Origin of the sequence: Nonomuraea sp. NPDC001831, from assembly GCF_042892035.1 — a bacterium.
In the GTDB taxonomy this organism is placed as follows: Bacteria; Actinomycetota; Actinomycetes; order Streptosporangiales; family Streptosporangiaceae; genus Nonomuraea.
Map to the genome: position 1 here is coordinate 1 of NZ_JBIATU010000027.1, position 52,320 is coordinate 52,320.

The 52,320-nt window shown below is 70.5% G+C and carries 64 protein-coding genes and 1 tRNA gene; 32 read left to right on the forward strand and 33 right to left on the reverse strand.

All coding sequences use genetic code 11. From position 1 onward, the window contains the following. Window positions 1–90: 90 nt before the first annotated feature. The gene (locus ACFYYW_RS46255; protein ID WP_352319743.1) at window positions 91–453 is read right to left on the reverse strand and encodes a DsrE family protein; all 363 of its coding nucleotides are present in this window, start codon (window positions 451–453) and stop codon (window positions 91–93) included. 9 nt (window positions 454–462) lie between these two features. Then, window positions 463–1,956 (reverse strand): sugar-binding protein, encoded by a 1,494-nt coding sequence (locus tag ACFYYW_RS46260; protein WP_387660275.1) that lies wholly within the window; start codon window positions 1,954–1,956, stop codon window positions 463–465. A gap of 68 nt (window positions 1,957–2,024) precedes the next feature. Between ACFYYW_RS46260 and ACFYYW_RS46265 the strand changes: the two genes are divergently transcribed. From ACFYYW_RS46265 to ACFYYW_RS46280, 4 genes are all read left to right on the forward strand, one after another. Further along, window positions 2,025–2,513 (forward strand): FABP family protein, encoded by a 489-nt coding sequence (locus tag ACFYYW_RS46265; RefSeq protein ID WP_352319740.1) that lies wholly within the window; start codon window positions 2,025–2,027, stop codon window positions 2,511–2,513. A gap of 2 nt (window positions 2,514–2,515) precedes the next feature. Next, entirely contained in the window at window positions 2,516–2,812 is a 297-nt protein-coding gene (locus ACFYYW_RS46270) for a DUF2470 domain-containing protein (RefSeq protein ID WP_387660278.1), read from the forward strand. Window positions 2,813–3,137: 325 nt separating this feature from the next. After that, the gene (locus ACFYYW_RS46275; RefSeq protein ID WP_352319736.1) at window positions 3,138–3,551 is read left to right on the forward strand and encodes a Fur family transcriptional regulator; all 414 of its coding nucleotides are present in this window, start codon (window positions 3,138–3,140) and stop codon (window positions 3,549–3,551) included. A 51-nt stretch (window positions 3,552–3,602) separates the two neighbouring features. Next, window positions 3,603–4,541 carry a glycine cleavage T C-terminal barrel domain-containing protein gene (locus ACFYYW_RS46280; RefSeq protein WP_352319734.1) on the forward strand — a complete coding sequence of 313 codons (939 nt, stop codon included), beginning with the start codon at window positions 3,603–3,605 and terminating at the stop codon, window positions 4,539–4,541. 5 nt (window positions 4,542–4,546) lie between these two features. Here ACFYYW_RS46280 and dtd read toward each other — a convergent pair whose 3' ends face one another. Beyond that, on the reverse strand, window positions 4,547–4,978 hold the full coding sequence (gene dtd / locus ACFYYW_RS46285) for a D-aminoacyl-tRNA deacylase (protein ID WP_387660282.1): 432 nt from the start codon (window positions 4,976–4,978) through the stop codon (window positions 4,547–4,549). Window positions 4,979–5,038: 60 nt separating this feature from the next. Between dtd and ACFYYW_RS46290 the strand changes: the two genes are divergently transcribed. Next, window positions 5,039–5,947, forward strand: coding sequence for an asparaginase (locus ACFYYW_RS46290; RefSeq protein WP_387660285.1), 909 nt, complete (start codon window positions 5,039–5,041; stop codon window positions 5,945–5,947). A 35-nt stretch (window positions 5,948–5,982) separates the two neighbouring features. On the opposite strand, the gene ACFYYW_RS46295 is transcribed toward ACFYYW_RS46290, so the two are convergent. Both ACFYYW_RS46295 and ACFYYW_RS46300 read right to left on the reverse strand, forming a co-directional pair. Beyond that, on the reverse strand, window positions 5,983–7,587 hold the full coding sequence (locus tag ACFYYW_RS46295) for a DUF2207 domain-containing protein (RefSeq protein WP_387660288.1): 1,605 nt from the start codon (window positions 7,585–7,587) through the stop codon (window positions 5,983–5,985). Window positions 7,588–7,614: 27 nt separating this feature from the next. Continuing rightward, window positions 7,615–8,703, reverse strand: coding sequence for an FAD-dependent monooxygenase (locus tag ACFYYW_RS46300; protein WP_387660290.1), 1,089 nt, complete (start codon window positions 8,701–8,703; stop codon window positions 7,615–7,617). Window positions 8,704–8,814: 111 nt separating this feature from the next. Here ACFYYW_RS46300 and ACFYYW_RS46305 point away from each other — a divergent pair, with 111 nt between their 5' ends. Further along, entirely contained in the window at window positions 8,815–9,732 is a 918-nt protein-coding gene (locus ACFYYW_RS46305) for a TetR/AcrR family transcriptional regulator C-terminal domain-containing protein (RefSeq protein WP_387660293.1), read from the forward strand. Here ACFYYW_RS46305 and ACFYYW_RS46310 read toward each other — a convergent pair. Beyond that, the gene (locus ACFYYW_RS46310) at window positions 9,729–10,463 is read right to left on the reverse strand and encodes an alanyl-tRNA editing protein (RefSeq protein ID WP_387660296.1); all 735 of its coding nucleotides are present in this window, start codon (window positions 10,461–10,463) and stop codon (window positions 9,729–9,731) included. The genes ACFYYW_RS46305 and ACFYYW_RS46310 overlap by 4 nt on opposite strands. 115 nt (window positions 10,464–10,578) lie before the next feature. Here ACFYYW_RS46310 and ACFYYW_RS46315 point away from each other — a divergent pair, with 115 nt between their 5' ends. Next, window positions 10,579–11,187 (forward strand): SGNH/GDSL hydrolase family protein, encoded by a 609-nt coding sequence (locus tag ACFYYW_RS46315; protein WP_387660299.1) that lies wholly within the window; start codon window positions 10,579–10,581, stop codon window positions 11,185–11,187. Between the two features lie 16 nt (window positions 11,188–11,203). Here the strand turns inward: ACFYYW_RS46315 and ACFYYW_RS46320 are convergent, their stop codons facing one another. The 5 genes from ACFYYW_RS46320 to ACFYYW_RS46340 form a co-directional block, all read right to left on the reverse strand. Continuing rightward, a complete protein-coding gene (locus tag ACFYYW_RS46320; RefSeq protein ID WP_352319719.1) occupies window positions 11,204–11,563 on the reverse strand; it encodes a DUF2516 family protein in 360 nt (119 codons plus the stop codon). 124 nt (window positions 11,564–11,687) lie between these two features. Next, window positions 11,688–12,098, reverse strand: a complete 411-nt coding sequence (locus ACFYYW_RS46325; protein ID WP_352319717.1) for a hypothetical protein — start codon at window positions 12,096–12,098, stop codon at window positions 11,688–11,690. Window positions 12,099–12,101: 3 nt separating this feature from the next. Then, a complete protein-coding gene (locus ACFYYW_RS46330) occupies window positions 12,102–12,596 on the reverse strand; it encodes a helix-turn-helix domain-containing protein (RefSeq protein ID WP_352319715.1) in 495 nt (164 codons plus the stop codon). 61 nt (window positions 12,597–12,657) lie between these two features. After that, window positions 12,658–13,563 (reverse strand): M56 family metallopeptidase, encoded by a 906-nt coding sequence (locus tag ACFYYW_RS46335; protein ID WP_352319713.1) that lies wholly within the window; start codon window positions 13,561–13,563, stop codon window positions 12,658–12,660. Then, the gene (locus ACFYYW_RS46340; RefSeq protein ID WP_352319711.1) at window positions 13,560–13,916 is read right to left on the reverse strand and encodes a BlaI/MecI/CopY family transcriptional regulator; all 357 of its coding nucleotides are present in this window, start codon (window positions 13,914–13,916) and stop codon (window positions 13,560–13,562) included. The genes ACFYYW_RS46335 and ACFYYW_RS46340 overlap by 4 nt, the downstream gene beginning before the upstream one ends. Before the next feature lie 88 nt (window positions 13,917–14,004). Between ACFYYW_RS46340 and ACFYYW_RS46345 the strand changes: the two genes are divergently transcribed. Beyond that, window positions 14,005–14,514: an O-acetyl-ADP-ribose deacetylase gene (locus ACFYYW_RS46345; protein ID WP_387660305.1), complete on the forward strand. Its 510-nt coding sequence runs from the start codon at window positions 14,005–14,007 to the stop codon at window positions 14,512–14,514. Window positions 14,515–14,600: 86 nt separating this feature from the next. Here ACFYYW_RS46345 and ACFYYW_RS46350 read toward each other — a convergent pair whose 3' ends face one another. Both ACFYYW_RS46350 and ACFYYW_RS46355 read right to left on the reverse strand, forming a co-directional pair. Beyond that, window positions 14,601–15,392: a class I SAM-dependent methyltransferase gene (locus ACFYYW_RS46350; RefSeq protein WP_352355466.1), complete on the reverse strand. Its 792-nt coding sequence runs from the start codon at window positions 15,390–15,392 to the stop codon at window positions 14,601–14,603. Between the two features lie 5 nt (window positions 15,393–15,397). After that, window positions 15,398–16,144: an SDR family NAD(P)-dependent oxidoreductase gene (locus ACFYYW_RS46355; RefSeq protein WP_364413903.1), complete on the reverse strand. Its 747-nt coding sequence runs from the start codon at window positions 16,142–16,144 to the stop codon at window positions 15,398–15,400. A gap of 94 nt (window positions 16,145–16,238) precedes the next feature. Between ACFYYW_RS46355 and mshA the strand changes: the two genes are divergently transcribed. From mshA to ACFYYW_RS46375, 4 genes are all read left to right on the forward strand, one after another. Next, complete coding sequence (gene mshA, locus ACFYYW_RS46360) at window positions 16,239–17,516, forward strand: D-inositol-3-phosphate glycosyltransferase (RefSeq protein ID WP_387660309.1); 1,278 nt, start codon at window positions 16,239–16,241, stop codon at window positions 17,514–17,516. A 42-nt stretch (window positions 17,517–17,558) separates the two neighbouring features. Further along, on the forward strand, window positions 17,559–18,038 hold the full coding sequence (locus ACFYYW_RS46365; protein WP_387660312.1) for a YbjN domain-containing protein: 480 nt from the start codon (window positions 17,559–17,561) through the stop codon (window positions 18,036–18,038). 39 nt (window positions 18,039–18,077) lie between these two features. After that, entirely contained in the window at window positions 18,078–18,821 is a 744-nt protein-coding gene (locus tag ACFYYW_RS46370) for a phosphoglyceromutase (protein WP_352319700.1), read from the forward strand. A gap of 253 nt (window positions 18,822–19,074) precedes the next feature. Further along, window positions 19,075–19,281 (forward strand): hypothetical protein, encoded by a 207-nt coding sequence (locus tag ACFYYW_RS46375; protein WP_352319699.1) that lies wholly within the window; start codon window positions 19,075–19,077, stop codon window positions 19,279–19,281. A 25-nt stretch (window positions 19,282–19,306) separates the two neighbouring features. On the opposite strand, the gene ACFYYW_RS46380 is transcribed toward ACFYYW_RS46375, so the two are convergent. Further along, on the reverse strand, window positions 19,307–20,044 hold the full coding sequence (locus ACFYYW_RS46380) for an SAM-dependent methyltransferase (RefSeq protein WP_387660317.1): 738 nt from the start codon (window positions 20,042–20,044) through the stop codon (window positions 19,307–19,309). Window positions 20,045–20,270: 226 nt separating this feature from the next. After that, on the reverse strand, window positions 20,271–20,915 hold the full coding sequence (phoU, locus tag ACFYYW_RS46385; protein WP_352319696.1) for a phosphate signaling complex protein PhoU: 645 nt from the start codon (window positions 20,913–20,915) through the stop codon (window positions 20,271–20,273). Between the two features lie 132 nt (window positions 20,916–21,047). Between phoU and ACFYYW_RS46390 the strand changes: the two genes are divergently transcribed. Beyond that, a complete protein-coding gene (locus tag ACFYYW_RS46390) occupies window positions 21,048–22,220 on the forward strand; it encodes a sensor histidine kinase (protein ID WP_387660481.1) in 1,173 nt (390 codons plus the stop codon). Further along, window positions 22,217–22,909: a response regulator transcription factor gene (locus tag ACFYYW_RS46395; protein ID WP_352319693.1), complete on the forward strand. Its 693-nt coding sequence runs from the start codon at window positions 22,217–22,219 to the stop codon at window positions 22,907–22,909. Before ACFYYW_RS46390 ends, ACFYYW_RS46395 begins: the two co-directional genes overlap by 4 nt. A gap of 55 nt (window positions 22,910–22,964) precedes the next feature. Here the strand turns inward: ACFYYW_RS46395 and ACFYYW_RS46400 are convergent, their stop codons facing one another. Further along, window positions 22,965–23,507 carry a copper chaperone PCu(A)C gene (locus ACFYYW_RS46400; protein ID WP_387660321.1) on the reverse strand — a complete coding sequence of 181 codons (543 nt, stop codon included), beginning with the start codon at window positions 23,505–23,507 and terminating at the stop codon, window positions 22,965–22,967. Window positions 23,508–23,797: 290 nt separating this feature from the next. Between ACFYYW_RS46400 and ACFYYW_RS46405 the strand changes: the two genes are divergently transcribed. The 4 genes from ACFYYW_RS46405 (at window position 23,798) to ACFYYW_RS46420 (ending at window position 25,614) form a co-directional block, all read left to right on the forward strand. Further along, on the forward strand, window positions 23,798–24,280 hold the full coding sequence (locus tag ACFYYW_RS46405; RefSeq protein ID WP_043624891.1) for a CarD family transcriptional regulator: 483 nt from the start codon (window positions 23,798–23,800) through the stop codon (window positions 24,278–24,280). A 17-nt stretch (window positions 24,281–24,297) separates the two neighbouring features. Beyond that, the gene (gene ispF / locus ACFYYW_RS46410; RefSeq protein ID WP_387660324.1) at window positions 24,298–24,768 is read left to right on the forward strand and encodes a 2-C-methyl-D-erythritol 2,4-cyclodiphosphate synthase; all 471 of its coding nucleotides are present in this window, start codon (window positions 24,298–24,300) and stop codon (window positions 24,766–24,768) included. A 187-nt stretch (window positions 24,769–24,955) separates the two neighbouring features. Next, window positions 24,956–25,246 carry a GlsB/YeaQ/YmgE family stress response membrane protein gene (locus ACFYYW_RS46415; RefSeq protein ID WP_352322343.1) on the forward strand — a complete coding sequence of 97 codons (291 nt, stop codon included), beginning with the start codon at window positions 24,956–24,958 and terminating at the stop codon, window positions 25,244–25,246. 98 nt (window positions 25,247–25,344) lie between these two features. After that, entirely contained in the window at window positions 25,345–25,614 is a 270-nt protein-coding gene (locus ACFYYW_RS46420) for a GlsB/YeaQ/YmgE family stress response membrane protein (RefSeq protein WP_352322341.1), read from the forward strand. Window positions 25,615–25,715: 101 nt separating this feature from the next. On the opposite strand, the gene ACFYYW_RS46425 is transcribed toward ACFYYW_RS46420, so the two are convergent. Next, window positions 25,716–26,789, reverse strand: coding sequence for a DUF2637 domain-containing protein (locus tag ACFYYW_RS46425; protein WP_387660327.1), 1,074 nt, complete (start codon window positions 26,787–26,789; stop codon window positions 25,716–25,718). A gap of 59 nt (window positions 26,790–26,848) precedes the next feature. Between ACFYYW_RS46425 and ACFYYW_RS46430 the strand changes: the two genes are divergently transcribed. Both ACFYYW_RS46430 and cysS read left to right on the forward strand, forming a co-directional pair. Next, on the forward strand, window positions 26,849–27,235 hold the full coding sequence (locus ACFYYW_RS46430; protein ID WP_387660330.1) for a PPOX class F420-dependent oxidoreductase: 387 nt from the start codon (window positions 26,849–26,851) through the stop codon (window positions 27,233–27,235). A 43-nt stretch (window positions 27,236–27,278) separates the two neighbouring features. Beyond that, window positions 27,279–28,670 (forward strand): cysteine--tRNA ligase, encoded by a 1,392-nt coding sequence (cysS, locus tag ACFYYW_RS46435; protein WP_364413915.1) that lies wholly within the window; start codon window positions 27,279–27,281, stop codon window positions 28,668–28,670. Window positions 28,671–28,783: 113 nt separating this feature from the next. On the opposite strand, the gene ACFYYW_RS46440 is transcribed toward cysS, so the two are convergent. Together ACFYYW_RS46440 and ACFYYW_RS46445 are read right to left on the reverse strand one after the other, a co-directional pair. Continuing rightward, window positions 28,784–29,116 carry an NIPSNAP family protein gene (locus ACFYYW_RS46440; RefSeq protein ID WP_352322334.1) on the reverse strand — a complete coding sequence of 111 codons (333 nt, stop codon included), beginning with the start codon at window positions 29,114–29,116 and terminating at the stop codon, window positions 28,784–28,786. 113 nt (window positions 29,117–29,229) lie between these two features. Further along, window positions 29,230–29,928 carry a class I SAM-dependent DNA methyltransferase gene (locus ACFYYW_RS46445; RefSeq protein ID WP_387660334.1) on the reverse strand — a complete coding sequence of 233 codons (699 nt, stop codon included), beginning with the start codon at window positions 29,926–29,928 and terminating at the stop codon, window positions 29,230–29,232. 323 nt (window positions 29,929–30,251) lie between these two features. Between ACFYYW_RS46445 and rlmB the strand changes: the two genes are divergently transcribed. Both rlmB and ACFYYW_RS46455 read left to right on the forward strand, forming a co-directional pair. Beyond that, complete coding sequence (gene rlmB / locus ACFYYW_RS46450) at window positions 30,252–31,223, forward strand: 23S rRNA (guanosine(2251)-2'-O)-methyltransferase RlmB (RefSeq protein WP_352322330.1); 972 nt, start codon at window positions 30,252–30,254, stop codon at window positions 31,221–31,223. 20 nt (window positions 31,224–31,243) lie between these two features. Then, window positions 31,244–31,316 (forward strand) — tRNA-Thr (locus ACFYYW_RS46455). A gap of 100 nt (window positions 31,317–31,416) precedes the next feature. Here ACFYYW_RS46455 and ACFYYW_RS46460 read toward each other — a convergent pair. The 9 genes from ACFYYW_RS46460 to ACFYYW_RS46500 form a co-directional block, all read right to left on the reverse strand. Continuing rightward, window positions 31,417–31,686, reverse strand: a complete 270-nt coding sequence (locus ACFYYW_RS46460) for a hypothetical protein (protein WP_387660338.1) — start codon at window positions 31,684–31,686, stop codon at window positions 31,417–31,419. Window positions 31,687–32,232: 546 nt separating this feature from the next. Then, complete coding sequence (locus tag ACFYYW_RS46465; protein WP_387660341.1) at window positions 32,233–32,946, reverse strand: DUF3027 domain-containing protein; 714 nt, start codon at window positions 32,944–32,946, stop codon at window positions 32,233–32,235. 158 nt (window positions 32,947–33,104) lie between these two features. Continuing rightward, on the reverse strand, window positions 33,105–34,127 hold the full coding sequence (locus tag ACFYYW_RS46470) for a hypothetical protein (protein ID WP_387660344.1): 1,023 nt from the start codon (window positions 34,125–34,127) through the stop codon (window positions 33,105–33,107). A gap of 80 nt (window positions 34,128–34,207) precedes the next feature. Then, a complete protein-coding gene (locus tag ACFYYW_RS46475) occupies window positions 34,208–34,801 on the reverse strand; it encodes a hypothetical protein (protein WP_387660347.1) in 594 nt (197 codons plus the stop codon). A 126-nt stretch (window positions 34,802–34,927) separates the two neighbouring features. Next, window positions 34,928–35,500, reverse strand: coding sequence for a DUF6461 domain-containing protein (locus ACFYYW_RS46480; RefSeq protein ID WP_387660349.1), 573 nt, complete (start codon window positions 35,498–35,500; stop codon window positions 34,928–34,930). Window positions 35,501–35,731: 231 nt separating this feature from the next. Then, window positions 35,732–36,550 (reverse strand): hypothetical protein, encoded by an 819-nt coding sequence (locus ACFYYW_RS46485; protein WP_387660352.1) that lies wholly within the window; start codon window positions 36,548–36,550, stop codon window positions 35,732–35,734. A 130-nt stretch (window positions 36,551–36,680) separates the two neighbouring features. Next, on the reverse strand, window positions 36,681–37,385 hold the full coding sequence (locus ACFYYW_RS46490; protein WP_387660355.1) for a class I SAM-dependent methyltransferase: 705 nt from the start codon (window positions 37,383–37,385) through the stop codon (window positions 36,681–36,683). A 41-nt stretch (window positions 37,386–37,426) separates the two neighbouring features. Continuing rightward, on the reverse strand, window positions 37,427–38,197 hold the full coding sequence (locus ACFYYW_RS46495) for an arylamine N-acetyltransferase (protein WP_387660358.1): 771 nt from the start codon (window positions 38,195–38,197) through the stop codon (window positions 37,427–37,429). A gap of 54 nt (window positions 38,198–38,251) precedes the next feature. After that, complete coding sequence (locus tag ACFYYW_RS46500; RefSeq protein ID WP_352322312.1) at window positions 38,252–39,001, reverse strand: class I SAM-dependent methyltransferase; 750 nt, start codon at window positions 38,999–39,001, stop codon at window positions 38,252–38,254. A 71-nt stretch (window positions 39,002–39,072) separates the two neighbouring features. Between ACFYYW_RS46500 and ACFYYW_RS46505 the strand changes: the two genes are divergently transcribed. Then, window positions 39,073–39,642 carry a CGNR zinc finger domain-containing protein gene (locus tag ACFYYW_RS46505; RefSeq protein ID WP_387660362.1) on the forward strand — a complete coding sequence of 190 codons (570 nt, stop codon included), beginning with the start codon at window positions 39,073–39,075 and terminating at the stop codon, window positions 39,640–39,642. A 26-nt stretch (window positions 39,643–39,668) separates the two neighbouring features. Here ACFYYW_RS46505 and ACFYYW_RS46510 read toward each other — a convergent pair whose 3' ends face one another. After that, complete coding sequence (locus tag ACFYYW_RS46510) at window positions 39,669–40,610, reverse strand: D-2-hydroxyacid dehydrogenase family protein (protein ID WP_387660365.1); 942 nt, start codon at window positions 40,608–40,610, stop codon at window positions 39,669–39,671. Window positions 40,611–40,923: 313 nt separating this feature from the next. Continuing rightward, window positions 40,924–41,316 carry a hypothetical protein gene (locus tag ACFYYW_RS46515; RefSeq protein WP_352322306.1) on the reverse strand — a complete coding sequence of 131 codons (393 nt, stop codon included), beginning with the start codon at window positions 41,314–41,316 and terminating at the stop codon, window positions 40,924–40,926. A gap of 271 nt (window positions 41,317–41,587) precedes the next feature. Between ACFYYW_RS46515 and ACFYYW_RS46520 the strand changes: the two genes are divergently transcribed. The 8 genes from ACFYYW_RS46520 to ACFYYW_RS46555 all read left to right on the forward strand — a co-directional run bounded on the left by ACFYYW_RS46520 (window position 41,588) and on the right by ACFYYW_RS46555 (window position 48,870). After that, on the forward strand, window positions 41,588–43,441 hold the full coding sequence (locus ACFYYW_RS46520; RefSeq protein WP_387660368.1) for a glycosyltransferase family 2 protein: 1,854 nt from the start codon (window positions 41,588–41,590) through the stop codon (window positions 43,439–43,441). Window positions 43,442–43,515: 74 nt separating this feature from the next. Continuing rightward, window positions 43,516–44,523 carry an energy-coupling factor ABC transporter permease gene (locus ACFYYW_RS46525; RefSeq protein WP_387660371.1) on the forward strand — a complete coding sequence of 336 codons (1,008 nt, stop codon included), beginning with the start codon at window positions 43,516–43,518 and terminating at the stop codon, window positions 44,521–44,523. Between the two features lie 23 nt (window positions 44,524–44,546). Further along, entirely contained in the window at window positions 44,547–45,302 is a 756-nt protein-coding gene (gene cbiQ, locus ACFYYW_RS46530; protein ID WP_387660374.1) for a cobalt ECF transporter T component CbiQ, read from the forward strand. After that, window positions 45,296–46,033 (forward strand): energy-coupling factor ABC transporter ATP-binding protein, encoded by a 738-nt coding sequence (locus tag ACFYYW_RS46535; RefSeq protein ID WP_387660377.1) that lies wholly within the window; start codon window positions 45,296–45,298, stop codon window positions 46,031–46,033. The genes cbiQ and ACFYYW_RS46535 overlap by 7 nt, the downstream gene beginning before the upstream one ends. Before the next feature lie 173 nt (window positions 46,034–46,206). Further along, on the forward strand, window positions 46,207–46,545 hold the full coding sequence (locus ACFYYW_RS46540) for an STAS domain-containing protein (RefSeq protein WP_101785558.1): 339 nt from the start codon (window positions 46,207–46,209) through the stop codon (window positions 46,543–46,545). A gap of 48 nt (window positions 46,546–46,593) precedes the next feature. Continuing rightward, complete coding sequence (locus ACFYYW_RS46545; RefSeq protein ID WP_352322296.1) at window positions 46,594–47,367, forward strand: SDR family NAD(P)-dependent oxidoreductase; 774 nt, start codon at window positions 46,594–46,596, stop codon at window positions 47,365–47,367. Window positions 47,368–47,373: 6 nt separating this feature from the next. After that, window positions 47,374–48,138, forward strand: a complete 765-nt coding sequence (locus ACFYYW_RS46550) for a crotonase/enoyl-CoA hydratase family protein (RefSeq protein ID WP_364413951.1) — start codon at window positions 47,374–47,376, stop codon at window positions 48,136–48,138. A 111-nt stretch (window positions 48,139–48,249) separates the two neighbouring features. Further along, complete coding sequence (locus ACFYYW_RS46555) at window positions 48,250–48,870, forward strand: rhomboid family intramembrane serine protease (protein ID WP_352322292.1); 621 nt, start codon at window positions 48,250–48,252, stop codon at window positions 48,868–48,870. 3 nt (window positions 48,871–48,873) lie between these two features. Here ACFYYW_RS46555 and ACFYYW_RS46560 read toward each other — a convergent pair whose 3' ends face one another. Then, window positions 48,874–49,452, reverse strand: a complete 579-nt coding sequence (locus ACFYYW_RS46560; protein ID WP_352322290.1) for a TIGR00645 family protein — start codon at window positions 49,450–49,452, stop codon at window positions 48,874–48,876. Window positions 49,453–49,489: 37 nt separating this feature from the next. Between ACFYYW_RS46560 and ACFYYW_RS46565 the strand changes: the two genes are divergently transcribed. Beyond that, the gene (locus ACFYYW_RS46565) at window positions 49,490–49,861 is read left to right on the forward strand and encodes a BlaI/MecI/CopY family transcriptional regulator (RefSeq protein WP_387660382.1); all 372 of its coding nucleotides are present in this window, start codon (window positions 49,490–49,492) and stop codon (window positions 49,859–49,861) included. 7 nt (window positions 49,862–49,868) lie between these two features. Here ACFYYW_RS46565 and serC read toward each other — a convergent pair whose 3' ends face one another. After that, a complete protein-coding gene (gene serC / locus ACFYYW_RS46570; RefSeq protein ID WP_387660385.1) occupies window positions 49,869–50,978 on the reverse strand; it encodes a phosphoserine transaminase in 1,110 nt (369 codons plus the stop codon). A gap of 113 nt (window positions 50,979–51,091) precedes the next feature. Then, window positions 51,092–52,198 (reverse strand): citrate synthase 2, encoded by a 1,107-nt coding sequence (locus ACFYYW_RS46575; protein WP_352322285.1) that lies wholly within the window; start codon window positions 52,196–52,198, stop codon window positions 51,092–51,094. Window positions 52,199–52,320 lie beyond the last annotated feature (122 nt).

Below are 52,320 nucleotides of genomic sequence, written 5' to 3' on the forward strand. Positions count from 1 at the left end.
ACCTCACCGGCCGGTCAGCGTCACCACAGCTCCCCGAATCAGGGACGAAATACACCTCAAGTGGTGACCCTCATCCTCATAATCAACTCACTAGTACACCAGGGCCTGGGCGCCTTCGCTGACCGCCTCCTCCACGAAGGCCGGCGCGCCGGCGATGCGCACGCCCTCGATCACGTCGTCGACCGTGATGTCGCGGCGGGCGGCGCACTGCGTGCACAGGGTCACCCGGCCGGCCGCCAGGACGGCTTCCAGCAGGTCAGCCAGCGGCGCCGCGTGCGGCAGGGAGAACTCCTTGGCCCGCCCCGGCAGGGCGAACCAGGACGACTCGCCGGTCAGCCAGAGGGAGACCGGCACGCCGCTCGCGAGCGCGGCCGCCGCCACCGTGAATGCCTGGTTGCACCGCTCAGGGGCGTCCGCCCCCGCGGTCACCTTGATCACCAAAGATCGTGCCATGGCGTCACCCTAACCCCGACCGACGCGGCCCCACACGTACGGATCGGCCTGGGCGCTGCCGAACGGCGACCAGGCCAGGCGCGTCTGCCCGGTCCTGTCCCCGGTGTCGGAGTCGTAGACGAGCACGTTCGCTCTCAGCGCGGTGGGCGGGGCGGGCAGCAGCGCGAACGGGATGCGCACCTCGACGCCGTACCCGCCGTCGTGGACCGCGGACGCCACGCCCACCCGTGGGGCGGGGCCCTGGCGGGCGTCGGCGTCCCGGGCCGCGCACGGGCCGCCCTCGGCGGTGTAGGGCAGGACGCCCAGCTTGAACGTGGTCGAGGTGTCGTCGGAGTCGCCGCGCGGGTCGAGGGCGATCTCGACCGCGTCGGTGCGCCAGTGGCGCTCGCACTCGTCGAGGGCGGCGCCGCGCGCCTCGTCGGTGACCTCGACCTGGACGTAGAGGTCGGCGCCGTGGCGGGTCAGCCGGGCGGTCGCGGCGCAGTCGGCCGCCGGGCAGCGCTCGCCCTCCCAGTGGGCGAGGGGCAGGGCGGGGCCCGCGTACTCGCCGGGTGAGGCCAGGCCGTCGAGCTTGGGGGCGCGTCCGGCGACCGGGAGCGTGGTGGCGGGCGGCTCGGGATAGTCGGGCTGTGCCCGGTTGGCCAGCCAGGGCAGGCCGGTCGCGCGTGCCCAGTCGCGGAACTCGGCGTACAGGGGGCGCAGGCCCGCCTGCTCGATGACGGGAGCGGGCACCGGCCGCCCGCCGTCGAAGACGACCGAGAACCAGTCGCAGCCGAACGGCCCGGCCACCTTCGCCGGTCGCGCGGCGAACCCCTGCGTGCGGTACACGCGCTCGGCGTCGCGCTCCCGCTGGGCCCACGTGACGCGGTGGCGCGGCGACCAGGCGCCCGCCCAGACGCCGAGCTGCGGCAGCCCGGTGGCCGGGTCGCGCATGCCGGCCGTCGCGCAGCCGGGGCCCACGGGGCCGCGCAGCCCCCAGTTCTGGGTCAGCAGCCGGGTGGCCCGCCAGGGCGCGCCCGTCCCGGGGAACGCGGCGGGGTCGGCGGCCAGCCGGAACGCCTCGACGGCCAGCCGGGCGGCGAGCTGGTGCCCGCCGTGCTGGTTGAAGGGCCGCGGGTCCATCGTCGCCACGGTCGAGGGCCTGGTCGCCCTGATCGTCTCGACCAGCCGCCGGAGGGTGCCCGGACCCCACGCGCGGGCGGTCAGGGGCGCCGACAGCGTGTACCAGAAGTCCGGTCTGTCCAGGTAGAAGACGTCGCGGATGCCCGCGTGCGCGACCGCCTCGCGCTCCTCGGCCTCCCTGATCCGGCCGAGCGCGGCGCCCTTCTCCGGCCCGGCGGCGTTGCCGCCGCCCTCGCCGCGGGTGATCGTCACGACGCCGGTGGTCAGCCCCAGGCGTTCCCGCCACTGACCGAACGTGGACAACGACTGGTACTCGTCGTCCGGATGGGCGCCCACGAACAGCACGTCGACGTGCGGCGGCACGGCCCAGGCATCCAGCATCGCGACTCCCCCCGGCTAGACCTCTCCCCGATCCAGAAGGTTAGTCACCGGCGCTAGGCTTGGTGAGCATGGAAGAACCTGAGGTGCACCCCGCTCTGGAGCAGATCGCGTTCCTGCTCGGCCGCTGGGAGGGCGCCGGCGTGGGCGGCTATCCGACGATCGAGAGCTTCAACTTCGGCCAGGAGATCGAGTTCGGCCACAACGGCAAGCCGTTCCTGACCTACGTCAGCCGCACCTGGCTGCTCGACAACGACGGCAACCGGGTCAGGCCGCTGGCCACCGAGTCCGGCTACTGGCGTCCGCAGCCCGACCGGCAGATCGAGGTGGTGCTCGCGCACCCCACCGGCATCGTCGAGATCTACATCGGCGAGGTCGTCTTCCACAAGATCGAGCTGCGCACCGACGTCGTGGCCCGCACCTCCACGGCCAAGGAGTACACCGCGGGCCACCGCCTCTACGGCCTGGTCAACGGCAACCTGATGTGGGCCTACGAGATGGCCGCCGTGGGCCACCCGCTCACCGACCACATGTCGGCCGAGCTGAAGAAGGTGTCCTGAGCATGACCTCGCCCTTCACCCCCGACGCCGTCGAGGCGATCAAGCGCCACATGAACGACGACCACACCGGCGACGCCCTGGTCATCGTGCGCGGGCTCGGCGGCCGGCCGCAGGCCACCTCGGCGGTGACCAGCGACGTCGACGCCGAGGCCATGGAGTTCACGGTCGACGGCGGCGAGCGGGTGCGCGTGCCCTGGGGCGAGACGCTGACCGAGCGCGCCCAGGTGCGCAAGGCGGTCGTGCGCCTCTACCGGGCGGCCTGCGCCGAGCTGGGCGTCGAACCCCACGGGGAACACTGAGGGGGACACTGAGGGGAGAAAACAAAGAAGGGCCCCGGGCAACACTCCGCCTGCCGAGCAGACGGGCCGGATGGACCATGGTCGGGATGCGTCATCCCGCCCTCCGGCTGCCAGGGGCCCCGGTGGTTGCCTCGGATTCGCTTGCGACACGAGACAACAGTCCGCAGCGCTAGCGGACAACCACCTCGCTAGCCCGACTATGACTATCCATTATTCGGACCACCTCCTTTCCGCGTACTCATGAAGCTATGCGGTCGCGAGCGCCGGGGGCAAGTAATTATCGGACGGCCGCGAACAGGCGATCGTGCGCTTTACACTCGGGGGCATGACCGAGACGCAGTGGCACGAGGAACTCCGCGCCAAGGGCTACCGGGTCACCCCGCAGCGGCAGCTCGTGCTCGAAGCGGTCAAGGATCTGGAGCACGCCACGCCCGAGGAGATCTGCACCAAGGTGCGCGAGACGGCGCGCGGGGTCAACATCTCCACCGTCTACCGCACGCTCGAACTGCTCGAAGAGCTCGGCATGGTCACCCACACCCACCTCGGTCACGGCGCGCCGACCTACCACCTGGCGGCCGAGGCCGACCACGTCCACCTGGTGTGCCGGGGCTGCGACGAGGTCTTCGAGGTGCGTCCCGAGCTGGCCGAGGGGCTGGTGAAGGGGCTCGACGAGGAGCTGGGGTTCGCGGCCGACGTCCATCACCTCACGGTGTTCGGCCGCTGCAGCAACTGCCGCTGACCCGCGGCACCGGCGTCGGGCGCCGTCGCGGGGGCGGATAGCCTTGGATGCATGCGTAGCCCTCTGCTCGATCTCCCCGGCGCCGTCGCGGCCGACGGGCCGGACGCCGACGTAGCCGCGCACTATGGCGACCTGTTCGCCGAGCAGCGCGCGCTGGCCAAGGGTGAGGCGGTCGTCGACCGCAGCAACCGCGAGGTGGTCCGCATCTCCGGCGCCGACCGGCTGAAATGGCTCAACGACCTGACCTCGCAGAAGCTCGACACGCTGACGCCCGGCCAGTGGACCCAGACGCTCGACCTCGACCTCCAGGGCCGCGTCCTGCACCACCTCACGCTGGTCGACGACGGCGAGAGCGTGCTGGCGCACGTCGAGCCCGGCACGGCGCAGAGCCTGGTCGACTATCTCGACCGCATGCGGTTCATGCTGCGCGTGGAGGTGTCGCGGGCCGACGACCTGGCGGTGCTCTCCACGGCCACCGAAGACTTCCTGGTGCCGCGGGCCGAGCTGGCCGATCATCTGGGCCGGCCCCTGGCGGGGTTGTGGGCGTACGAGGCGCTGCGCATCGAGGCCCACCGGCCGCGGCTCGGCTTCGAGACCGACCACAAGACGATCCCGCACGAGGTGGGCTGGATCGGCTCGGCCGTCCACCTGAGCAAGGGCTGCTACCGCGGCCAGGAGACGGTCGCGCGCGTGCACAACCTGGGCCACCCGCCGCGCCGCCTGGTGTTCCTGCACCTCGACGGCAGCGTCGACACCCTGCCCGCGCACGGCGACCCGGTGATCTTCGAGAGCCAGGAGATCGGCGTCGTGGGCTCGGCCGCCCGCCACCACGAGCTGGGCCCGATCGCGCTGGCCGTGGTCAAGCGCACGGTCCCGGTCGACGCGCCGCTGCTGGCCGGTGGCGTCGCCGCCGCGCAGGAGGTCGTCGTGCCGCCGGACGCCGGCCGCAACGTCAGCATCGACCCCTCGCTGCGCCGCCGGATCCGCTGACCCCGTTAGGCGTCGAGGTCGAGGACGAGCGTGATCGGCCCGTCGTTGACCAGCGAGACCTTCATGTCGGCGCCGAAACGGCCGGTCTCCACGTGCGCGCCGAGCGCCCTCAGCTCCTCGACCACGGCCTGCACCAGCGGCTCGGCGACCGGCCCCGGGGCCGCGGCCTGCCAGGTGGGGCGCCGGCCCTTGCGCGCGTCGCCGTAGAGGGTGAACTGGCTGATCACCAGGAGCGGGGCGGACACGTCGGAGCACGACTTCTCGCCGTGCAGCACGCGCAGGCCCCACAACTTGGCGGCGAGCTTGGCGGCCTCGGCCCGGGTGTCGGTGTGCGTCACGCCGACCAGGACGAGCAGCCCCGGCTCGTCGATCGCGCCGACCGTCTGCCCCTCGACCTCGACGGAGGCCGAGCTCACTCGTTGTACGACTGCCCGCATGGCATCCCATTCTGGCGCAGAAAGAACTGTTCGTAGACTCATGCCGAAAGGGGGCGCGTAATGTCGCTTGTTGTCGAGGTTGTCCGGTCTGGGTTCGTGGAGTCCACCCATCTGGCCCGCATGCTGACCGTGGACGCGCAGGGCGTCCCGGTGGAGACGCGGGGAGCGGTGCACGTGCCGGCCTCGCCGCGATCGTCGATGAAGCCGCTGCAGGCGCTCGGCATGCTGCGCAACGGCCTCCGGCTGGAGGGTGAGCTGCTGGCCCTGGCCTGCGCCTCGCACTCCGGCGAGGCGTTCCACGTGGACGGCGTACGGAAGATCCTGACCGGGGCGGGCCTGGACGAGTCCGCCCTGCAATGTCCGGAGGACCACCCGGCCGAGCGCACCTCGACCGAGTTCGGCCGGGTCTACATGAACTGCTCCGGCAAGCACGCCGCCATGCTGGCCACCTGCGTGCTCAACGACTGGCCGGTCACGACGTACCTGGAGCCCGCGCACCCGCTCCAGCGCGCGATCCGCGCGACGGTCGAGGATCTGACCGGCGAGCGGGTGGCCGCCTCCGGCGTGGACGGCTGCGGCGCGCCGCTGTTCTTCGTCTCGATGCTCGGGGTGACCAAGGCGTTCAGGGCCTTCCCGCTGGCCGCGGAGGGCTCGTTCGAGCGGCGCGTCTTCGACGCCATGCGCGCCCACCCCGAGTGGACGTCCGGCACCGACCGGCCCGAGGCCAAGCTCATGCGGGCGATCCCCGGGCTGATGCTGAAGGCGGGCGCGGAGGCGTTCGACGCGTTCGCGTTCGAGGACGGCCGAGCCGGCACGATCAAGATCGAGGACGGCTCGCAGCGGGCCCGCGTGCCCGTCACCGTGGCGGCCCTGCGCTCGCTCGGCCTGGACGCGCCCGAGCTGGCCGAGCTGGCCCGGCCGGCGCTGCTGGGCGGCGGCCGGCCGGTCGGCGAGCTGCGGATCCGCTAGCGGGGTGAGCCCCGAGCCGCCGCCACGCGGAGTGTCTAGAGGGTGCGGAACTGGCGGCTGGCGGAGATGGCCCCCGAGGTCGTCGTGGTGAACGTGCGCATCGACCCGGCGAACTTGGACAGGTCCCACTCCGCCGGACCGTGGTACCAGTAGAGGTTGTCGGCCTGGTGGCCGTTGCCGGTCACCGAGGCCACCACCCGCGACCAGTGCTCGACCCCGTCGAAGATCACCGCGTACGGCAGGTAGCGCGAGAACAGCTCCACCCGGTGCTGCTCGGGCACCTCGCCGAGGTCGCCGGAGAACAGGTACTCGCGGAAGCCCATCGTGTGCGCGAGCGCGGCCGAGCCCTTGGCGGTCTTGGCCGGCATGTACTGGCCGCCGACGGCCAGCGCGCCGCCCGCGATGACCAGGGCCAGCCCCAGCAGCCCGTACGTGGTGAACCAGGCCAGCCCGACCGTGGCCAGCAGGCCCAGGACGATCAGCACGACGCCGATCGTCGTCCACCGGGTGCGCTCGGTGTCGGGACGGCGGGCGAACCAGCCCTGCTCGACCACGTCGGAGTAGAGCGCGTCGCGCACCTTGCCCAGATGGCCGGCGAACGAGCCGGACAGCTGGGAGAGCAGCACCGCGTCGCGGCCGTCGAAGATCGCGTCGTACAGGGCGCGCTCGTACGTCAGCAGCGAGTTGACCGGCGCGTTCGGCAGCCTGACCAGCAGCCAGTCGGGGGCGTCGTAGGTCTGGCGGGGCTGCTCGTCGATCCGCAGGTAGCCGCGGACGGCCAGGTCGACGATGGTGGCGGTCACGTCGACCACGTCGGCCTGCTCGTCCACCAGCGTGCCGATCTGGCCGGGACGCACGCCGTCCGGCGGGGTGAAGTGCCCGTTCTGGATGGGATCGACCCCGCCCTTCTCGTGGCCCGCGACCCGGGCGTCCCGGCCGCGCGTCCAGTAGAGCAGGCCGACGCCGCCGAGCAGCAGCACGAGCAGGCCGGCCAGCGCGCCGCCGGTGACCAGGTCGAGGGTGAACGCCGAGGCCAGCGAGAAACGCCGCTCCAGGATGGGCGTCCCGGAGCTGGCCCCCTTGGGGAAGCCGACGACCACCGTCAGGGCCTGGCCGGCGGCGAGGTTGTCCTGCTCGAACTCGGCCCGGGTGGCGGTGTGGTCCATCGAGGCCGAGGTGCAGCCGATCGCCGAGGTCAGGTCACCGGCGAAGCACGACAGGTTCTGCACCTGACCGGGCCCGCTGACCTGGACGGTCGCCTTGGTGACGGGGACGTTCCAGCCGCTGACGGCGAACCAGCGCAGCTCCTCGGCCCCGCCTGAGGTGGTCACCGCGCCCTTGACGTCGTACTCGACGGTCTGGCCCGTCACGGTCAGGACGTCGCCGTCGAGCTTGCCGCCCTTGACATTGGTGACCCGGTAGACGCGGTCGTTGTCGTCGTCGTAGCGGGTCTTGGTGAGCAGGGTGCGCTTGAGGCCGCCGGACGCCCCGGTGATCTTCTCGACCACGTGGAGAGTGCCGTCCTTGGCGAGCGTCATCGTCACCTGGTCCGTGATCCCGGCCTCCGCCAGGGCGGGGGTGGCCAGCAACGTCAGCGCGGTGGCTCCCAGGGCGGCCAATGTGAGTCTGAAACCCGTCATGGCGGGACATCGTAGCGGTTGCGGGTGTCAATCCAGGGTGATGGCGTCGGCCGCCCGGCGTACGCTCTCGGGCGAGGCGGCCATGCCCGGGTTCTCCAGGGCCAGGGCCTGGTTCAGGGCGACGTAGGGCCGCATGCGCCGCTCGTACCGGTCGAACGCCCCCTCGGGGGCCCGGCCCAGTTCCTCGGCCAGCACGTACGCCCCCACCAGGGCCAGGCTGGTGCCCTGCCCCGACAGCGGCGAGGGGCAGTGGGCGGCGTCGCCGACCAGCGCGACCCGGCCCTGCGACCAGCGGTCCATCTCGACCTGCGCCATGGCGTCGAAGTAGAAGTCGTCGGCCTGCCACATGGCCGCCAGCAGCTTGGGCGCCTCCCAGCGCAGCCCCGAGCAGTGCTCCTGGACCAGGCGCTTCTGCTGCTCGACGTCGCGGTGGTCGTAGTCGATCGGGCCCGCGGCGAAGCCCATGTTCACCTTCATCACCGCCGGCTCGCGGTCGCTGAACAGGCCGAAACCGGCCTCGCCCTCGCGGTGCCAGAGCTGCCAGTGGTCCAGGCCGAGGAAGTTGTCGGAGGTGTAGAGGGAGACGTACATGCCGAGGTGCTTGAGGAAGCGCTCCTCCGGGCCGAACGCCAGCCGCCTGACGTTGGAGTGCAGGCCGTCGGCGCCGATCACGTAGTCGTAGCGGTCCCGGACGCCGCTGTCGAAGGTCACGTCCACGCCGTCAGCGTCCTGGGCGAGGGTGGCGATGGAGTCGCCGTAGCGGCAGGGGGCGTCGGTGACGGCGCCGACGATCGCGGTGAGGTCGTCGCGGGCGATCTCGACGTCCGGGCTGTCGAGCCGGCCGCCGCTGATCGTCTCCTCGGTGCTGCGCATGATCTCGTTGCCGTCGCCGTCGACCATGGACATGCCGCGCATGGTCGTCCGCGCGGCCCTGACCTGCTCCAGGACGCCCATCCGGTCGGCCACGACCAGGGCGGCGCCGCGCAGGTCGACGGCCTGGCCGCCCTTGCGCGGGCGCGGCGCGCGCTCGACCAGCGTGACCTCGAAGCCGCGCCGCCGCAGCCAGTGAGCCAGGACGGGACCGCCGACGCTCGCTCCTGAGACCAGAACCCTCATGACCCCGCTCCTTGTGTTGACGTTGTACGCGAAGCTGAATGTACGGCGTACATACAGCAGCTTACAAGGGTTCACTGGTACGATCTGTACTAGTACAGAGAAGGGGTAGTGATGACCGCTCCGCCCTACGCGCGCATCGTCGAGGACATCAGGCGCCGCATCGCCGACGGCCGGCTCCGCCCCGGCGACCGGGTGCCCTCCACCAGGCAGCTCGCCCGCGACTGGGAGGTCGCGCTGGCCACGGCCGCCAAGGCGCTCACGGTCCTGGCCCAGGACGGCGTGGTGGTCGCCGAGCCGCGCGTCGGCACGATCGTGGCCGAGACCCGCGGCGGCAGGGCGCGGCGGGCCCCCGTCCCGTCCGGCGACGACCTGACGCGCGACCGCATCGTGGCCGCGGCCGTCGAGATCGCCGACGCCGACGGGCTCGCCGAGCTGACCATGCGCGGCGTCGCGGGCCGGCTGGGCGTGGCCACCATGTCCCTCTACCGGCACGTCGGCGGCAAGGACGACCTGGTCATGCTCATGATCGACCACGTGATCAGGGAGTTCCCGCTGCCCGACCCGCCGCCCGACGGATGGCGCGCCAGGCTGGAGACCGCCGCCCGGGTGCAGTGGGCGGGCTACCGCACCCACCCGTGGATGGCCAGGGTCACGTCACTGACCAGGCCGCTGCCCTCGGCCAGCCTGATCGCCCACACCGAGTGGGTCATGCGCACGCTGGAGGGCTCGCCCCTCGATCCCATGAGCAAGATGCACGTGCACACCCTGCTGTTCAGCTTCGTCCAGGGCCTGGCCGCCAACATCGAGATGGAGCAGCGGGCCCAGGCCGCGACCGGGCTGACCGCCGACGAGTGGATGAGCAGCCGGGAGGGGGAGCTCCAGGCGCTGGCGCAGTCGGGGCGGCTGACCGCCTTCACCGGCGTCATCGAGGAGCTGGGCGGCGAGTTCGACCTCGACCTCGACCGGCTGTTCGCCTTCGGTCTCGACGCGCTGCTCGACGGGCTCGCCGGGCTGGTCGAGGGGCGCTAGTCGGAGATCGCGATGCGCAGCCGGCGGAAGCCGCGGCCCTTGCTCTCGATCTTTGCCACCTTGATGCGGCCGATCTGCTTGGTCGAGGCCACGTGGGTGCCGCCGTCGGCCTGCGTGTCGAGGCCCACGATGTCGACGACGCGCACGTCCTGGACGGCCTCGGGCACCAGGTTGCTTGCCGTGCGGATGATGTCGGGGATCTCGAAGGCCTCCCGCCGCGGCAGCACGCGCACGTCGATGCGGCGGTCGGCGGCGATCTCGGCGTTGCACGCGTCCTCGACGGCCTGCTTGAAGCCGGGCGGCACCTCGGGCAGGTCGAAGTCCATGCGGGCGCTCAGCTCGTCCATGTTGCCGCCGGTGACCAGGCAGCCGTAGTCCCTGAACACCACGCCGCACAACACGTGCAGCCCCGAGTGGGTACGCATGAGCGCCGAACGCCGGGCGTCGGCCACGGCGGCCTCGACCACCGTGCCGGCGGGCGGGATCGGGTCGCCCTCGGCGGGGATCAGGTAGAGATCGTCGCCTTTGCGCACCCCGACGATGCGCGTCTCCACGCCCTGCCAGACCAGAACTCCGTGATCGGCGGGCTGGCCGCCCCCGCCTGGATAGAATGCCGACCTGCTCAGCACGATCCCCTCAGGCGTCGCGTCCAGCACGACGGCTTCGAAATCTCGCAGGCTCTGGTCGGACAGTTCGAGCCGCTGCGTGCGCCCGTGGAGGTCGGCGGTCATATCGGCAGCCTAGTGCCCCGGGGTGATTATGCGTGGCCTGACGCTTCGAGGAAGAATCGCCCCGGTCATCGCAATAATGGGGATATTTGCTGGAATTTCAGCATGTACGAGTGCGGTGGCCCGGACGCCGCCGCAGCGGGTGCCGGAGGCCGTTCCGCCGGTCCGTCCGGCGGTTCCGGTGATGATGTTCGTGGGCGACAGCTTCACCGTCGGATCCGGCCCGGTGCCGCCCTGGCGGACCTACGCCTCGGAGTCGGCGCGGCTGCTCGGCTGGCAGCCGGTCATCGCCGGCGCGGGTGGCACCGGCTACCTCAACGAGGGCAAGGTGGGCCGCACGTTCCGGCGGTCGTTCGAGGAGGAGCTGGCCTGGCGGCCGGCCCCCGACGTGCTGGTGATCTCCGGCGGCCACAACGACCAGCGCTGGAGCACCGGGCAGGTGCGCGAGGCCGCCGCCGCCCTGCTCACCGAGGTGCGCCGCCGCTGGCCGGTCACCAAGGTCGTGATGATCGGCCCGATCTGGTTGGAGGACACCCCGGCCAAGGCCTACCGGGTGCGCGACGCCCTGGCGGAGGTGGCGGACGCCGCGGGCGTGCCGTTCCTGGACCCGATGCGCCGGAAATGGGTGACCGGCAGGCCGTCGGAGACGGTGCTGCCCGACGGCGTGCATCCCACGTTCGCCGGGCACGAGCGCATCGCCGCCTGGCTGGCGGCGGAGCTGGCCTGATCGGGGCCGGTCCGGCCTACCAGGGGCCGTAGGGGCCGCTGTTGCCGCGGCCCATGCCCTTGACGGCGGGCTTGACGTCGACGATGTAGATCGTGGCGGCGATGACGGCCAGGATGGAGAACAGGCCGAGCCCGTTGAGGCCGATGAACCGGAAGCCGCCGATCAGCATGAAGTCGTTGAAGTAGCCCAGCGCGCCGCCGCCGGACAGCAGGGTCGCCAGCGCGAGGATGAGCACCCAGATCTTCTTCTGCAGCTTGCCCGCCGAGACGAACGCGTTGGTCGGCACGCGCGCCGCGTGCACCAGCGCGTAGACCGACATGCCGAAGATGACGGCGGCGAGCACCAGGAAGAGGAAGTTGAAAACGCCGTTGATCATATTCATGTTGCTGGCTCCACCCAACGCCGCGATGAAATCGGCCCCAGCCTAATAGGCGTCCCCGACAAGCGGGCACCGGAACAGGAACGGGCCCGCCTCCGGGGAGGCGGGCCCGCTCGCTCACTCAGGCCTTGGCCCGAGGCGTACGCGTGGTCTTCTTGACGGGCTCGGCGACGGGCGGCTCGGCGGCCTCCGACACCTCCTCCAGCTCAAGGGCGGCCTCGCCGGTCGTCTTGCTGACGACCTTGCGGCCACGGGTGGCGAACTCCTCGTAGACCTCGGTGGCCTTGTTGCTCAGCTGGTCGGCGTACTCGCGGGCCTTGTCCGGGAACTCGCGGACGAAGCCCTCGGCCTTGTCGGCGTACGCGCGGGTCTTCTCCGGCAGGTCCCGGGCCAGCTCCGAGCGGCGGGACTGGAGCTGACGCAGCTGCTCGGGCAGCTCGCGCAGCTTCTCGACGGCGAAGTCGCCGGCGCCGGCGAAGGCGTAGAAGGGCTTGGAGTCGGTGAGCTTCTTGACCTCGGTGGCAAGCGTCATGGGTTAACCTTCCTTGGTTTCCTGGGTGACGGTCCCGTTGCCGGGGGAGGCCGCGTAGGGCTCAAGCGCGGCGAGATACTCCTCGGGCAGCGATGGCTCGTCGTCCGCGGTGGAGTCGTGCTGAGGGCGGGCGTTCTGGGAGGTCTGCTCGCCCTCGGTGCGGTTCTCCTTGCGGAACGATTCGTAGATGTCGATCAGCACCTGGCGCTGCCGCTCGGTGAGCAGCGTGTCGGCGTTGACCGCGGTGATCACGTCGCTCGGCGGCTCCCGGTCCTCGATGAGGCCGGCCTGCACGTAGAGCGCCTGCGAGGAGATGCGCAGACCCTTGGCGATCTGGTTGAGAATCTCCGCGCTCGGCTTGCGCAGCCCGCGCTCGATCTGGCTCAGGTAGGGGTTGGAGACCCCTGCCGCCTGCGCGAGCTGGCGCAGCGAGATCTTCGCCTGTTGCCGTTGCTCGCGGATGTATTCGCCGATCGAGCCGACCTTCGGTAGTGCCATACCCACAGTCTGCCGTCCTGTGCTTGCAATTGCAAACGGAACGGCTAACACCTGCAAGCGGTTAGAGCTGGTAGACCCACAGGAAGGGGGTGGTGGTGAGCAAGCTCACAGAGAGGGCGAGGTAGCCGTACCGGACAAATGCTGACAATTCCGGCCCTGGCTTGATCAGGCGGTCCACCCTGGCCATGACGTTGTGCGCGTGCACGCCGAGCATGCCCTGCGGGGTCGGCATGGCGCCGGCCGTACCGAACCGCAGCAGCGCCGTCGCCAGCCTGCGGGGCGAGCAGTAGCGGCGGGCGCGGTCGTCGGCGGCCATCTCGATCAGCAGCTCCACCTGCGCCTGCGCGTCGGCCACCACCTTCGACCAGGGCAGCGCCCGGCGCAGCGCGGCGAACGGCAGCAGCACCAGGTCGTGCCGCTCGCGCACGTGGGCGGCCTCATGCGCCAGCACGGCCGCCATCTCGTCCTGCGACAGCAGCTCGAGCGCGCCCGCGCTGACCACGACCTGCGAGCGCAACCCCGGCACGCAGTACGCCGCCGCGCTGGGATGGTCGAGCACCCGCACCCCCGGCACGCCCGGATCGTCGCGGGAGATGAGCGCGAGCAGCACGCGATGCCGCCGCCGCGCGCGCAACGCCTGCACGCCGGCCGTCAGCAGCACCACGACCAGCACCGCCAGCGACGTGAGACCGGCGATCATGGCCAGGACGTGCAGCGGGTCCCACGCCTCGACCGGCGTCCTGCCGCGGGCGAAGGCGATCAGCCCGGGCAGCACGCCCACGTTGTAGGGCTGGACCGCGTAGGCCAGCATGGCGCCGGTGGTGGCCAGGCCCCAGGCCACGCCCAGGGACTGCCAGACGATGATGGCGAGCCTCGGGGCACGGGAGGTCCACCGGGCCGTCGTGAAACGCCAGGAGCCGAGCGCGCACGCCGTGGCGAGCGCCGCTAGCACCGCTGCCGTGATCACTCTTCCTCCAGCTCCGTGAGGGCTCTCCGCAGGATCTCCGCCTCCGGGCCCGACACGGCCTGGGCGAAGCGGGTCAGGGCGGCCGATCGGTCGCCCGTCAGGTCCAACGCCTCAAGCATAAGCTCGGCGATGTAGGCGTCACGGCTCGCGGCCGGTTCGTAACGCCACGCGCGGCCGTCCCTGGTGCGCTCCAGGAAGCCCTTGCGCGTGAGGCGGTCGAGTACGGTCATCACCGTCGTGGGGGCGAGGTCGCGATCGGCAATGAGCCTGCCGACCTCGCGGGCGGTCAGCGGGTTGTGCTCCGCCCAGAGGATGTCCATGATGCTGCGCTCAAGCTCGCCAAGACCCTTCACGTCCTTCAGGGTAGCTCTACAAAGCGTCGAGCTGGCATCCGGGAGCGGCAAGTGGCGGCGCGGAAACCCGCCTGGCAGGCTCGGTGAGATGAATGTCACGTTGGTGCAGGGCGACATCACCGAGCAGCGGGCCGACGCGATCGTGAACGCGGCCAACTCCTCGCTGCTCGGCGGCGGGGGCGTCGACGGCGCCATCCACCGCCGCGGCGGGCCGGAGATCCTGGAGGAGTGCAGACGGCTGCGCGCCGGGCACTACGGCAAGGGCCTGCCGACCGGACAGGCCGTCGCCACCACCGCCGGGCTGCTGCCGGCCCGCTGGGTGATCCACACCGTCGGGCCGGTCTACTCCAGGTCGCAGGACCGCTCCGAGCTGCTGGCCTCCTGCCACCAGGAGTCGCTGCGGGTGGCGGACGAGCTCGGCGCGCGGACGGTGGCCTTCCCCGCGATCTCCACGGGCGTCTACGGCTGGCCGCTCGACGACGCCGCCCGCATCGCCGTCGCCGCCGTGCGCGCGGCCGTGACGTCGGTGGAGGAGGTCAGGTTCGTGCTCTTCGACACCGCCGCCTACGAGGTGTTCCTCGCCCAGGTCTCCCGATAGCCCGGATCCCGTCGGCGCAGATCCCGTCGGCGCAGATCCCGTCGGCGCGGATCCCGTCAGCCCGGATCCCGTCGGCGCACATCCCGTCAGCGCGGGTCCACCGCCGACCAGGGCAGCGTCAGCTCGCCGAGCCGCCATCGGGCCGGGCCGCCGAGCGGCGGCCGCACCGCCACCGGCCACTGCCCGGCCAGCAGCCGCACGGACGCCAACCAGCGTTGCCGCAGCCCGTGCACCCCGTAAGGGGCGCTGACCGCCCACGCGTGGTCGAAGTCGCGCAGGAACGCATGGATGCGCTCACCCGGGACGTTCCGGTGGATGAGGGTCTTCGGCAGCCGGTCGGCCAGGTCGGAAGGCCGTTCGAAGGCGTCGAACCGGGCGGAGAACGTCAGCGTGCGCGGGCCGTCGGGGGACAGGCCCACCCAGACCGCCCGCCGCCCGGTCTCGGAACAGGTGCCCTCGACCAGCACGCCGCCGGGGGCCAGCTTGCCGCACAGCACGTCCCAGTAGTGCCACGCCTCCGCCTCGCCGTACTGGCGCAGCACGTTGAAGGCGCGGACCAGCGTCGGCGGGCGCGGGACGGGCAGCTCGAAGCCGCCGAGCACGAAGCTCAGCCCCTCCCGCTCGTACGGCTTGGCCAGGGCCACCCTGGCCGGGTCGATCTCGATGCCGACCACCTCGACGTCGGGCGCGACCGCGCGCAGCCGGGTGAACAGCTCGAGCGTCGTCGTGTGCGAGGCGCCGTAGCCGAGGTCGACGACGAGCGGGCGGACGGCGGCGCGCAGGGCAGGGCCGTGCACGGCGGCCGTCCAGCGGTCGACCCGGCGCAGCCGGTTGTGCCACGTCGTGCCGCGGGTGATCGCGCCGACCGGTCTGGCCATCCGGCTCAGCCGCCGCTGACGCGGTGCACCTTGTGCTGGGCGGCCTGGGCGCGCGGCCTGATCACCAGGCGGTCGATGTTGACGTGCGACGGGCGCGTCACGCACCAGGCGATGGCGTCGGCCACGTCGTCGGAGGTCAGCGGGTCGGGGACGCCCTCGTACACGCGGGCGGCGGCGGCCTCGTCGCCGCGGAAGCGGGTGACCGCGAAGCCCTCGCTCCTGACCATGCCCGGCGCGATCTCGACCACCCGGACCGGCTGCCCGACCAGCTCCAGGCGGAGGGTCTCGGCCATCGCGGACTGGGCGTGCTTGGCCGCGCAGTAGCCGCCGCCGCCCTCGTACGAGACCAGGGCGGCGGTCGAGGTCAGCATCACCAGCACGCCGTCGCCCGACTCCACGAGTTTGGGGATCAGCGCCTGGGTCATGCGTAGGGAGCCGAGTACGTTCGTGTCGTACATCTGCTGCCAGTCGTCCAGAAGGGCGTCCGTGACCGATTCCATGCCGAGCGCGCCACCGGCGTTGTTGACCAGCACGTCGCAGCGGTCGAGCGAGCCCACCAGCGCGTCAACCGACTCCTGAGAGGTCACGTCGAGCGTCACCGGCCTGATCGAGGGCACCTCCGCGGCCAGCTTGTCCAGCCGGTCGCGGCGCCGCGCGCCCGCCACCACCACATAACCTTCAGCGGCGAGCCGCCGCGCGGTCGCCTCGCCGATGCCGCCGCTCGCGCCGGTCACCACTGCCGTTCTCTGCATGCCCCTCATCCTGCCAGGGCGGACGCGGTGCGAACCGCGGCAGGGAATGTCGAAAAAATTCGGATAGTTGTATTCCGCTTGGAGGTGATGTCGAGTGAGGCGACGACGGGTCAGCCGGGTCGCGACCATCAGCATGCACACATCGCCATTGGACCAGCCCGGCACGGGCGACGCCGGTGGGATGAACGTGTACATCGTCGAGTCGGCCAGGAGACTGGCGCAACTCGGCGTGGAGGTGGAGATCTTCACCAGGGCCACCGCCCGCGACCAGCCGCCCGTGGCCGAACTCGCCCCAGGCGTCCTGGTACGTCACCTGACGGCCGGGCCGTACGAGGAGATGGACCGCGCGGACCTGCCCGGGCAGCTGTGCGCCTTCCTGTCGGAGGTGCTGCGCACCGAGGCCATGTACGAACCGGGCCACTACGACGTCATCCATTCCCATTACTGGCTGTCCGGGCAGGTCGGCTGGCTGGCCAAGGAGCGCTGGGGCGTGCCGCTCGTGCACACCATGCACACCATGGCCAAGGTCAAGAACCTGCTGCTCGCCCAGGACGACAAGCCGGAGCCGCAGGCCCGCGTGGTGGGCGAGGAACAGGTCGTGGAGATCGCCGACCGCCTCGTGGCCAACACCGCCGACGAGGCCCGCGAGCTCATCGACCTGTACGGCGCCGCCCGGCAGCGCGTGGCCGTCGTGAACCCCGGCGTCAACCTCACCGTCTTCCAGCCCGCCTCGCAGGGCGCCGCCCGGCAGCGGCTCGGCCTGCCGCAGGACGCCCGCGTGCTGCTGTTCGTGGGCCGCATCCAGCCGCTCAAGGCCCCCGACGTGCTGCTGCGCGCGGCCTCGCGCATGCTCATCGACGACCCCTCGCTGCGCGGCCGGCTGGTCGTCGCCTGCGTCGGCGGGCCGTCGGGCAACGGGCTGGCCCGGCCGTCCATCCTCACCGAACTGGCCGGTGAGCTGGGCATCTCGGACGTCGTCCGGCTCGTGCCGCCGGCCCCGCAGGAGGAACTGGCCGACTGGTACCGGGCGGCGGACGTGACCGTCGTGCCGTCCTACAGCGAGTCGTTCGGGCTCGTGGCCCTGGAGTCGCAGGCCTGCGGGACGCCGGTCGCCGCGGCCGCCGTGGGCGGGCTGCGCACCGCCGTCGACGACGGGGTCTCCGGCGTGCTGGTGGACGGGCACGACCCCGACGAATGGGCCCGCGTCCTGCACCGCCTGGTCACCCTGCCGGAATGGCGTGAGCAGTTGTCGCGGGGGGCGCGTACGCACGCGGCCGCCTTCGGCTGGCAGGCGACGGCGGGCCGGCTCATGGAGGTGTACGCGGGCGCGGTCGCGAATCTGCACAAGGTGCCCGTGGCGCTCAACTTCTAGCGGCTTGCCGGCCCGGCGTCGCGCGCTCCTAAGCTGTATCCCATGCGCGATGTCGTCGAAGCCGCGCTCAAGGCCGCGGACGTCACCTACGACGAGCCGCGGCCCGGGGCGTTCCTGGTCAGGCTGCCCGGACAGCACAAGCTCGCCACGATGACCTGGCTGATCGTCGGCGAGCGGGTGCTGCACGTCGAGGCGTTCTTCTGCCGCCGGCCGGACGAGAACCACGAGGAGTTCTACCGCTGGCTCCTCGGCAAGAACGGCACCATGTACGGCGTGCACTTCTCCCTCGACCCCGTCGGCGACGTCTACCTCGTCGGCCGGGTGCCGCTGGCCGCCGTCAGCGAGGAGGAGGTCGACCGGCTGCTCGGCTGCGTGCTGACGTACGCCGACGACTGGTTCGACCGGGCGCTGGAGCTGGGCTTCGCCTCCTCCATCAGGCGGGAGTGGGAATGGCGTGCCAAACGCGGCGAATCCCTGGCCAACCTGCAGGCTTTCGCCCGCTTCGCCGACCCCGGGCAGTGACCTGACGGCGCCGCGGGCGGCGGCCATAGGATTGGCCGCATGGCGACTTTGGTGCTGCTACGGCACGGTGAGAGCGACTGGAACGCGAAGGGCCTGTTCACCGGTTGGGTGGACGTCAGCCTGTCGGCCAAGGGCGAGGACGAGGCCCGGCGCGGCGGCCGGCTCCTGCAGGAGGCCGGTCTGCGGCCCGACGTCCTGCACACCAGCCTCCTGACCCGGGCCATCCAGACGGCCCAGCTCGCCCTGGGCGAGGCCGACCTGCTCTGGCTCCCGGTCAAGCGCAGCTGGCGGCTGAACGAACGCCACTACGGGGCCCTGCAGGGCAAGAACAAGGCCCAGACGCGTGAGGAGTTCGGCGACGAGCAGTTCATGCTCTGGCGCCGCTCGTACGACGTGCCGCCGCCGCCCATCGCCGACGACGACGAGTACTCCCAGGCCGGCGACCCCCGTTACGCCCTCCTGCCGCCGGAGCTCATGCCGCGCACGGAGTGCCTGAAGGACGTCGTCGACCGCATGCTCCCGTACTGGTACGACGAGATCGTCCCCGACCTGGCCGCCGGGCGCACGGTCCTGGTGACCGCGCACGGCAACTCGCTGAGGGCCCTGGTCAAGCACCTCGACGGCATCAGCGACGACGACATCGCCGGGCTCAACATCCCCACGGGGATCCCGCTGGCGTACGAGCTGGACGCCGACTTCAAGCCGCAGGTGCGGGGCGGGCGCTACCTCGACCCGGAGGCCGCCAAGGCCGCCATCGAAGCGGTGGCCAACCAGGGCCGCTGACCCCCACAGCCCGTCGGGCGCGCGAGGGGACTCCCGTCCCCTCGCGCTCCCCGGCGTGGGCCGGGGGGCGGGGTGGAAAGGTATGGCACTGATGCCGGACACTGAAATGTGTGCGCCGTTCTGGGGCGAGGTGCCTATGCTTTCGGGGATGTGAGCACCTCTGCCAGAGCTGAGCGCTCCTGCCCCCTTCCGTCCGCCGGGGAAGCCCGCGTTCCGGGCGGGACGGTCTGACGTGCCGACGTGGGAGCCCTGCGTGTCGCGCGGGCTCGTACGCGTGGTCGAAGCGTCCTGTTGCGAGGAGTACGTCCTGTGCTTCGAGGCGGCGCAGTTCTTCGTGCGGCGGGTCACCGAGCGAGGGGACCACGAGGAGACCGCCAGGGGCCCGTACGCCCGTGCCGCCGCGGTCTGGGCCGAGCTGGCGCGGCGGCACGTGTGCAGGAGCAGGCAGGCGGCCTCCTGACGTGACCGGGCCTGCGCGCGGCCCGTCAGTCGGACGTCGGGCGCAGGACGAGGGTGACGAACCCGAAGACGTCCCGGTAGACGCGCAGCCATTCGGCGCGGTGGGTGTCGGCCGTCGTGAGGGCCTCGCACCTGTCCGGATGGTCGGGGTTGTCCAGAGCCCAGGACGCCAGCGAGCCCGTCCAGGCCCATTCGTAGTCGTCGAGCTCCTGGCGCGTGCTGATGTGGCCGTGCACCGGCGTCCAGCCGTCGGCGGTGACCCGGTCCATCAGGGCCGGCAGGCCGGTGAGCTCGCCCAGCATCTCCACCGCCTCGGCGGACGGCTCCTGGGCCCAGAAACCGTCTCCCACCAGGACGCGTCCGCCGGGAGCCAGGTGCTCGCGCGCCGCCGCGAGCGTGGGGAGCAGGCCGCCGAACGCGTGCGTCGCCCCGACGCTGATCACCAGGTCGAACGCGTGCGGCGAGGTGAACTCGGCGGCGTCCGCACGATGGAGGACGAGCCGGTCGTGGACGCCGAGCGCCTCCGCGCTGTCGCGGGCGTGCGCCAGCGAGCCCTCGGCGATGTCCACGCCCTCCGCCTGCAGCTTGGGGTGCGTGCCCAGTGCCCGCAGCAGCCACTCCCCGCCGCCGCAGCCGAGGTCGAGCACGCGCGAGTCGCCCGGGGGAAGGGCGCGGTCGAGAAGGCGGCGCACCGAGTCGTCGTCGAGCGGAGCCGCGATCGGATGGTCCGCGTGGGCGAGTCGGGAGATCTGTTCACGATTCACCGGCGGAGCCTGCCACATGCGGAGACGTCGCCGCATCCGCTTTTGGCCAGGAGACAGGGCGCTTGGCAGGCGTCTGTCGCTGTTCGCCGCTGTTCGTCCCGCCGGATTGTCTTGTCCCCATGCCGGATTGTCTGGCCCCCATGGCGGGGGACATGCGAAGCGGGCGGCCCCCCGACAGGTGCCGCCCGCTGCGTCCGGATGAAGAGCCTGCCTCCCGGGGAGGCCGTCAGCTGGGACGGGAGCCGGTGACCAGGTAGACGACGTCCCTCGCCACCCGCACCGCGTGGTCGGCGTACCGCTCGTAGTACCGGCCGATCAGCGTGATGTCGATCGCCGGCTCCACGCCGTGCTGCCAGTCCTTGGCCAGGATGTTGCGGAACAGCCGGCGGTGCAGCCGGTCCATCGCGTCGTCGTCCTCCTCCAGCTCGAGGGCCGACTCCACGTCCCTGGAGGCCACGCAGCTCCCGGCCTTGGTGACCAGGTTCTCGGCGATCTGCCCCATTTCCACGATGGTCGAGCGAGTCTCGGGCGGAATCGCCGAGTCGGGGTGCCGCAGCCGGGCCACCTTGGCCACATGGACGGCCAGGTCGCCCATGCGTTCGAGGTCGGTGCCCATGCGCAGCGCAGTGATGACCATCCGCAGGTCCACCGCGACCGGCTGCTGCCTGGCCATCAGCTCGAAGATCGACGACTCGATGTCGGCGAAGAGGGCGTTCACCTCCTGGTCACGGGAGATGACGCTCTCGGCGAGCTGGAGGTCGGCGTCGAGGAGGGCCGTGGTGGCACGGGAGATGGCCGAGCGGACCAGCCTCGTCATCTCGACCAGCTTGCCCGTCAGGAGATCAAGTTCTTCATGGTACGCGTCGCGCATGTCGTCACCGTACGTGCCACTCGATGAACGAACCTCTACTGCGAGATGAACTTTCCAGGAAAGGGCTGTTCATCCGCAGGTGAGAGGTCTGTCCCTTGAACTTCGCCACCTACCATCGGAGGCATGAGTGAGATGGCCATGAGCTTCGCGGCCCTGGCCGGGTTCGTCGTGGGAGCCCTGGCGGTCCTGTTCTACCGGAACCAGATCGAGGCTCCGAACAGGACCGAATCGGCCGACGGCGTCGAGACCGGAGCGGCGCTGCCGCAGGGCGTGGCCTCCGTGCTCGCCGTGCTCCCCTCGTCCGCCGTCGTGCTCGACGCGCACGACCGCGTGCTGCGCGCCAGCTCGGCCGCGCGCGCGTTCGGGCTGGTCAAGGGCGACAGGCTGATGGCCGCGGAGCTGCTCGCACTGGCAAGACAGGTACGCCGCGACGGCGAGATCCGCGAGAGCGAGATCGACGTCGCCGGCCACAAGTTCGGTCAGGAGACGACGAACTTCGCCGTCCGCGTCGCCCCCCTCGGCTCCTACGGCCAGGTGCTGGTGCTGGCCGAGGACCAGACCGAGCGGCGCAGGGTGGAGGCCGTGCGCCGCGACTTCGTCGCCAACGTCAGCCACGAGCTGAAGACTCCCGTGGGCGCGCTGAGCCTGCTGGCCGAGACCATCCAGGACGCCGCCGACGACCCCGAGGCGGTCACCCGCTTCGCCGGGCGCATGCAGCACGAGGCCGCCCGGCTCACCTACCTGGTCCAGGACCTGATCACGCTGAGCAGGATCCAGGGCGCCGAGCCCATCCCCACGCCGGGCCAGGTCGCCATCGACGAGGCCGTCCACGACGCCATCGACCACTGCAACACCAAGGCGGTGGCCAAGGACATCACGCTGGTCACCGGCGGCACCGAGGGCCTGCGCATCTGGGGCGACGACGAGTTGCTCGTCACCGCCCTGCGCAACCTCATCGACAACGCCGTCGCCTACAGCCCCGAGCACACGCGGGTCGTGGTCAGCGTCCGCCCGGCCGGCGACTCCGTCGAGATCAGCGTCAGTGACCAGGGCATCGGCATCCCCGAGGAGTCTCTGGAGCGCATCTTCGAGCGCTTCTTCCGCGTCGACGCGGCCAGGTCGCGGGCGACCGGCGGCACCGGGCTCGGCCTGGCCATCGTCAAGCACGTCGCCGCGGCCCACGCGGGCGAGGTGTCCGTCTGGAGCAAGGAAGGCTCCGGCTCCACCTTCACCCTCCGTCTGCCCGCCTTCGGCGGCACGGCGGTGGCAGTACCACCCTCGATTCCCCTGGAGACCGCAAAATGACCAGAGTTCTAGTGGTTGAGGATGAGGAGTCCTTCTCCGACGCCTTGTCCTACATGCTGCGCAAGGAGGGCTTCGAGGTGTCGGTCGCGGCGACCGGGCCCGAGGCGCTCGACACGTTCGACCGCAACGGCGCGGACCTCGTGCTGCTCGACCTGATGCTGCCCGGCCTGCCGGGCACCGAGGTGTGCCGCTCGCTGCGGCAGCGCTCGAAGGTGCCGGTCATCATGCTGACCGCCAAGGACAGCGAGATCGACAAGGTCGTGGGTCTGGAGCTGGGCGCCGACGACTACGTGACCAAGCCGTTCTCCTCGCGGGAGCTGGTGGCCCGCATCCGCGCGGTGCTGCGCCGTCAGGGCGACGTGGTGGAGGAGCTGGAGACCGCCGTCCTGGCCGTCGGCCCGGTGCGCATGGACGTCGACCGCCACGTCGTCGCGGTGCGCGGCGCGCAGGTGCAGCTGCCGCTGAAGGAGTTCGAGCTGCTGGAGGTGCTGCTGCGCAACGCCGGCCGGGTGCTCACCCGCGGCCAGCTCATCGACCGCGTCTGGGGCGCCGACTACGTGGGCGACACCAAGACGCTCGACGTCCACGTCAAGCGCCTGCGGGCCAAGATCGAGGCGGACCCGTCCAACCCGCGCTGCATCCTCACCGTGCGCGGCCTGGGCTACAAGTTCGACGCCGTCGAGGAGTGAACGACCCTTGTTCTGGTACGTGGGTTCGTACCAGAACAAGGGTTCTCTCATGCCGTCAGTGGGCCTCTTCGGTGGCCGTCGGGGTGGGCGACGCCGAGGGCGTCGCGACCGGGGTGGCGTTGGGGGCGGCCGGGTAGTCCTTGAACTCACGGCTGCGCGTGACCACAGGGACGTTCAGGGTCACTGTCCCGGCGTTGGCGAACTGGAGGTCCAGGCGCACGCTCTCGCCGCCCCTGAGGCTCGTGGAGATGCTCTCCAGCATCAGCTGGGGCTGCGGCTTGCCGGTGTTGACGAGCTGGTTGGGGGGAAGCTGGATCGGCGTGGCGACCTTCACGGACCCGACCGAGCCCGCGGAGACGGCCTGGAGCGTGTCGGCGGCGCCCGCCGTGTTGAGGATGTTCAGGTAGATCGGGGCTGAACCGCGCCACGGGAGCTGGGCGCCGGAGTCGGGGCCGAGGATGAACGCCTGCGGGATGTGAATGCCGCGCGTGCCATAAGCACCCTGGTCGATGAGTGCGACCGCCTCGTTCGGGGCGTACGGCTTGTTGGTGTTGGCGTCGAATCCTGCCCCGCAGCCCGCGAGCACGGGGGCTGCCAAGAACGCGGCGGCTACGACAATCCAGCGACGGCTGGTCACGTGCGGGTTCTCCTTGCTCTTGCGCGGTATGGCGCATGGGGTGTTGGGCAGCGCCTACCATATCCACCTGAATCCATGGTCATATCCGCACCCCCGCAGGTCATTCGCTATGTCCGGAAATGCGATTCATACGGTCGAGGACTTGTCAAGCCCCAATATGCGGCTTTGACCTGCAGTTATGAGGATTTCACTGTTCCGGGAGCCTGTGGATGCGTGGTACCCTGGAGTACAGCGGAAGGGGTACTTGTCACATGACTTTCCAGGTCGGCGACACTGTCGTCTACCCCCACCATGGGGCTGCTCGGATCGAAGCAATCACGAAGCGATCCATCAAGGGTGAGGAAAAGACCTACCTGGTGCTCAAGGTCGACAAGGGCGACCTTACCGTCCAGGTGCCAGCAGAAAACGCGGAACTCGTCGGTGTGCGCGACGTCGTCGGCCAGGAAGGCCTTGAGCGGGTTTTCGATGTTCTTCGGATGCCGCACACGGAAGAGCCGACCAACTGGTCGCGCCGTTACAAGGCCAATCTGGAGAAGCTCGCCTCCGGCGATGTGAACAAGGTTGCGGAGGTGGTTCGCGACCTGTGGCGTCGCGACCGCGAGCGCGGCCTGTCAGCGGGCGAGAAGCGCATGCTCGCGAAGGCTCGTCAGATCCTCGTCAGCGAGCTCGCGCTCGCCGAGAAGACCAATGAGGACAAGGCTGAGGCCCTGCTCGACGAGGTTCTCAACTCCTGAACACGAATCTTCCACGGGTGGGCGTCGGAGTCGACGTCCACCCGTTCGCTTCGGCGGACTCGGGGCGTGAGCTCAGCCTCGCCGGCCTTCGCTGGCCGGCGGAGCTCGGGCTCGACGGCCACTCCGACGGCGACGTCGCCGCGCATGCCGCCTGCGACGCGCTGCTGTCCGCGGCCGGCCTGGGTGACCTGGGCGGGCTGTTCGGCACGTCCGATCCCCGCTGGGCCGGTGCTTCCGGGGTCACCCTGCTGGAGGAGACCGCCCGCCAGGTGCGCGCGGCGGGCTTCGAGATCGGCAACGTGGCCGTCCAGGTGATCGGCAACCGTCCCAAGATGGCTCCTCGGCGTGCCGAGGCCGAGCTGGCGCTCGGCGGCGCCGTGGGGGCGCCGGTGAGCGTCTCGGCCACCACCACCGACGGGCTCGGGCTCACCGGGCGCGGCGAGGGGATCGCTGCGATCGCCACGGCCCTCGTGGTCAACCTTTCCTAGGCATTCAGCGTCTTATGTGTGGGATGCGTGAGGGTGTCCCGGCGGGTCGTCGCCGAACCCGCCAACTGTGGGGGCGGCGGTTCGTCACTGGCGCGGTACGGACCGCCGCCTTCCTCAGTGGGTAGTTTCCCCAGGTGTCGGGTATGTCCCCATCTAAGACATGTGAACGTCTCGGGGGGAGCTACACATGATCGGCGCGATCGTTTCCGCAGTAGTCATCGGCGCCATCGTCGGTGCGCTGGCCCGGCTGATAGTGCCTGGCAGGCAGAACATGTCCATCGGCCTGACGCTCATCGTGGGCATCGTGGCCGCCCTGATCGGCACCCTGATCGCACAGGCGTTCGGCTGGGCCGACACCAAGGGCATCGACTGGCTCGAACACATACTCCAGCTCGTCCTGGCTGTGGTCGGCGTGCTCCTCGTGACGCGGATGGGCTGGGGCGGACGCGGTGGCCGCACCGGTCGAACCACGACCTGACCTGCTCGTTCGTAAAGCCGGCGCATAATCGTCGGCGATCGGGTAGCGAAGCTCCCCGTGAGAGTGAACGGCTCACTCTCACGGGGAGGTTTCGTGTCATGACCATTCAGTCCATCCTTGGCGCCATCGTGATTGGCGCCGTCATTGGCGCAATCGGTCGCCTGCTGCTGCCCGGCAGGCAGGCCATCGGGTGGATCCTCACCATCGTCGTCGGCATCGTCGCCGCCCTGCTGGGCACCCTCATCGCCCAGGTGCTCGGCGTCGAGACGACCCCCGGCATCGACTGGATCGAGCTTGTGATGCAGGTCGTCCTGGCGATCGTCGGTGTCGGCCTGGTCGCGGGCCTACGCCGCGGCTCCAGGGTCTAGCGGCGCCAGGGGTGTAGACGAGATAGACGCACACGAAACGGCCCGTCCGGGATCATCCCGGACGGGCCTCTCGTTTTTTGCGTTTCCTGGGGGTGTGGCCGCTATTCCTCGGGGTCCGGCGGGCGCGGAGTGCTGCGCAGGCGGCCGGACGGGGCCTGGGTGTCCTCGTGGATCACCGGGTGGGGTGCGGTGTCCTCAGAGTCGCTCTGGGGCGTTCGAGGCTCGTCGGCGGCGGGGCGGCTTCGGCGGTCGTCCTCGATGATGGGGACGGGCTGGGTGTCGACGTCGCGGGTGTCGGTGGCCCGGGTGTCGGATCGGGGGTGGACCAGGACGTCGGTCGGCTTCACCCGGTCGCCCCACCGGACCGGCCGCCTCAACGGCTCGGGCTCGGGTTCCGGCTCTGGTTCCGGCTCCGGCTTGTGCTCGGGCTCGGGCTCGGGGTCCGGCTCGTGCTGGGGTTCCGGCTCCGGTTCGGGCTCGGGTTCCGGTTCTGGCTCGGGCGTTCGTACGGGCTCCGGGGCTCGTACGGGCTCAGGGGCTCGTACGGGCTCGGGTTCCGGCTCCTGCGGGACGGCCTGCCACTCGGACACCTGCGTCGGGACCGGGGGCGTCTCCGGCGCGGCCGTGGGCCCCACCAGCGGCGTGGACTCCAGCACGGGCGGGGGCGCCTCGGTCACCAGCGGCGGCGGCGTGTCGGCCGCGCGGCCCGGATGGAAGGGCACGAAGTCGTCGTCGTCATCCTCCTCGCGCGCCGCGGCCCGGTGAGCCTGGACGTGCTTGATCAGCAGCAGCCAGAGCCACAGGGCCACGGCCAGCATGACCCAGGGCGCCAGGGCCACGCCCACGGCCACCTGGCGCGCGTCGAAGGTGAACCGCAGCGCGGTCGCCACGTCGGCCGCCGCGGCGGCCACGATGAGCAGGACCAGCACGGTGGCGGCCTGCGCCCGCACCAGCGGCCGGGCTGGGCGCAGCAGCAGCACGCCGAGCAGCGCGACCACGAGCAGCGCGTCGAAGGCGGCCGGATAGAGGAAGGCGAGGTCCTGCCGCGCCTCGCCGGTGACGGCCAGCGCGCGCAGATCGTCGAAGGACAGCGCGCAGGCGGCTCCGGTCAGAGCGGCCACCGCGAGCCCGGCCAGGGCGATGCCCAGGCGACGGAGCGTAGAGGGGGGAGTCACGTCCATGGCGCCTTCGAGACTACAGAAGAATGGGGATCACGACCGATCGAGGGAGACACATGCCCGAGCTGCCGGAAGAAGCGCGCGAACTCCTGGATGCCCCGAATCATGCGACGGTGACCAGCCTCAACCCCGACGGCGGACCGCAGTCCACCGTGGTGTGGGTGCGCACGGACGGCGACGACGTCCTGTTCTCGACCGTCCGGGGGCGGGTGAAGCCGCGCAACTTCGAGCGCGACCCGCGGACGAGTCTGCTGGTCATCGACCCCGGCAATCCCTATCGCTACCTGGAGGTGCGCGGCCGGGTGACGATCGAGGAGGACCCCGAGGGCGCGTTGATCCAGGAGCTGGCCCAGAAGTACACAGGCGAGTCTTGGGAGGACAAGCCGGGCACCGAGCGCCTGATCATCCGGATCCGTCCTGACAAGGTCACGGTGCGAGGCTGAGTAATCGGCCTACAAGAGCCTCCGAGGCGTTAGCCTTGCCTTTGTGAGCCTGCACATCTACGACACCAGCACGCGCGCCACCCGTGAATTCGTTCCGGTCGAAGCCGGCCGGGCGTCGATTTACCTGTGTGGGGCGACCGTGCAGGCTCCTCCGCACATCGGGCACATCCGCTCAGGCGTGAACTTCGACGTGCTCAGGCGCTGGCTCACGCGTTCCGGTTACGACGTGACGTTCTGCCGCAACGTCACCGACATCGATGACAAGATCATCAGGGTGTCGGCCGCGGAGGACGTGCCCTGGTTCGTGATCGCCGAGCGCAACCAGCGGGCCTTCACCTGGGCCTACGACACGCTCGGCTGCCTGCCGCCCACCGTCGAGCCGCGGGCGACCGGCCACGTGCCGGAGATGATCACGCTGATGGAGCGGCTGATCGAGCGCGGCCACGCCTACGCCTCGGGCGGCGACGTCTACTTCAGCGTCCAGTCCTACGCCGACCACTACGGCAAGCTCTCCAACCAGAAGCTGGAGAACATGCGGGCCGCGGCCGACACCGACGACGAGTCGCTCAAGCGCGACGCGCGCGACTTCGCCCTGTGGAAGGGCGCCAAGCCGGGCGAGCCGACCTGGCCCACGCCGTGGGGGCTCGGGCGTCCCGGCTGGCACCTGGAGTGCTCGGCGATGGCCACCAAATACCTCGGGCCGACGTTCGACATCCACGGCGGCGGCATCGACCTGATCTTCCCCCACCACGAGAACGAGATCGCCCAGTCGCAGGCCGCCGGCGACGGCTTCGCCCGCTACTGGATGCACAACGGCATGCTCAAGATCGGCGCCGAGAAGATGAGCAAGTCGCTCGGCAACTCGCTGCTGATCCCCGAGATGGTGCAGAAGGTGCGTCCGGTGGAGCTGCGCTACTACCTGGCCGCGCCCCACTACCGTTCCTCGATCGAGTACTCCGAGGAGGCGCTGCTGGAGGCGGCGGCGGCCTACCAGCGCATCGAGGGCTTCGTCACCCGCGCCGCCGAGGTGATCCACGACGTCGACGCCGACGCGCCCCTTCCGCAGGCGTTCGCCGACGCGCTCGACGACGACCTCGGCACGCCGCAGGCGCTCGCCGTGGTGCACGAGGTGGTGCGCGAGGGCAACGTGGCGCTGTCTCGGGGCGACAAGGAGGCCATCGCGCGGCTGCTCGCCGAGACCCAGAACATGCTCGACGTGCTCGGCCTCGACCCTCGCTCGCCGCAGTGGCGCGGGGGCGGCTCCGACCTGTCGCCGGTGGTCGACGCGCTCGTGGCGGTGGCCCTGGAGCAGCGCAAGGCCGCGCGCGCCCGTAAGGACTACGCGGCGGCCGACGCGATCCGCGACCAGCTCGCCGCGGCGGGCATCACGGTCGAGGACACGCCGCACGGCGCCCGCTGGGAGCTTTCCCGCTGACCTTCCGCCGCTCCTGAACTGATGGCGGGCGCGCCTTCCGCGTCCGTCGTCGGCCACGGCGGACGCCTTCCGCGTCCGTCGTCGGCTGCGGCGGGCGCCTTCCGCGTCCGCCGTCAGCCGCGGAGAGCCGCGACGGCGGCGTCGGTGGCTTCGATCACGATCGTGTGGTAGCCGTCGATGCGCGAGACGATGCCCTCACGCGGGCCCTGGTGCCATTCCGGGCTGCTGTAGAAGGCGTCCTCCTGCTCGTCGCGGGTCTCTTTCGAGGGGAACGCGCGGATGAGGTACGCCTCCTCGTGGCCGTCCTCGTCCACGAGGGAGGCGCCGCTGCTCACCACGTCGATGCCGGCCTTCGCCAGCAGGGGGAGGGCTTCTTCGTGCATGACCCGGAGGAAGTCTGCGCGGGTGCCAGGTTTGAGGCGGTAGGTGCGGATCTCCAGGATCATGCGGGTGCTCCTTCGGGGGGACGTTCCGGTCGGGGAAGTGCTGGGTGGGCGGCACGTTATTCGGTGGTCGCTGACATCCTCCGTCAGTGGGGGTTCGGTCTTCTGGGCTGTGGCTAAGAACCGGTGCTTGCGTTTTCCGGCTTGGCGGTTGGTTCGTCGGTTGGTCTGTGGGCCAGGAAGAAGGCCTGCCGGCCTGAGCGGGGTCTTTCGCTCTCGTCGGGCTCGCGGATGAGCTGGGCGTCCAGGGACAGGCCGGCCCTGTCGAGGAGGTCGGCGATGTGCTCCGGGGGAGTCCAATAGACGTCCAGCGACAGCTTGTGGCCGTAGCCCTGGCTGAGGTGGCGGCGTTCGTCGCCGACCTTGAACGCGATCAGCAGGTGGCCGCCCGGCGCCAGCACCCGGTGGATCTCGGCGAACACCGTCGGCAGGAACTCCGGCGGGGTGTGGACGGTGGAGTACCACGCGACGGCGCCGGCCAGGGACGCGTCCGCCAGGTCCAGCGCGGTCATCGAGCCGACGTCGAAGCGGAGGCCGGGGTGGCTCCGGCGGGCGACGTCGATCATCCCTGGCGACAGGTCGATGCCGAAGGCGGTCACCCCGAGCGCGTGCAGGTGGGCGGTGACGCGGCCCGGACCGCAGCCCAGGTCGGCCACCTCTCCGGCATCCGGGCCCCGCACGAGCTCGGCGAACGCGGCCAGCATGGCCCGGTCCAGGGGCTTGGTGTCGAGTTCGTTCCTGAGCAGTTCGGCGTATTCGGGGGCGACGGTGTCGTAGGCCGTTCGGGTGGCGTGGAGGTAGGCGGACTCAGTCATGGCCCAGGACGATAACCAGCCTTGGGGGCTCCAGGAGTTGCCTGGGGCCGGTTCAGAGGTGGACGCCTTTTGCGCTGTTTGGGGAGGGTTTGCTGGGAGAGGGGCGGGCGGGCCTGTGGTCGTCGTGCTGGGCGGATACCGTCTCGTGTGCAGCCCGATGGAGTGACAGACGTTCGGTGAGGCAGTGAGTGGCGCGCTACGTGTGTTCTGAGGGCAGGCGGCTCGCCAGGTGTGCCGCGGCCGGTCGTATGCGGACGTCGGGATCAGGTGCGGGCCTTGCCCGGCGGGACCGGGTGGGTCGGCGGGCCGATACCCTTGATGGCATGGCAGCAGGCGGTAGGGCATCGGGCAGGCCCGCGAAGAAGAAGGGCCCCTCCAAGGGCACCGGGGGCCAGAAGCGCCGGTCGCTCGAGGGCAGGGGCGCGACGCCGCCTGCCGAGATGCGCCACTGGTACAAGGACAAGGCCAGGTCCGAGCGCATCGCCAGGGAGGACCGCGGCGGCGAGACGCGCCGTCCGGGCAGCGGCCCGGCCCGGCAGAAGCGTTCCGAGGACGCCCCCGAATACATCGGCGGCCGCAACCCGGTGCTGGAGGCGCTGCAGGCCGGGGTGCCCGCCAACGCCCTCTACGTAGCCCAGCGCGTCGAGAACGACGACCGCGTACGCGACTCCATCAAGATCGCGGCGGAGCGCGGGATCGCGCTGCTCGAAGTCACCCGGGACAAGCTCGACCGGATGACGGAGGGCGTCGTCCACCAGGGCATCGCGCTCCAGATCCCCGCCTACGACTATGCGCACCCGTCCGAGCTGGTCGAACTGGCCCAGGACGCGGCCGAGGTCCCGCTGATCGTGGCGCTCGACTCGGTCACCGACCCGCGCAACCTGGGCGCCATCGCCCGTTCGGCCACCGCGTTCGGGGCGCATGGCCTGCTCATCCCGTCCCGCCGCTCGGCCGGGGTGACCGGTGGCGCGTGGAAGACCTCGGCCGGCACGCTCGCGACACTGCGCGTCGCCCGCGCCTCCAACCTGACGGCCGCCCTCCGCGAATACCGAGAAGCCGGCCTCTTCATCGTCGGCCTCGACGGCGCCGGCAAGATCGACATCGGCGACGCCGACCTCCTCGCCGAGCCGCTCGTGGTCGTGGTGGGCTCCGAGGGGAAGGGCCTCGGCCGGTTGGTGCGAGAGCAGTGCGACGTCGTCGTCCGCATCCCCATGCAGGCCGCCGCGGAATCCCTCAACGCCGGGGTCGCCGCCGGCGTGGCCCTGTACGAGGTCGCTCGTCACAGGCGCCGCTAGCGTCTACACTGGTAGGCCGTGCCGACGTAGCTCAATCGGCAGAGCATCTGTCTTGTAAACAGAAGGTCAGGGGTTCGATTCCCCTCGTCGGCTCTGCGTGAAGAGGCCCCTGAACCGGTGTTTCCGGTTCAGGGGCCTCTTGATTTGTCAGGACAACATCGAAATCTTGCTAACGGGCTTGCTTACACGGCCGCTACCCTCCGACGGCTTGGGCGAAGACGTCGGCAGCGGTGGCCGCCTGCTCGTTGATGACGTGGGCGTAGACCCGAAGGGTGATTGCGGGGGCGGCGTGGCCGAGCCGGGCCGCGACGACGTGGACGGGAACGCCGGCCAGGAGCAGCGTGGTCGCGGGTGGGCAGGGCGTCGAGGCTGTCGAGAGGGTGGATGTGTCAGCCAGGAGGGCCGAGTTCGGAGTGCCCGGCGCCTTGAACGGCTCGCCCGGCCCCATCTCCAGCCAGCTCATCTTCGGGCTGGCCGACGTTCTTCCGCGACGCCAGGAACTCCGCCTGGACCTTGTCGGCCGGGCGGTTGTGAGTCTTGGGGGCGCGGAGGTTCCTGGGGATCAGGTTCGGCGTGGACCCGTTGAACGCCGACCAGGCCGCCAAGGCCGTCACCGCTCCTGGCCACATGCGAGCGTGCTTGCGGGCCATGACTGCGGCCACGGGACGACCGCCAAGCCCGGGAAGCTGATGGATCACAGCTCTGCGGGTCCCGCACGCCGATCTCAGGTACGGATCTTGAATGAGCGCCTACGTGGCATGGCTCTCCAGTCGCACGCCGAGCTCATGGGCGGCTTAGGCACATTTTGATCATCCCGCTTGCCGTCGACACGGGACGAACCGGGCGGGCCTGGGCGACGGCGGCGATGTCGTTCGTCTGGTGGAGCACTTCACCTCGACCTCGTGACCAGGCCCGCTTCCCTCGCGCCACGAAGGAATCGATGGTTGGAGTTGGTGTTCTTGACGATGTCGAGGAGCAGGTGGTCGTACAAGTGCTGGGCGATTCGTCCTCACTGGATGGGCGGGGGGCTGGGGTCGTGCATCGCCCTTTTGCGCTCTGAGGCCAGGCGCCTGACGCGTTTCGTGCGCCCCGCCCGGGCGAGGGTTTCGAGCGTCGCCGGATCGGAGGTGGTCGCGGCGAGTCTGAGCTGCAGCCACTCCGACCACTCGCCGGGTTGACCGACCGGCCCGCTCGTCAGGAGTTCCAGATCTTTCGCGCGGGCCTCGGCACGCTCCCGGTCCTGTCCGGCAGGGGCCAGATCGATCCACTTGCGCCGCTCGTCAGCGGTCACCGCCTCCAGCGCGCGCAGGATCACGGCCAGTGCCAGCTCCCGGTCAGGCTCTTCGGCCAGCGCGTCGCGCAGCAGTGACAAGCCGCGCTCATCCGTATTGTCCAGCGCGTCGAGGTACAGCCGCCGCCGTCGACACGTCTCGTGGTCTTCCGGGACGGACCAGGTTCCCGACTCCTGGAAGGCGTCGCATCCGTCATGCTCGAAACGGATCCGGCCGTCGAAGGGGGACGCCGCACTCGCGCACGCACCGTAGTCATTGCCGAGGGCGCCGGCCAGCGGGAACCAGAATCGGCAGGCACCGCACTGCTCGGCGTACCACTCTTCTTGATAATGGGAATCCTCGGTACGCCGATGACGCTCCCCAAGCCACCGTTCGTGAATTGCGGAGCGTTCGTCCTCGCCGTATCCAGCATGGTCGGGAGCGTCTCTCATCTGCCAGTCACAATCCTCAGGATCCGGTGGACGAGTGATCATTGACAGTTGGCCGGATCCTGGCCCTGGCGGTGACCGCCTGCGAGGGACTGGACGACCGTGCGTTCGGGGCGATGCTATTGCCGGCGGGACCGGGTCCCGCGCTGCTGCGGGGAGGTCTACGCGAAAGGGGCCAGGTACGGGCGGTCCTTCATCGAGTCGTGGATGCGGCGCAGCCACGGTGACCGAACCGTCGTCAGTCGCTCCAGTGAGCTGAAGAAGATGCGGCCATCGGGATGGAACAGCCTGTGCGGCAGCAGCGCGGGCGGGTCGTCGCGGCGGACGGCGGCAGGCATCCCGCACGCCGCGGGCATGAGCCGCCGATCGTCGTTGAAGGCCAGGTACGTCCACACGTCCGCAGCGAGCGGCACCACCGCGCCCGCGTCACACGGCCATGCCTCACCGGTCTGCGGGTGCTTCGGCACCAGGGCCATGTCAGTGATCGGCGTGGACAGGCCGGGGCCGGCCAGGACGAGGTGTCGTTCCGGCGGCCCGGGAGGGAGCAGGCTGTCGATCGTCCGGCGAAACGTCTCCGCGACGAGCCCCTCAGGGACGGACACCCGCCTGCCGCCCGAAACCGCCACCAGGTGTGCCAGGGCCACCGCGATTGCGGCCTCCCACCGGGGGCTCCAGAAACCAAGCGGATCAACGGGCGGCGTGCTCGGCAGTTCCGTCCAGTCCATCACCCGCTGGACAGGGCCGGCGACGGCGACGGGGCGCACGACGTCCGGTTCCAGCCACACCACCTGCCAGAACCCGCAGTCGTCGACGCGGGTCGCCACCGGGCAGCCGCAGCTGGCGCAGGCCAGGTTGGGACCGTACTGGCCGTCCCAGCCGCAACAGCAGCCGCCCAACCGGTCCGGGATGAAGGCGGTCCCGCGGAGGTCGCCCGGCGCGATCCCGATCCTGTCCGGAGGGCCCGTGATGTGGTACGTCAGTTGCCGGACGCCGTGATCTTCTGGTTCGGGCATCAAGGGAGCCCATGGTCGGCCATGTCCAGGGTCCACGACGTATGTTCCCGGCTCCAGAAGACCGGGGAGCAGGTCATGGCCGTACTTCTGGCCGGAGTGGTCGGGGAGCGCCACCCGCGCGACCCGCGCGGTCAGCACGGCGCCGCACGACGTACAGGAGAAGACGACCAAACAGCCTCCCTTGCCGCTTGCGAGGCGATCATGGTGGCACAACATGCGGCCTTGGGGGAGCCGGCCGAGGGTGAGAAGGCTCAAGTGATCGCGAAGTGCTGGTCGAGGGCTGCGACGAGCCGGTCGGCCGGCCCCGGGGTCGTGATCGTCGCCCATTGCCGGGCGAGGTCGAGGAACCCGGAGAAGTGCTGTTGGGCCGTGGTGAGCAGGCCGGCGAGCTGGTCGCGGGTGATCTCGATGGACGGGGAGTCATCGACGTGCTGCCGGAGCTGGATGACGTGTCCCACATGGGTGATGTGCGGCGTGGGGTCGTGTCCGAGCCAGGGTTCGTGCCCGCGGGCCACGTCCCACCAGTCCCGCCAGTTCTCCAGGCCGAAACAGCAACCGGGCGGGACGTCGACGTCGGTGGTGGTGTCGCGGAAGCGCAGACCGCCCGGAGCGCTCAGGCCGCCCGTTTCGGCGAGGTGTTGTCGCAGCTGCGCCTCGGTCAACTCGGCGGCGTGCGTGATCGGGAGGCCGTTGCAGCTGAAGATCACGGCCATGGCCGTCCCGACGTCGGCGGGGGACATCCGGCCGGAGAGGGCCAGAAGGCGGTCGTTCGACGGCTCGGTGATCGGCCAGGCCGTGAAGTCCACCGCGTCGTGGGTCTCCAGGACGACTTCGATGATGACCATGGCCGGCAGTATCCAAAGGAATCGGGTGTCCGTGCAGCCGCCGTAGAGGTGGGCGGCGAGGATCTCCTCGGGCGATGTGCTCGAAGAGCCGTCTGGAGGCCTCGACGCGTGTCGGGCTTGCCGACGTCAGGGCTTGGTCGCGGGTGGGATGACGCCCCATCTGAACGTGGAGCTCTTCAGCAGGTGCTCCGTCGCCCTGATGCCGGTCAGGTGCTCGACGAGCAGGAAGGACGGGCCTCTGTAGAGCCGGGGACGCGACGGGTAGAGCCTGTCGATCTCCTCCATCGTGTCCACGAGTTCGGCGGGCGTTTCGGTCAGGAAGCCGTCGTCGCCGCCCCAGCCGAATCTGATCTCGCCGTCCTCGCACCAGTAGAAGTAGTCGAGGTCCTTGACGCCGAGTGCGGCCTGGGAGACGAGGCGGGTGCCCTTGGACAGCTCGATGATCAGGTCTTCGCCGGTGCCTAGCCAGTCGGGGTCGAAGATGAACGTCCAGTCGCCGATGGAGGCGACGCCGACAGGGTCTCCCGGGTTCGAGAAGTAGTCGGGGTCATCGGGGAAGGGGCCCGGTGTGAAGTCCTCCCAGCGGCCGCCGAGGCGCGCGACCACCTGTTCGGGCGTGGCACGCACGTAGATGAAGCTGTAGCACTCCTCGGCGTATTCGCCGCAGAGCCAGGAGAGATCAAGGGGCTGCAAGGACATGCCGTCATGCTGGCACGCGGCACCGACAGGAACAGCTCGCGTCGTCAGTAGGCGGCCGCCTGCGTGCGTCGTGCGGAAAAGTCCAGGGGTGGGTCAGCATCCCTGCTGGAGGACGGCGGCCGGATTCATGGCCGTGTATCGCCTGCGGGCGGGGCTGCGGGCGGCAGCCCCGCCTGCCCGCCACCTCGGCCTGCGGGTGGCAGGCCGGTGGCGCCGGGCCCGGTGAAGGGGTCAGAAGGGGCCGGTCTGCGGGTAGCCGGCCTTGATGACGGCCCTGCGGGTCTTCGGGGTGAGCTTCTTCTCGCTGACGACCTTGCCGGCCGCCGGCACGTTGATCTTCGCCTTGGCCCCCCAGCCGGAGTACTTGGTGTCGGTGTGGAAGGCCATCTGGCGGTAGGCGTCGCCGTCCGAGGAGGAGGTCGAGTCGACGACCGCGCGGGTGAGCAGGTTGTTCTTGTCGAAGTACAGGTGGAACTCGACGCTGCCTTCGCCGGCCGACTTGTCGTGCCGGTAGGCGGCGAGGGTGGCGGTGCCCTGGTATTCGCCGGTGGCCACCTCGGAGGAGCTGTCCAGCATGAACTTCAGGTCCGCAGGGCTGACGCCCGTGTCGAGGATGGGGTTCTCGCGCTCGCTGGTCCGCGAGCCGATCCAGGAGCGTCCGGCGGGCAACGCCTTGGCGATGCCGGGGTTGGTCACGTAGGCGTTCCTGCCTTCGGCGACGACCCGGTAGGGAGGTTCGGCCCCCTGGCGGGACGACATGCGGACGCGCAGGTCGGCGGCCGCCACCTTGCCCTTGCCGAACGCCAGCGTCCCGTCGGTGCGGGTGTTCACCTGCACCTGCATGGCCTGGTCGTCGACGGAGAAATCAACGGTGATGCTGCTTAATTGGGCGATCTTCACGCTCTTGCCCGGTAGTAGTTGGGCTTTCAGGATTTTCACCGCGTCCGCCAGAGCGGCCTGCGCGGTTGCCGGGGATGCGGCCTGAGCAGGTACGGCTGCCGCGCACACGACCGCCGCCGTGGTCGCGAGGCCCGCGAAGAGGAGTTTCATCAGTGTCCTTCTTTTTGTGGATATAGCAGGGAAAAGAGTAAGAGAACGGTGCTGGATTGATGGGTGATATCTCGTAACAATCGTGTGCCGACGATTTCCGGGAAACCGGAAGGTCGAATATTGACCTCGATCAGGTGCGTCGCCAGGCCAGGAGGCCGTCGGGGGCGGCGGTCCGGACATAACCCGCGCTCACGAGTTCCTCCCGGAGGGTCTCCCAGGCGGGACGGTAGGCGTGCCCGACGAGTTCCTCCTCGCTGAGCACCTCGTCGCCCTGCGCGATCCGGTAGAGGTAACGGCACGTGGCGCGTTCGCCGTCCGACTCGACGATCTCGGACGAGACCGTGTACGTGTGGCGGCCCACCCGGCGGGAGTCCAGTCGCCGCATGGGACGGGGCTTCGGCGGGCCGCCGTCGCGCCAGGTGAGGACGAGAAGACCGCCGGGCTCCAGATGGTCGGCCAGGACGGGCCAGAGCCGCCCGCGGTAGCCGGGTTCCAGGGCGTACAACACGTTGATCATCACGATGGCCTCGACCGGCTCGTCGAGGTCGAGGCTCAGGGCGTCGCAGGGCAGCACGGTGACCCGTTCGAGCAGGTCAGGACGTTCGGCCAGGCGGGAGATCAGTACCGACCGCATCGTGGCCGAGGGCTCCAGCGCGAAGATCTCGGCGGGCGTGCACTCGGCCAGGGACGTGGTGATCAGCCCGGTTCCGGCGCCTATCTCCAGAAGGCTGCGGCGAACTCCGGCCAGGAGAGGGGGCAGCTTCTCGCGCACACCCGGTATGTGGCTGTGCACGGCGAGCAGGTCGTAGAAGACGGGAGAGATGTAGTCGGCCATGGTCGGCCACCGTAGTTCAGCCGACACGGACGTCGCCCGGGTCAGGCCCCCGCCGCCGGCGCCCGGTCGAGCGTCACGCCGAAGTGCTCCCGGTAGGCCGGAAGCAGCTCGTTCTCGTTCAGGATGCGTTCGGCGCGCTCGCCCTGCCGGGTGACGATCAGCTTGCGCCCGCTGATCGTGGTACGCCCCTCCGCCGTGCGGATCGAGCACACCGGCGACCTGGTGAAGTGCGAGTCCGGCGAGGTCGCCTGCCACCAGCAGGTCGGCACGAAGTCGGCCAGCTCGTACGGCCGCGCGGTGAGCCGGTAGGCGGGCTCGCCGTTGTGCGACACGTCCAGATCGCCGTGCTCCCCGGGGGCGGGCACGATCTGGAACACCCCGGCGCCGTCCTTCTGCTCGGCGCGCTCGTCGAGCCGCAGCGGCTCGTCGGCGAAGTCGCCGAAGCCGACGTCCACCAGCCACGGCTCGTCGAGGTCGACGCGGAGCGCGAGGTGGTCGAACAGCGGCCCCGGCCGGCCGCCGCCGAACACCCGCGCCGCGAGCAGGGTCACCCGGTAGCCGAGCGCGGTGAGCAGCGCGGCGAACAGGCCGTTCTGCTCGTAACAGAAGCCGCCGCGGCGGCGGGTGACGAGCTTGTCGAACAGGGCGTCGGGCGCGAGCGAGATCGGCTCGCCGAGGTGGATGCTCAGGTTCTCGAACGGCACCGCCCGCAGGTGCGCGAGCTGCAGGGCCCGCAGGCCGTGGACGTCCGGCGGCACCGGCCGGGACGCTCCGAATCTGTCCAGGTAGCGGGTGACTTGCGACTCGTCCATGACCTACAGGAAACCACGTCTCGCCTGCCCGCGCCCGCCGGATGGCGTCGCGGGTCAGCTTCGCACGGCGCACAGCAGGCGGTTGTTCCCGCGCTGCCACAACGTGCCGATCTCGCCGAACCCGGCCTTGGTCAGCGCGCTGACGTGCTGCTCGACCAGGTGGGACTCCGAGCCGTGATGGGATGCGCCGGCCGTGCTGCGCTCCTGGTTGAGATCGGCGAAGGCGGGGTCGGCGGCGATGGCGTCCCACCAGGCGCGCCAGTCCTCGGGCCGGCGGTCGCCGAAGACGCGGTCGGTCTCGCGCTGGTGCACCGCGTGCTCCAGCCGGGCCAGGGTGGGGGAGGAGGAGTCCATGTGGTCGCCGTTGAGCAGGATCCCGCCGGGGCGCAGGACGCCGGCCAGCTCGGCGTACGTCTCCTGAAGCTCCTCGGGCGAGATCCAGTGCAGCGCGGTGGTGCTGACGGCGGCGTCGGCCGGACGGTCAAGGCCGAGCGCCTCGGTCCACCCGCCGGTGCGCAGGTCGGCCGAGACGAAGCGCAGCCCCGGGTAGGCGGCCCGGCCGAGCCCCAGCAGCAGCGGGTCGGCGTCGACGGCGATCACGGTGGCCGAGGGCAGGCGTTCGAGCAGCCGGGCGGACAACGACCCCGGCCCGCACCCCAGGTCGATGACCACGGGATCCGGCCGGCCCAGCGCCTCGACCGCGTCGATCAGCGCGGTGAAGCGGGCCTCCCGGTCGGGCAGGTAGCCCTCCTGCTGACGGTCCCAGCGCTCGATCCATGCCAGCGCGGCTTCCTGAGTGAGCATCGGATCTCCCTGTAACTGTCGTCTAGGATTTGAGCAGTCACAACTTAGAACGCGAAGGTGTAACTGGTCAAGTGGATTACAACAGTCACACAGATGGGATCGTCCGGGTCGCCGTGGCACTGGTCAACGCGCTGACCCCGGGCGAGCAGCGCGGGCGCGAGTTCGCCGTCCCCGACGACCTCGCCGCGGCCGCCTCCGGCGCGCTGGGCAGCGTCTATCCCGGCCACCGCGGGATCGGCGCGGCCGACGCCGCCGAGCTGGCCGAGGTCGCGGCCCGGCTGCGCGCGGTGTTCCGCGCGGTGGCGGACGGCGACGTCGACAGCGCCGCCATGGCCACGAACGCGCTGCTGGAGGAGAGCAGGGCCAGGCCGATGCTCGAACGTCACGACGGCGAGCCGTGGCACCTGCACTTCCACGGCCCCGGCGGCTCGGTGGCGGGCGACTGGGCGGCGAGCTGCTCGACCGGGCTCGCGATCGTGCTCGGCAGCGAGTTCAGCGACCGGCTCGGCGTCTGCACCGCCCCCCACTGCGACCGCGTCTACGTGGACGTCTCCCGCAACGGCACCCGCCGCTTCTGCTCCACGGCCTGCCAGAACCGCGTCAAGACCGCCGCCTTCCGGGCCAGGACGAAAGCGGACTGAGCCGGAGTGAGCCGGAGTGAGCCGGGTCAGGCCAGGACGCGGATCGGCGCGCCGGCCAGGAACGCGTCGATGTCCTGCACGGCGTCGCGGAAGTAGGTCTCATAGTTGCCGCCGGTGACGTACCCGAGATGGGGGGTGGCCAGCACGTTGGGCAGTTTGCGCAGCTCGTGCCCGGCAGGCAGCGGCTCGGTCTCGAACACGTCGAGCCCGGCCCCCGCGATCAGCCCCTCGCGCAGCGCCGACGCCAGGGCGGCCTGGTCGACGATGGCCGCCCGCGAGGTGTTGACCAGGTAGGCGCTGGGCCGCATCAACGCCAGCTCGCGCGCGCCGACCAGCCCGCGGCTGCGCTCGCTCAGCACGAGATGGACGGAGACGACGTCGGACTCGGCGAACAGCTCCTCCTTGGCGACCGCCCGCACGCCCAGCTCGCCGGCGCGCGCCGCGGTCAGGTTCTGGCTCCAGGCGATGACGTCCATGCCGAACGCCTGCCCGATGCGGGCCATCTGCGCCCCGATCTTGCCGAGGCCGAGCAGCCCGAGGGTGCCGCCGTGCAGGTCCATGCCGACGGTGCTCTGCCACGGGCCGTCGGAGCGCATCGCCGTGGCCTCGGGCACCAGGTGGCGGGCCAGGCCGAGGATGAGCGCCCAGGTCAGTTCGGCCGGCGGGGTGGAGGCGCTGCCGGTGCCACACACGGTGACCCCGCGGGCGCGGGCGGCGTCGAGGTCGACGGAGGCGTTGCGCATGCCCGTGGTGATCAGCAGGCGCAGCCGGGGCAGCCGCTCGAACAGCTCCGCCCCGAACGGCGTGCGCTCCCGCATGACGACCACGATCTCGAAGTCGGCCAGGGCCGCCACCAGCTCGTCCTGGCTGGTGAAGTGGGCCCGGAAGCTCGTGGCCCGGACCCGCGACCAGTCGGCCAGCCCGAGGGCCACGCCCTGGTAGTCGTCGAGGACGGCGCAGCGCAGCATGATCCGTGATCCTACGCCGCGGCCCCCTGCTCCAGCTCCCCGGCGGGGCCGGGGAGCTGGAGCCCGTTCATTCGGCGGCTAGCCTTTCCGCCTCTTCGTGCAGCGCCGCGACCAGGATCAGCTCCAGGTTGAGCTCCTCCAGGTCCGGCGACGCCAGACCGTCAAGGACGCGCATGGTGGGCCTCCCTGAACAAAAGACGTCTCAGATGTCACATAGGTTCACATCTATCTGAAACGTTCTCAGGGGAGGCGCGGGCCGGAGGGAGGGGGAGTCATTCCATCCAGGGTTACAGGAATTGTCCCGGACAAATCATCAGGCAACTCCTGACAGGCCGGAATCACGGTTCAACTCGATGTCCATCTGCATCGCCAGAATCTCCTGCCGCTCCTGGTTGATCCTACGGCAGATCGTGACATATGCGGTCAGCACCTTGGAGTAGGAAGCCCGGGCCTCCTCCAGCTGGCCACGCAGACGTTCGATGCGGTCGGGGTCGGCGAACTCCTCGGCCTCGGCCTCGGCCAGCAGCGTGCGGGCCTCGTCGACGATCTCCTCGGCCCGCATCCGCGTACGTCGCAGCATCGCCGAGCACTGGAAGAGCTCCGTCAGGCGCGCCGATGAACGAGCGAACTCGGCCTTGCCCATGCCCGTGCCGCCCGCCCGATGCCAGCGAAGATTCGATGCCATTACCGCCACCTCCCCGGTCAAGGTTGCCTAACTGTAGACGTCTGTACCCCGCCGGAGGATGACCTGAGACGCCCACGGAGTACGTCCTTGATCCCGGCGGAGAGTTTTCTTCCTCTGGCAGGTCGAGGATTTTCCCCTGAAACTCATTCGGTCCCTGGTGAATGCGCTGATTAGAGCCATCTGGGTGGTCTATCTGAGGAATGCTACGAATCGCCAAGGTCGGCAAATAGGTGACTCCAAGACGGCCGATCGGCCCCCGCGGCGACGGGCTTTCGTCACATACTGAAACGACATGGCGGCGCAACGTGACTCCGAGGTGACGGCAGTGATGGCGATGGCGGCGGGCAACAACGACGAGACGGTCGACGTCAGCGTCGTCATCCCGGTGCACAACTGCCGTCCCTATCTGGACAGGTGCCTCACCTCGGCGCTCGTGCAGCGGGTGAAGAAGGAGATCATCGTCGTCGACGACGGCTCCACCGACGGCGGCGCCGAGCTCCTCGACCTCTACGCCACCTACCACCAGTCCAGCGTCAAGGTCGTGCACATCGAGGGGTCGGGCGGCGCCGGCCGGCCGCGCAACGTCGGCCTCGCCCACGCCACCGGCCGGTACGTCTTCTTCTGCGACGCCGACGACCACCTCGGCCCCGAGGCGCTGGAACGCATGGTCGCCATGGCCGACAGGAACGGCTCCGACATCGTGCTCGGCAAGATCGTGGGCCACGGCAGGCGGGCCCCCGCCTCGATGTTCCAGCAGAACGCCGAGCGCCTGACCCTCGCCGACAGCAACGTCTACAACAGCCTGAGCTGCTTCAAGCTGTTCAGGCGCGAGATGGTCGAGCGCCACGGCATCCGCTTCGCCGAGGACATGCTGGTCGGCGAGGACATCATGTTCACCGTGCACGCCTACTGCCACGCCGGCGTGATCTCGGTGGTCGCCGACTACGACTGTTACCACCTGGTCTCCAGGTCCGACGGCAGCAGCATCATGCAGCAGGCGGGCAGCCGCGACCCGATCGCCTGGCTGACCATGATCCGGCGGCCCATCCGGCTCATGGCCCGGCACGTCGAGCCCGGCCCGCTGCGCGACCACCTGCTGCGCCGGCACTTCAGGCTCGACGCCTTCAGTCAGCTCGGCACGGTGTTCCTGGAGAGCGACGACGTGCGCCGCAAGGAGATCGCCCAGGAGGTCGCGGCGCTGTGCGACGAGTGGTTCACCCCCGGCGTGCACGACCGCCTCAACACCATCGACAAGCAGCGCGTGGCCGCGCTCGGCGACGTCGACCGCCTGGTCCGGCTGGCCCGCATCGAGAGCGCCACCGTGCGGCGGCGGCTGACCGGGCTGCGCTGGGAGGAGGACTGCCTGGTGGTGAGCGGCACGGCCGGGCTGGAGGGCATCAGCCAGGACGACGGCGTGGCCCTGGTGCTGCGGGCCCGCAACGACCCGCACGGCGAGCTCGTCGTCCCGGCCGAGCGGCAGGGCGCGGAGTTCACCGCCCGGGTGGAGGCCGCCGCGCTCGCCTCCGGCGTCTGGGACCTGCGGGTGGCGGTCGAGCTGGAGGGGGTGGTGCGCCACGGCCGGCTGGGCGCCGACCGGGACAACGGCGTCACCCGGCCGCAGCCGCGCCTGATCGGCGGCGTGGTGACCCTGCCGTACTTCACCAGGGACAACGGCAATCTGAGCATCGACGTCGGCGGCCATGTCGTCGCCGTGCCCGGCACCGTCCGGCTGGAGCGGACCAGGTGGGGGCTGGGTCACCGGCTCGTCGTGCACGGCGAGGTCAGCGTGGCCGGGCAGGCCCCGGAGTGCGCGGCGATCAGGCAGATCGTCTGGCGCGAACGGCGTACCGGCCGCGAGCGCGCCGAGCGGGTGACGGCGCTGCCCGGGGGCGGGTTCGCGGCCAGGCCGGCGGTGGGCCGGCTCCCGCCCGGCACCTGGGACGCCTACCTGGAGCTCGACCTCGGCGGACCGCCCGCGCTGTTCAGGATCGAGACCGACGCCGACACGGTCGCCGGCCCGAGCAGGTGGCGGGGTGCGGCGTTGCTGCGCAGCGTGCGGCCGTACGCGACCTCGGGGAAGGGGCGGCTGAGCACGGTCGTGCGCCGGCTGACGCCGCGAACGATCCTCAGGAAGCTCCTTCAGTAATTGCCACCTATGTGCAGGTGCAAGGCGATGCTCTAAAGTGAGGAGGATTTGTTCGTCCTTCTGGAGGCGTTGCCGTGCACGTACCCGATGGCTTCTTCAACGCAGCTACATCCGTCTCCGCCGGAGCGGTGGCGGCCGCCGGGGTAGCGGTCTGCCTGCGGGGCGCCCGCCGCGAGCTGGACGACCGGACCGCGCCCATGGCGGGGCTCGTGGCGGCCTTCATCTTCGCGGTCCAGATGCTGAACTTCCCCGTCGCGGCGGGCACCAGCGGCCACCTGCTGGGCGGCGCGCTGGCGGCGATACTCGTGGGGCCCTACACAGGCGTGCTCTGCATGGCCGTGGTGCTGCTCGTGCAGGCCGTGTTCTTCGCCGACGGCGGGCTGACCGCGCTGGGCGTCAACATCACCATCATGGGCATCGTCACCGTGCTGGTCGGGTGGGGCGTCTTCCGGCTGGTCACCGCGATGGCCAGGGGCCGCGGCGGGGTGACGCTCGGGGCGTTCCTCGGGGCGCTGATCTCGGTGCCGGCCTCGGCGCTGGTGTTCTCCCTGCTGTTCTGGATCGGCGGCACCGCGCCCATCGAGGTGTCGGCCGTGGCCGCGGCCATGGGCGGCGTGCACGTGCTGATCGGCATCGGCGAGGCGCTGATCACCGCCACCACCGTCGCCGCCGTGCTGGCCGTACGGCCCGACCTGGTGTACGGCGCCCGCGGGCTGGCCAGGCCGCTGGTGCTCAAGGGGGCCGAAGGCGCCACCACGACCGTGGGCGAGCCGGCGCCGGCGGCCCGGCCGGGCGCGCTCAAGCCGTTCCTGCTGGGCGGGCTCGGGCTGACCCTGGTGCTGGCCGGCGTGGTGTCCTTCTTCGCCGCCTCCGACCCCGACGGGCTGGAGGCCGTGGCCGAGAACAAGGGCTTCAGCGGCCAGGCGGCCGACCACGCGTTCGGGTCGTGGGCGCTGGCCGACTACGGTGAGGTGGGCGGCATCCCGGTCGGCGTGGCCGGGATCGTCGGCGTCGGGCTCGTGCTGCTCATCGCCGGGGCCGTGGCGTTCGCCGCGCGCAGCCGTACGAACGTGGGTGTCTGATCTGTGAGAGACGGTGAGTGACGGTGGGCGCGGGGCATCGGCACGATCTCTACCTGCCGGCCGACTCCCTCGTCCACCGGCTGCCGCCGCAGTGCAAGCTGCTGGCCGTCTTCGCCTTCGCCGTCGTCGTGGTGGCCACGCCGCGGGAGCGCTTCTGGGCGTTCGCGGTCTACGCGGCGCTGCTCGGGGGCGTCGCGCTGGCCGCGCGGGTGCCGGTCGGGCACGTGCTGCGGCGGATGGTGATCGAGCTGCCGTTCGTGTTGTTCGCGTTCCTGATCCCGGTGATCGGGATGGGCGAGCGCACGACGGTGCTCGGGCTCTCGCTGAGCGTGCCGGGGTTGTGGGCGGCCTGGAACATCCTGGTCAAGGCCACGCTCGGGGTGATCGCCTCGATCCTGCTCGCGGCCACCACCGAGCCGCGGGTCATCCTCGTCGGGGCGCAGCGGCTGCGGCTGCCGAGCCTGCTGGTGCAGATCGCCATGTTCATGCTCAGGTACATGGATGTGATCCTGGAGGAGATGCGGCGGATGCGGGTGGCCCGCGAGTCGCGCGGGTTCGAGGCGCGCAACTTCCGGCAGATCCCGGTGATCGCGCGTTCGGCCGGGGCGCTGTTCATCCGTTCGTACGAGCGGGGCGAGCGGGTGCATCTGGCGATGCTGAGTCGCGGCTACGCTGGACGGATGCCGATAATTCAAGATATTTCGGCATCCATCGGGCAGTGGGCGGCGGCGCTCGCCCTGCCCGTCGTGGCACTCGCGGTTCTGGGGCTCTCATGGTGAACTCTCTGGAGGTCAGTGACCTGGCCTACGCCTACCCCGACGGCACTCAGGCGCTGTTTGGCGTGAACCTGGCGATCGGCCGCGGTGAGCGGGTGGCGCTGCTCGGCCCCAACGGCGCCGGCAAGACGACCCTCGTCATGCACCTCAACGGCATCCTCACCGCCGGGCACGGCAGCGTGGCCGTGGGCGGCGTCCCGGTGCGCAAGGACACGCTCAAGGAGATCAGGCAGCGCGTCGGCCTGGTCTTCCAGGACCCCGACGACCAGCTCTTCATGCCCACGGTCCGGGACGACGTCGCCTTCGGCCCGGCCAACGCCGGTCTCAAGGGCGCCGAGCTCGACCAGGTGGTCCACGACGCGCTCGACCGGGTCGGCATGCTGGAGGCCGCCGACCGGCCGCCGCACCACCTGTCGTTCGGGCAGCGGCGCCGGGTGGCGGTGGCCACGGTGCTGGCGATGCGACCGGAGATCCTGGTGCTCGACGAGCCGTCCTCCAACCTCGACCCGGCCGCGCGCCGGGAACTGGCCGAGATCCTGCGCTCGCTGGACGTGACGGTGCTCATGGTCACCCACGACCTGCCGTACGCGCTGGAGTTGTGCGAGCGCTCGCTGATCCTGTCGGGAGGCGTGATCGCCGCCGACGGGCCCACGCGCGAGCTGCTGGCCGACGCCGAGCTGCTGGCCGGGCACCGCCTGGAACTCCCGTACGGCTTCGCCGTCCCGGCCGGGTGAGGCAACCTGGTCCCCAGGTCGCGGGACGGCCGGCCGGACGGGTAAGAACCCTCAGCGCCGCGTCTAGCGCATGATTAGTCCGGTCTAGTCCTTCTGTATCCGGCTCTTCGTAGTTTGTGCATGCCCGCTATCCGGGGATGTCGAAGTACAGTGGCTCATCGAGGAGGGGCCAAATGAAGCTGCGGCTTGCGCGACACGCCCTGGGTGACGCCGTGGTGGTGGCTGTTGAGGGAGAGCTCGACCTGTTCACCGCACCGTTCCTCCGCGACGAGGTCCGCGACGCCATCAAGCAGGACAGCGCCAGGCTCGTGCTCGACCTGCAGCAGCTGTCGTTCATGGACTCCAGCGGGCTTTCCGTGCTGATCGAGGCCTGGCGGCTGGCCACGGGAGAGGGCGGCGGGGTGTCGCTCGCCGCACCCCAGGCGCCCGTGGCGCGCATCCTGCGGACCACGGGGCTCGACCGGCGGATCAAGGTGTACTCCGACGTCGACAGCGCCGTGGGGGAGATTTAACCCGCCCCGAGTAGAACTTCATTCGGTTGGCGCGTTAAGGTCCGGGATATGGACGTCAACGGATCTGCAGCAATCATCTCCGGCGGTGCCAGCGGCCTCGGTGAGGCGACGGCCCGCGAGCTCGCCCGCGCGGGCGCCACCGTGGTCATCGCCGACCTCAACGAGGAGCGCGGCAAGGCCGTCGCCGACGAGCTCGGCGGCGTCTTCGTCAGGACGGACGTGTCGGACGACGATCAGGTGCAGGCGGCCGTCGACGCGGCCGTGGCCACGGGCAAGCCGCTGCGCGTCGTGGTCAACAGCGCGGGCATCGGCTGGGCCGAGCGCACGGTCAACCGCGAGGGCAAGCCGCACAACCCGGCCACGTATCGCAAGGTGATCGAGGTCAACCTGATCGGCACCTTCAACCTCATGCGCATCGCCGCGGCCGCCATCGCCGCCACCGAGCCGGTCGACGCCGACGGCCAGCGCGGCGTGGTCATCAACACGGCCTCCGTCGCCGCCCTGGAGGGCCAGACGGGCCAGCTCGCCTACTCCGCCTCCAAGGGCGGCATCGTCGGCATGACGGTCCCCGCCGCGCGCGACCTGGCGGCCATCGGCGTACGCGTGAACACGATCTGCCCCGGCATCATCGACACCCCCATCTACGGCTTCTCCGGCAACGCCGAGGAGTTCAAGGCCAAGCTCGTCGCCCCCGTGGTCTTCCCCAAGCGCATGGGCCGGGCCGACGAGTTCGCCCACCTGGTGCACTCGCTCGTCCAGAACGACTACATGAACGCCGAGGTCGTGCGCTTCGACGGCGGCATCCGCTTCCAGCCCAAGTGAGGTCCCGTGTCTGACGAAGTGCTCGTCGAGGAGTCCGGCAACGTCGCGGTCATCACCATCAACCGGCCGAAGGCGCGTAACGCGATCAACGGCGCGGTGGCCCGGGGGATCGCCGAGGCGCTGGACACCTTCGACGCCCGCCCCGAGATCTCGGCGTACGTGCTGACCGGCGCCGGGGGCACGTTCTGCGCGGGCATGGACCTCAAGGGGTTCCTGTCCGGCGACTTCCCGGTGGTCGAGGGGCGCGGCTTCGGCGGCATCGCCGAGGCGCCGCCCAAGAAGCCGCTGGTGGCCGCGGTCGAGGGGTACGCGCTGGCGGGCGGCTTCGAGCTGGCCCTGTCCTGCGACGTCATCGTGGCCTCGGCGGAGTCCACGTTCGGGCTGCCCGAGCCGAAGCGCGGGCTGGTGGCGGGCGCGGGCGGGATCATGCGGCTGCCGCGGCGGATCCCGTACCACGTGGCCATGGAGATCGCCCTGACCGGCGACCACTACCCCGCCTCCCGCCTGTACGAGCTGGGCCTGGTCAACCGGATCACCGAGCCGGGGGCCGCCCTGGAGGGCGCGCTCGAGCTGGCCCGCAAGATCGCCGCCAACGCTCCCCTGGCGCTCGCGGCGACCAAGAAGGTGATCATCGAGTCTCAGGACTGGCCCCTGGAGGAGATGTTCAAGAAGCAGGGCGCGATCATCAACCCGGTGTTCGGCTCCAAGGACGCCATGGAGGGCGCGGCGGCCTTCGCCGAGAAGCGCGCCCCCCAGTGGAAGGGCGAGTAACCCTCACCCGTACGCCGGCCCCTTCCGTACCTCCGGAAGGGGCCGCGTCAACGCGCGTGCGTGACCTTTCCTGCGTACGGTAAAGGGAGGAGACGACCACCAGGAGAGCGCATGAGCGACCATTCGGGTTCGAGGTTCGAGTCGGCCAGGCGCGGCGCCGGCACCTTCCTGTCGAACGCGATCAAGGCGATCGTCATCCTCGGGTCCATGCTCGCCGTGATGTGGGTCCTGGAGGGCGTCGACTACGTGATGGACGGCGCGCTCGACTCCTACGGCATCGCGGGCTGGGACGCCGACGGCCTGGTGGGCATCCTGTTCGCGCCGTTCCTGCACGGCGGCTTCGGCCACCTGATGGCCAACTCGCTGCCGCTGCTGGTGCTGGGCTTCCTGGCGGCGGTGCGCGACATCCGCAAGTTCCTGTGGGCCACGTTGCTGATCGTGCTGATCGGCGGCCTCGGCACGTGGGTGTCCAGCCCCGACGTGATCACGATCGGGGCGAGCGGCCTGATCTTCGGCTACTTCGGCTTCGTGCTGGCCCGGGGCCTGTTCGACCGCCGCCTGGTGGACATCCTGATCGGCATCGGCGTGGGCGTGGCCTACTACTCGATCCTGTGGGGCCTGCTCCCCAACCAGCAGGGCATCTCGTGGCAGGGCCACCTGTTCGGGCTCCTGGGCGGCGTGGTGGCCGCCTGGGTGCTGCGCCGCAGGAAAGAGCTGCCGGCCCGCTTCTGAGCCCTACAGGTGCGGTTTGGTGTGCTCGGCCGGTGAGCTGGAGAGCATGCGGTCGATGAGCGCCAGGCCGATCGCCGAGGCCACGAACGCCAGGTGGATGATCGTCTGCCACATGATCTTGTCGTTGGGCACGTCACGCGCCCGGATGAACGTCTGCAACAGGTGCACCGACGAGATGCCCACGATGGCCGTGGCCAGCTTGACCTTCAGCACGTTGGCGTTGACGTGGGAGAGCCACTCCGGCTCGTCGGGATGGTCGTTGAGGTTGATGCGCGAGACGAACGTCTCGTAGCCGCCGATGATCACCATGATCAGCAGGTTGGAGATCATCACGACGTCGATCAGCGCCAGGACCGTCAGCATGACGACGACCTCGGCCGACGTGCCGTCGCCGGTCGCCGGGTGCAGGAAGACGCTGCTCAGCAGGTGCCACAGCTCGGTCATGAACTGCCACACGTACACCGCCTGGGCCACGATGAGGCCCACGTAGAGCGGGACCTGCAGCCAGCGGCTGGCGAACATGAGGTAGCCGAGGCCGCGGGGCAGCGCTCGCCCCTGGCCGATCGGGGGCTGTTCGGGCAAGAATGTTTCCTACTGATCGAGCCGGAGGACTGGTGAATTGGCGAACCTGGGATCCCTGGAACGCGCGATCATGAACGTGCTGTGGGATGCCGGCAGGGCCATGCGCGTGCGGGAGCTCCTGGACAGCCTCAACGAGGACCGCGACCTGGCGTACACGACCGTGCAGACCGTCGCCGAGCGGCTGGTGCGCAAGGGCCTGCTGGTGCGCACGCCCGCGCGCAACGCCTTCCGCTATGCCGCCGCCTGCTCGAGGGCCGAGCACGTCAGCCGCCTGATGCTGGAGGCCCTCGCCGTCAGCACCGACAGGCTGCCGGTGCTGACGAGGTTCGCGCAGAGCGTCGAGGAGGCGGACGCCCTGGCGCTCCTGGACGAGCTGACCCGCCGCACGGGCCGGCGGGCGATGGGCTAGAGCTGGGCTAGAGGCGCTCGACCACGTGGTCGACGCAGACCGTGAGAGCCTCGACGTCGGACGGCTCGATGGCCGGGAACATCGCGATGCGGAGCTGGTTGCGGCCCAGCTTGCGGTAGGGCTCGGTGTCGACGATGCCGTTGGCGCGCAGCACCTTGGCCACCTCGGCGGCGTCGACGTCGTCGTTGAAGTCGATCGTGCCGACCACCTGCGAGCGGAACTGCGGGGCGGCGAACGGCGTGGCGTAGGACGACTTCTCGGCCCAGGTGTACAGGCGCTGGCTGGACTCTGCGGTGCGGGCGGTGGTCCAGGCCAGGCCGCCGTTGCCGTTCATCCAGTCGAGCTGGTCGGCCAGCAGGAACAGCGTGGCCACCGCGGGCGTGTTGTAGGTCTGGTCCTTGCCGGAGTTGTCGATCGCGATCGGCAGGCTGAAGAACTCGGGGACGTACCGGCCGGAGGCGGCGATCTCCTCGACCCTGGCCAGGGCGCGCGGCGACATGATCGCGATCCACAGGCCGCCGTCGGAGGCGAAGCTCTTCTGCGGGGCGAAGTAGTAGACGTCGGTCTCGGCGATGTCGACCGGCAGGCCGCCCGCGCCGGAGGTGGCGTCGACCAGCACCAGCGAGTCGTCGCCGCCCACGCGGGAGATCGGCATGGCGACGCCGGTCGAGGTCTCGTTGTGGGTGAGCGCGTAGACGTCGACGCCGTCCTCGGCCACCGCGGCAGGGTGGGTGCCGACGTCGGACTTGATCACGCTCGGGTCGGCCAGCCAGGGCGCCTTCTTGGCGACGGCGGCGAACTTCGAGGAGAACTCGCCGAACGACAGGTGCTGGGACTTCTCCCTGATCAGCCCGAAGGCCGCGATGTCCCAGAACGCGGTGGTGCCGCCGTTGCCCAGCACGACCTGGTAGCCCTCGGGCAGCGAGAACAGGTCGGCGAGCCCGGAGCGCACGCGGCCGACCAGGTTCTTGACCGGCTTCTGGCGGTGGGAGGTGCCCATGAGGCTCGCGCCGGAGGCGGCGAGCGCGGCCAGTTGCTCGGTGCGAACCTTCGAGGGCCCGCAGCCGAAGCGGCCGTCGGCGGGCTTGATGTCAGCGGGAATCACGATGTCAGCCACGTGCCAAGCCTACTGAGGCCGTCCGGGTGACGTCGCACGGGTCCGCCGAATGAGACGCGGAACGGCCCGCCCCTTGAGCGGGCGGGCCGTTCATGACACGGGTGAAAAACGTGTCAGATCGTGCCGACGACCTCGGAGGCGCCGGGCACGTCGCTCAGCGGGCGCGAAGCCGGGCCGATGTAGTTGGCGCTCGGGCGCACCAGCCGGCCGGTGAGCTTCTGCTCCAGGATGTGCGCGGCCCAGCCGGCCGTGCGGGCGCAGGTGAACATCGAGGTGAACATGTGCGAGGGCACCTCGGCGAAGTCCAGCACCACGGCCGCCCAGTACTCGACGTTCGTGGCGAGCACCCGGTCGGGCTTGCGGGCGTGCAGCTCCTCCAGGGCGGCCTGCTCCAGCGCCGCCGCGACCTCGTAGCGGGGTGCGTCGAGCTCCTTGGCGGTGCGGCGCAGCACGCGGGCGCGCGGGTCCTCCGCGCGGTAGACGCGGTGGCCGAAGCCCATGAGCCGGTTGCCCTTGTCGAGCTCGCTCTGGACGTACTTCTTGGCGTCGCCCAGCTGCTCCACGCCTTCGATCATGTGGAGCACGCGGGCGGGTGCGCCGCCGTGCAGCGGGCCCGACATCGCGCCCACGGCGCCGGAGAGCGCCGCGGCCACGTCGGCGCCGGTGGAGGCGATGACGCGGGCGGTGAACGTGGACGCGTTCATGCCGTGCTCGGCGGCCGAGGTCCAGTAGGCGTCGATGGCCTTGACGTGCTTGGGATCAGGCTCACCGCGCCAGCGGATCATGAAGCGTTCGACGATGGTCTTCGCCTCGTCGACCCGGCTCTGCGGCACCATCGGCAGGCCGAGGCCGCGCGCGGACTGCGCGACGAAGGAGAGCGCCATCACGGAGGCGCGCGCGAGCTGGTCGCGGGCCTCCTCGTCACTGATGTCGAGCAGGGGCTTGAAGCCATAGGCCGGAGCCAGCATGGCCAGCGCACTCTGCACGTCTACGCGGATGTCACCGGAGTGGACAGGGATGGGGTACGGCTCCGCCGGGGGCAGGCCCGGCTGGAACTTGTTGTCGACCAGCAGGCCCCAAACGTGCCCGAACGGGACACGGCCGACCAGCTCCTCGATGTCGACGCCCCGGTATCGAAGGGCGCCCCCTTCTTTGTCCGGTTCCGCGATCTCGGTCTCGAAAGCTACGACGCCTTCGAGGCCGGGTTTGAAGTCGGACATGCTCGGCCGCCTCCCTTTCTTGCCATGTAACGGCAATGCCTTGATGTCGAGATACCGGCGGGTCAATTTAACCCCCTCCCAGGTCATGGTCGGTCTCGGGACCCGCCGAAACGCCAAACCCG

Excerpts from the sequence above, each read along its gene's own strand:
- ACFYYW_RS46275 (WP_352319736.1), top strand. The coding sequence starts at position 3,138 with ATGACCGAGACGCAGTGGCACGAGGAACTCCGCGCCAAGGGCTACCGG.
- ACFYYW_RS46330 (WP_352319715.1), bottom strand. The coding sequence starts at position 12,596 with ATGGCACTACCGAAGGTCGGCTCGATCGGCGAATACATCCGCGAGCAA.
- ACFYYW_RS46415 (WP_352322343.1), top strand. The coding sequence starts at position 24,956 with ATGATCGGCGCGATCGTTTCCGCAGTAGTCATCGGCGCCATCGTCGGT.
- ACFYYW_RS46280 (WP_352319734.1), top strand. The coding sequence starts at position 3,603 with ATGCGTAGCCCTCTGCTCGATCTCCCCGGCGCCGTCGCGGCCGACGGG.
- ACFYYW_RS46545 (WP_352322296.1), top strand. The coding sequence starts at position 46,594 with ATGGACGTCAACGGATCTGCAGCAATCATCTCCGGCGGTGCCAGCGGC.
- ACFYYW_RS46290 (WP_387660285.1), top strand. The coding sequence starts at position 5,039 with ATGTCGCTTGTTGTCGAGGTTGTCCGGTCTGGGTTCGTGGAGTCCACC.
- ACFYYW_RS46510 (WP_387660365.1), bottom strand. The coding sequence starts at position 40,610 with ATGCTGCGCTGCGCCGTCCTCGACGACTACCAGGGCGTGGCCCTCGGG.
- ACFYYW_RS46265 (WP_352319740.1), top strand. The coding sequence starts at position 2,025 with ATGGAAGAACCTGAGGTGCACCCCGCTCTGGAGCAGATCGCGTTCCTG.
- ACFYYW_RS46480 (WP_387660349.1), bottom strand. The coding sequence starts at position 35,500 with ATGTCCTTGCAGCCCCTTGATCTCTCCTGGCTCTGCGGCGAATACGCC.
- ACFYYW_RS46320 (WP_352319719.1), bottom strand. The coding sequence starts at position 11,563 with ATGATCAACGGCGTTTTCAACTTCCTCTTCCTGGTGCTCGCCGCCGTC.
- ACFYYW_RS46500 (WP_352322312.1), bottom strand. The coding sequence starts at position 39,001 with ATGCTCACTCAGGAAGCCGCGCTGGCATGGATCGAGCGCTGGGACCGT.
- ACFYYW_RS46325 (WP_352319717.1), bottom strand. The coding sequence starts at position 12,098 with ATGACGCTTGCCACCGAGGTCAAGAAGCTCACCGACTCCAAGCCCTTC.
- ACFYYW_RS46255 (WP_352319743.1), bottom strand. The coding sequence starts at position 453 with ATGGCACGATCTTTGGTGATCAAGGTGACCGCGGGGGCGGACGCCCCT.
- ACFYYW_RS46305 (WP_387660293.1), top strand. The coding sequence starts at position 8,815 with ATGACCGCTCCGCCCTACGCGCGCATCGTCGAGGACATCAGGCGCCGC.
- ACFYYW_RS46395 (WP_352319693.1), top strand. The coding sequence starts at position 22,217 with ATGACCAGAGTTCTAGTGGTTGAGGATGAGGAGTCCTTCTCCGACGCC.
- ACFYYW_RS46345 (WP_387660305.1), top strand. The coding sequence starts at position 14,005 with ATGAATGTCACGTTGGTGCAGGGCGACATCACCGAGCAGCGGGCCGAC.
- ACFYYW_RS46465 (WP_387660341.1), bottom strand. The coding sequence starts at position 32,946 with ATGAGAGACGCTCCCGACCATGCTGGATACGGCGAGGACGAACGCTCC.
- dtd (WP_387660282.1), bottom strand. The coding sequence starts at position 4,978 with ATGCGGGCAGTCGTACAACGAGTGAGCTCGGCCTCCGTCGAGGTCGAG.
- ACFYYW_RS46365 (WP_387660312.1), top strand. The coding sequence starts at position 17,559 with ATGCGCGATGTCGTCGAAGCCGCGCTCAAGGCCGCGGACGTCACCTAC.
- ACFYYW_RS46445 (WP_387660334.1), bottom strand. The coding sequence starts at position 29,928 with ATGACTGAGTCCGCCTACCTCCACGCCACCCGAACGGCCTACGACACC.
- ACFYYW_RS46535 (WP_387660377.1), top strand. The coding sequence starts at position 45,296 with ATGGTGAACTCTCTGGAGGTCAGTGACCTGGCCTACGCCTACCCCGAC.
- ACFYYW_RS46420 (WP_352322341.1), top strand. The coding sequence starts at position 25,345 with ATGACCATTCAGTCCATCCTTGGCGCCATCGTGATTGGCGCCGTCATT.
- ACFYYW_RS46310 (WP_387660296.1), bottom strand. The coding sequence starts at position 10,463 with ATGACCGCCGACCTCCACGGGCGCACGCAGCGGCTCGAACTGTCCGAC.
- ACFYYW_RS46430 (WP_387660330.1), top strand. The coding sequence starts at position 26,849 with ATGCCCGAGCTGCCGGAAGAAGCGCGCGAACTCCTGGATGCCCCGAAT.
- ACFYYW_RS46485 (WP_387660352.1), bottom strand. The coding sequence starts at position 36,550 with ATGAAACTCCTCTTCGCGGGCCTCGCGACCACGGCGGCGGTCGTGTGC.
- ACFYYW_RS46495 (WP_387660358.1), bottom strand. The coding sequence starts at position 38,197 with ATGGACGAGTCGCAAGTCACCCGCTACCTGGACAGATTCGGAGCGTCC.
- ACFYYW_RS46490 (WP_387660355.1), bottom strand. The coding sequence starts at position 37,385 with ATGGCCGACTACATCTCTCCCGTCTTCTACGACCTGCTCGCCGTGCAC.
- rlmB (WP_352322330.1), top strand. The coding sequence starts at position 30,252 with ATGGCAGCAGGCGGTAGGGCATCGGGCAGGCCCGCGAAGAAGAAGGGC.
- ACFYYW_RS46555 (WP_352322292.1), top strand. The coding sequence starts at position 48,250 with ATGAGCGACCATTCGGGTTCGAGGTTCGAGTCGGCCAGGCGCGGCGCC.
- ACFYYW_RS46475 (WP_387660347.1), bottom strand. The coding sequence starts at position 34,801 with ATGGTCATCATCGAAGTCGTCCTGGAGACCCACGACGCGGTGGACTTC.
- ACFYYW_RS46405 (WP_043624891.1), top strand. The coding sequence starts at position 23,798 with ATGACTTTCCAGGTCGGCGACACTGTCGTCTACCCCCACCATGGGGCT.
- phoU (WP_352319696.1), bottom strand. The coding sequence starts at position 20,915 with ATGCGCGACGCGTACCATGAAGAACTTGATCTCCTGACGGGCAAGCTG.
- ACFYYW_RS46575 (WP_352322285.1), bottom strand. The coding sequence starts at position 52,198 with ATGTCCGACTTCAAACCCGGCCTCGAAGGCGTCGTAGCTTTCGAGACC.
- ACFYYW_RS46295 (WP_387660288.1), bottom strand. The coding sequence starts at position 7,587 with ATGACGGGTTTCAGACTCACATTGGCCGCCCTGGGAGCCACCGCGCTG.
- ACFYYW_RS46370 (WP_352319700.1), top strand. The coding sequence starts at position 18,078 with ATGGCGACTTTGGTGCTGCTACGGCACGGTGAGAGCGACTGGAACGCG.
- ACFYYW_RS46460 (WP_387660338.1), bottom strand. The coding sequence starts at position 31,686 with ATGAGCTGGCTGGAGATGGGGCCGGGCGAGCCGTTCAAGGCGCCGGGC.
- ACFYYW_RS46540 (WP_101785558.1), top strand. The coding sequence starts at position 46,207 with ATGAAGCTGCGGCTTGCGCGACACGCCCTGGGTGACGCCGTGGTGGTG.
- ACFYYW_RS46520 (WP_387660368.1), top strand. The coding sequence starts at position 41,588 with ATGGCGGCGCAACGTGACTCCGAGGTGACGGCAGTGATGGCGATGGCG.
- ACFYYW_RS46350 (WP_352355466.1), bottom strand. The coding sequence starts at position 15,392 with ATGGCCAGACCGGTCGGCGCGATCACCCGCGGCACGACGTGGCACAAC.
- ACFYYW_RS46440 (WP_352322334.1), bottom strand. The coding sequence starts at position 29,116 with ATGATCCTGGAGATCCGCACCTACCGCCTCAAACCTGGCACCCGCGCA.
- ACFYYW_RS46270 (WP_387660278.1), top strand. The coding sequence starts at position 2,516 with ATGACCTCGCCCTTCACCCCCGACGCCGTCGAGGCGATCAAGCGCCAC.
- ACFYYW_RS46300 (WP_387660290.1), bottom strand. The coding sequence starts at position 8,703 with ATGAGGGTTCTGGTCTCAGGAGCGAGCGTCGGCGGTCCCGTCCTGGCT.
- ACFYYW_RS46390 (WP_387660481.1), top strand. The coding sequence starts at position 21,048 with ATGGCCATGAGCTTCGCGGCCCTGGCCGGGTTCGTCGTGGGAGCCCTG.
- ACFYYW_RS46260 (WP_387660275.1), bottom strand. The coding sequence starts at position 1,956 with ATGCTGGATGCCTGGGCCGTGCCGCCGCACGTCGACGTGCTGTTCGTG.
- ACFYYW_RS46355 (WP_364413903.1), bottom strand. The coding sequence starts at position 16,144 with ATGCAGAGAACGGCAGTGGTGACCGGCGCGAGCGGCGGCATCGGCGAG.